Annotated in this window: 52 protein-coding genes; 24 read left to right on the forward strand and 28 right to left on the reverse strand. The window is 37.0% G+C overall.

From position 1 onward, the window contains the following. The 3 genes from ASU31_RS20785 to ASU31_RS20795 form a co-directional block, all read left to right on the forward strand. Positions 1 to 1065: RQC domain-containing protein (locus ASU31_RS20785; RefSeq protein WP_209435029.1), on the forward strand; the 1065-nt coding region annotated here is incomplete at its 5' end. An 81-nt stretch (positions 1066 to 1146) separates the two neighbouring features. Further along, positions 1147 to 1959 (forward strand): 3-deoxy-8-phosphooctulonate synthase, encoded by an 813-nt coding sequence (gene kdsA, locus ASU31_RS20790; RefSeq protein ID WP_057934195.1) that lies wholly within the window; start codon positions 1147 to 1149, stop codon positions 1957 to 1959. Between the two features lie 2 nt (positions 1960 to 1961). Further along, a complete protein-coding gene (locus ASU31_RS20795) occupies positions 1962 to 2678 on the forward strand; it encodes a YqjF family protein (protein ID WP_057934196.1) in 717 nt (238 codons plus the stop codon). Positions 2679 to 2881: 203 nt separating this feature from the next. On the opposite strand, the gene ASU31_RS20800 is transcribed toward ASU31_RS20795, so the two are convergent. Genes ASU31_RS20800 through ASU31_RS20810 form a run of 3 tightly spaced genes read right to left on the reverse strand, consistent with a single transcriptional unit; the run spans position 2882 to position 5869 of the window. Continuing rightward, positions 2882 to 3298 carry a DUF6526 family protein gene (locus tag ASU31_RS20800; protein WP_057934197.1) on the reverse strand — a complete coding sequence of 139 codons (417 nt, stop codon included), beginning with the start codon at positions 3296 to 3298 and terminating at the stop codon, positions 2882 to 2884. Positions 3299 to 3321: 23 nt separating this feature from the next. Next, a complete protein-coding gene (locus ASU31_RS20805) occupies positions 3322 to 5208 on the reverse strand; it encodes an OmpA family protein (protein ID WP_057934198.1) in 1887 nt (628 codons plus the stop codon). A 37-nt stretch (positions 5209 to 5245) separates the two neighbouring features. Beyond that, positions 5246 to 5869 (reverse strand): 7-carboxy-7-deazaguanine synthase QueE, encoded by a 624-nt coding sequence (locus ASU31_RS20810; protein WP_057934199.1) that lies wholly within the window; start codon positions 5867 to 5869, stop codon positions 5246 to 5248. Positions 5870 to 5976: 107 nt separating this feature from the next. Between ASU31_RS20810 and ASU31_RS20815 the strand changes: the two genes are divergently transcribed. Continuing rightward, positions 5977 to 6312 carry a Rieske (2Fe-2S) protein gene (locus tag ASU31_RS20815; RefSeq protein WP_029275153.1) on the forward strand — a complete coding sequence of 112 codons (336 nt, stop codon included), beginning with the start codon at positions 5977 to 5979 and terminating at the stop codon, positions 6310 to 6312. Between the two features lie 140 nt (positions 6313 to 6452). Here the strand turns inward: ASU31_RS20815 and ASU31_RS20820 are convergent, their stop codons facing one another. The 4 genes from ASU31_RS20820 to ASU31_RS20840 all read right to left on the reverse strand — a co-directional run bounded on the left by ASU31_RS20820 (position 6453) and on the right by ASU31_RS20840 (position 11696). After that, entirely contained in the window at positions 6453 to 7334 is an 882-nt protein-coding gene (locus ASU31_RS20820; RefSeq protein WP_057934200.1) for a bifunctional 5,10-methylenetetrahydrofolate dehydrogenase/5,10-methenyltetrahydrofolate cyclohydrolase, read from the reverse strand. A 117-nt stretch (positions 7335 to 7451) separates the two neighbouring features. Next, a complete protein-coding gene (lepA, locus tag ASU31_RS20825) occupies positions 7452 to 9239 on the reverse strand; it encodes a translation elongation factor 4 (RefSeq protein ID WP_029275149.1) in 1788 nt (595 codons plus the stop codon). 288 nt (positions 9240 to 9527) lie between these two features. After that, the gene (locus tag ASU31_RS20835; RefSeq protein WP_057934202.1) at positions 9528 to 10952 is read right to left on the reverse strand and encodes an MATE family efflux transporter; all 1425 of its coding nucleotides are present in this window, start codon (positions 10950 to 10952) and stop codon (positions 9528 to 9530) included. Between the two features lie 324 nt (positions 10953 to 11276). Then, positions 11277 to 11696, reverse strand: coding sequence for an acyl-CoA thioesterase (locus ASU31_RS20840; RefSeq protein WP_057934203.1), 420 nt, complete (start codon positions 11694 to 11696; stop codon positions 11277 to 11279). A gap of 113 nt (positions 11697 to 11809) precedes the next feature. Between ASU31_RS20840 and ASU31_RS20845 the strand changes: the two genes are divergently transcribed. Then, positions 11810 to 12013, forward strand: coding sequence for a hypothetical protein (locus ASU31_RS20845; protein ID WP_057934204.1), 204 nt, complete (start codon positions 11810 to 11812; stop codon positions 12011 to 12013). Positions 12014 to 12020: 7 nt separating this feature from the next. After that, entirely contained in the window at positions 12021 to 12497 is a 477-nt protein-coding gene (locus tag ASU31_RS20850; protein WP_057934205.1) for a hypothetical protein, read from the forward strand. A 104-nt stretch (positions 12498 to 12601) separates the two neighbouring features. On the opposite strand, the gene ASU31_RS20855 is transcribed toward ASU31_RS20850, so the two are convergent. Continuing rightward, positions 12602 to 13000, reverse strand: a complete 399-nt coding sequence (locus tag ASU31_RS20855) for a hypothetical protein (RefSeq protein ID WP_157258163.1) — start codon at positions 12998 to 13000, stop codon at positions 12602 to 12604. A gap of 330 nt (positions 13001 to 13330) precedes the next feature. Between ASU31_RS20855 and rpsO the strand changes: the two genes are divergently transcribed. The 6 genes from rpsO (at position 13331) to ASU31_RS20890 (ending at position 21719) form a co-directional block, all read left to right on the forward strand. Then, complete coding sequence (gene rpsO, locus ASU31_RS20860) at positions 13331 to 13615, forward strand: 30S ribosomal protein S15 (RefSeq protein ID WP_029275143.1); 285 nt, start codon at positions 13331 to 13333, stop codon at positions 13613 to 13615. 176 nt (positions 13616 to 13791) lie between these two features. Further along, complete coding sequence (pnp, locus tag ASU31_RS20865) at positions 13792 to 15927, forward strand: polyribonucleotide nucleotidyltransferase (protein WP_057934207.1); 2136 nt, start codon at positions 13792 to 13794, stop codon at positions 15925 to 15927. Between the two features lie 293 nt (positions 15928 to 16220). Beyond that, complete coding sequence (gene rpe, locus ASU31_RS20870) at positions 16221 to 16892, forward strand: ribulose-phosphate 3-epimerase (RefSeq protein ID WP_057934208.1); 672 nt, start codon at positions 16221 to 16223, stop codon at positions 16890 to 16892. A gap of 87 nt (positions 16893 to 16979) precedes the next feature. After that, on the forward strand, positions 16980 to 19406 hold the full coding sequence (locus ASU31_RS20875) for a TonB-dependent receptor (protein ID WP_057934209.1): 2427 nt from the start codon (positions 16980 to 16982) through the stop codon (positions 19404 to 19406). A 211-nt stretch (positions 19407 to 19617) separates the two neighbouring features. Then, entirely contained in the window at positions 19618 to 20691 is a 1074-nt protein-coding gene (serC, locus tag ASU31_RS20885; protein WP_057934211.1) for a 3-phosphoserine/phosphohydroxythreonine transaminase, read from the forward strand. A gap of 77 nt (positions 20692 to 20768) precedes the next feature. Next, positions 20769 to 21719, forward strand: coding sequence for a D-2-hydroxyacid dehydrogenase (locus ASU31_RS20890; RefSeq protein WP_029275138.1), 951 nt, complete (start codon positions 20769 to 20771; stop codon positions 21717 to 21719). A 51-nt stretch (positions 21720 to 21770) separates the two neighbouring features. Here ASU31_RS20890 and ASU31_RS27755 read toward each other — a convergent pair whose 3' ends face one another. The 3 genes from ASU31_RS27755 to ASU31_RS20900 all read right to left on the reverse strand — a co-directional run bounded on the left by ASU31_RS27755 (position 21771) and on the right by ASU31_RS20900 (position 23452). After that, positions 21771 to 21917, reverse strand: coding sequence for a hypothetical protein (locus ASU31_RS27755; protein WP_167346221.1), 147 nt, complete (start codon positions 21915 to 21917; stop codon positions 21771 to 21773). A 55-nt stretch (positions 21918 to 21972) separates the two neighbouring features. After that, positions 21973 to 22497, reverse strand: coding sequence for a hypothetical protein (locus ASU31_RS20895; RefSeq protein WP_057934212.1), 525 nt, complete (start codon positions 22495 to 22497; stop codon positions 21973 to 21975). A gap of 175 nt (positions 22498 to 22672) precedes the next feature. Next, complete coding sequence (locus ASU31_RS20900; RefSeq protein WP_057934213.1) at positions 22673 to 23452, reverse strand: SAM hydrolase/SAM-dependent halogenase family protein; 780 nt, start codon at positions 23450 to 23452, stop codon at positions 22673 to 22675. Positions 23453 to 23555: 103 nt separating this feature from the next. Here ASU31_RS20900 and ASU31_RS20905 point away from each other — a divergent pair, with 103 nt between their 5' ends. The 4 genes from ASU31_RS20905 (at position 23556) to ASU31_RS20920 (ending at position 26981) form a co-directional block, all read left to right on the forward strand. Then, positions 23556 to 24515, forward strand: coding sequence for a PhoH family protein (locus ASU31_RS20905; RefSeq protein WP_057934214.1), 960 nt, complete (start codon positions 23556 to 23558; stop codon positions 24513 to 24515). Between the two features lie 125 nt (positions 24516 to 24640). After that, the gene (locus ASU31_RS20910; RefSeq protein ID WP_057934215.1) at positions 24641 to 25585 is read left to right on the forward strand and encodes a phosphoribosylaminoimidazolesuccinocarboxamide synthase; all 945 of its coding nucleotides are present in this window, start codon (positions 24641 to 24643) and stop codon (positions 25583 to 25585) included. A 43-nt stretch (positions 25586 to 25628) separates the two neighbouring features. Beyond that, complete coding sequence (locus ASU31_RS20915) at positions 25629 to 26006, forward strand: STAS domain-containing protein (protein ID WP_029275133.1); 378 nt, start codon at positions 25629 to 25631, stop codon at positions 26004 to 26006. A gap of 69 nt (positions 26007 to 26075) precedes the next feature. Further along, on the forward strand, positions 26076 to 26981 hold the full coding sequence (locus ASU31_RS20920) for a ribonuclease Z (RefSeq protein ID WP_057934216.1): 906 nt from the start codon (positions 26076 to 26078) through the stop codon (positions 26979 to 26981). A 329-nt stretch (positions 26982 to 27310) separates the two neighbouring features. Here ASU31_RS20920 and ASU31_RS20925 read toward each other — a convergent pair whose 3' ends face one another. The 3 genes from ASU31_RS20925 to ASU31_RS20935 all read right to left on the reverse strand — a co-directional run bounded on the left by ASU31_RS20925 (position 27311) and on the right by ASU31_RS20935 (position 30085). Further along, positions 27311 to 28264: an MlaD family protein gene (locus tag ASU31_RS20925; RefSeq protein ID WP_057934217.1), complete on the reverse strand. Its 954-nt coding sequence runs from the start codon at positions 28262 to 28264 to the stop codon at positions 27311 to 27313. 168 nt (positions 28265 to 28432) lie between these two features. Continuing rightward, positions 28433 to 29209, reverse strand: coding sequence for an N-acetylmuramoyl-L-alanine amidase family protein (locus tag ASU31_RS20930; protein WP_057934218.1), 777 nt, complete (start codon positions 29207 to 29209; stop codon positions 28433 to 28435). Between the two features lie 12 nt (positions 29210 to 29221). Next, positions 29222 to 30085 carry an N-acetylmuramoyl-L-alanine amidase family protein gene (locus ASU31_RS20935; RefSeq protein ID WP_057934238.1) on the reverse strand — a complete coding sequence of 288 codons (864 nt, stop codon included), beginning with the start codon at positions 30083 to 30085 and terminating at the stop codon, positions 29222 to 29224. Positions 30086 to 30249: 164 nt separating this feature from the next. Here ASU31_RS20935 and ASU31_RS20940 point away from each other — a divergent pair, with 164 nt between their 5' ends. The 5 genes from ASU31_RS20940 to trxA all read left to right on the forward strand — a co-directional run bounded on the left by ASU31_RS20940 (position 30250) and on the right by trxA (position 36648). Continuing rightward, positions 30250 to 32820 carry a putative LPS assembly protein LptD gene (locus ASU31_RS20940; RefSeq protein WP_245224580.1) on the forward strand — a complete coding sequence of 857 codons (2571 nt, stop codon included), beginning with the start codon at positions 30250 to 30252 and terminating at the stop codon, positions 32818 to 32820. A 3-nt stretch (positions 32821 to 32823) separates the two neighbouring features. Further along, the gene (locus tag ASU31_RS20945; protein WP_057934220.1) at positions 32824 to 34068 is read left to right on the forward strand and encodes a competence/damage-inducible protein A; all 1245 of its coding nucleotides are present in this window, start codon (positions 32824 to 32826) and stop codon (positions 34066 to 34068) included. Positions 34069 to 34124: 56 nt separating this feature from the next. Further along, on the forward strand, positions 34125 to 35477 hold the full coding sequence (locus tag ASU31_RS20950; RefSeq protein ID WP_057934221.1) for a dihydrolipoamide acetyltransferase family protein: 1353 nt from the start codon (positions 34125 to 34127) through the stop codon (positions 35475 to 35477). 67 nt (positions 35478 to 35544) lie between these two features. Next, positions 35545 to 36159 (forward strand): hypothetical protein, encoded by a 615-nt coding sequence (locus ASU31_RS20955; RefSeq protein ID WP_057934222.1) that lies wholly within the window; start codon positions 35545 to 35547, stop codon positions 36157 to 36159. 192 nt (positions 36160 to 36351) lie between these two features. Further along, complete coding sequence (trxA, locus tag ASU31_RS20960) at positions 36352 to 36648, forward strand: thioredoxin (RefSeq protein ID WP_057934223.1); 297 nt, start codon at positions 36352 to 36354, stop codon at positions 36646 to 36648. Here trxA and pdeM read toward each other — a convergent pair. The 4 genes from pdeM to ASU31_RS20980 form a co-directional block, all read right to left on the reverse strand. After that, positions 36645 to 37283: a ligase-associated DNA damage response endonuclease PdeM gene (gene pdeM / locus ASU31_RS20965; RefSeq protein WP_057934224.1), complete on the reverse strand. Its 639-nt coding sequence runs from the start codon at positions 37281 to 37283 to the stop codon at positions 36645 to 36647. The genes trxA and pdeM overlap by 4 nt on opposite strands. Positions 37284 to 37355: 72 nt before the next feature. Continuing rightward, positions 37356 to 39833, reverse strand: a complete 2478-nt coding sequence (locus ASU31_RS20970; RefSeq protein ID WP_057934225.1) for a ligase-associated DNA damage response DEXH box helicase — start codon at positions 39831 to 39833, stop codon at positions 37356 to 37358. Between the two features lie 282 nt (positions 39834 to 40115). Beyond that, positions 40116 to 41705 (reverse strand): ATP-dependent DNA ligase, encoded by a 1590-nt coding sequence (locus ASU31_RS20975; RefSeq protein ID WP_057934226.1) that lies wholly within the window; start codon positions 41703 to 41705, stop codon positions 40116 to 40118. Between the two features lie 2 nt (positions 41706 to 41707). Further along, positions 41708 to 42736, reverse strand: a complete 1029-nt coding sequence (locus tag ASU31_RS20980) for a ligase-associated DNA damage response exonuclease (RefSeq protein ID WP_057934227.1) — start codon at positions 42734 to 42736, stop codon at positions 41708 to 41710. Between the two features lie 155 nt (positions 42737 to 42891). On the opposite strand from ASU31_RS20980, the gene ASU31_RS20985 reads away from it, so the two are divergent. Together ASU31_RS20985 and ASU31_RS20990 are read left to right on the forward strand one after the other, a co-directional pair. Beyond that, positions 42892 to 43503: a SatD family protein gene (locus ASU31_RS20985; protein WP_057934228.1), complete on the forward strand. Its 612-nt coding sequence runs from the start codon at positions 42892 to 42894 to the stop codon at positions 43501 to 43503. Beyond that, positions 43503 to 44210 (forward strand): DUF3307 domain-containing protein, encoded by a 708-nt coding sequence (locus ASU31_RS20990; protein WP_057934229.1) that lies wholly within the window; start codon positions 43503 to 43505, stop codon positions 44208 to 44210. Before ASU31_RS20985 ends, ASU31_RS20990 begins: the two co-directional genes overlap by 1 nt. Positions 44211 to 44493: 283 nt before the next feature. Here ASU31_RS20990 and ASU31_RS20995 read toward each other — a convergent pair whose 3' ends face one another. The 7 genes from ASU31_RS20995 to ASU31_RS21025 form a co-directional block, all read right to left on the reverse strand. Then, the gene (locus tag ASU31_RS20995) at positions 44494 to 46662 is read right to left on the reverse strand and encodes a S9 family peptidase (protein ID WP_057934230.1); all 2169 of its coding nucleotides are present in this window, start codon (positions 46660 to 46662) and stop codon (positions 44494 to 44496) included. Positions 46663 to 46760: 98 nt separating this feature from the next. Further along, positions 46761 to 47408 carry a DUF4412 domain-containing protein gene (locus ASU31_RS21000; RefSeq protein ID WP_057934231.1) on the reverse strand — a complete coding sequence of 216 codons (648 nt, stop codon included), beginning with the start codon at positions 47406 to 47408 and terminating at the stop codon, positions 46761 to 46763. Positions 47409 to 47430: 22 nt separating this feature from the next. Further along, complete coding sequence (locus ASU31_RS21005) at positions 47431 to 48207, reverse strand: enoyl-CoA hydratase/isomerase family protein (RefSeq protein ID WP_057934232.1); 777 nt, start codon at positions 48205 to 48207, stop codon at positions 47431 to 47433. A gap of 1 nt (position 48208) precedes the next feature. Next, positions 48209 to 50200, reverse strand: a complete 1992-nt coding sequence (locus tag ASU31_RS21010; RefSeq protein ID WP_167346222.1) for a ComEC/Rec2 family competence protein — start codon at positions 50198 to 50200, stop codon at positions 48209 to 48211. 99 nt (positions 50201 to 50299) lie between these two features. Beyond that, positions 50300 to 52297, reverse strand: coding sequence for a helix-hairpin-helix domain-containing protein (locus ASU31_RS21015; protein ID WP_245224581.1), 1998 nt, complete (start codon positions 52295 to 52297; stop codon positions 50300 to 50302). 22 nt (positions 52298 to 52319) lie between these two features. After that, positions 52320 to 52532 carry a hypothetical protein gene (locus ASU31_RS21020; protein ID WP_057934235.1) on the reverse strand — a complete coding sequence of 71 codons (213 nt, stop codon included), beginning with the start codon at positions 52530 to 52532 and terminating at the stop codon, positions 52320 to 52322. A 156-nt stretch (positions 52533 to 52688) separates the two neighbouring features. Continuing rightward, entirely contained in the window at positions 52689 to 53024 is a 336-nt protein-coding gene (locus ASU31_RS21025; protein ID WP_029274329.1) for a MerR family transcriptional regulator, read from the reverse strand. A gap of 116 nt (positions 53025 to 53140) precedes the next feature. On the opposite strand from ASU31_RS21025, the gene alaS reads away from it, so the two are divergent. Continuing rightward, on the forward strand, positions 53141 to 55759 hold the full coding sequence (gene alaS / locus ASU31_RS21030) for an alanine--tRNA ligase (RefSeq protein WP_057934236.1): 2619 nt from the start codon (positions 53141 to 53143) through the stop codon (positions 55757 to 55759). 114 nt (positions 55760 to 55873) lie between these two features. Here the strand turns inward: alaS and ASU31_RS27280 are convergent, their stop codons facing one another. From ASU31_RS27280 to ASU31_RS27760, 3 genes are all read right to left on the reverse strand, one after another. Then, positions 55874 to 56377 (reverse strand): hypothetical protein, encoded by a 504-nt coding sequence (locus tag ASU31_RS27280; protein ID WP_209435030.1) that lies wholly within the window; start codon positions 56375 to 56377, stop codon positions 55874 to 55876. A gap of 124 nt (positions 56378 to 56501) precedes the next feature. Beyond that, a complete protein-coding gene (locus ASU31_RS21035) occupies positions 56502 to 57008 on the reverse strand; it encodes a hypothetical protein (RefSeq protein ID WP_057934237.1) in 507 nt (168 codons plus the stop codon). Between the two features lie 101 nt (positions 57009 to 57109). Beyond that, the coding region (locus tag ASU31_RS27760; protein WP_425339040.1) for a hypothetical protein at positions 57110 to 57327 on the reverse strand (218 nt) is incomplete at its 5' end.

Consider the following 57327-nt stretch of genomic DNA (forward strand, 5'->3'; position numbering starts at 1 on the left):
GTATGCCGACGAAAGCAGATCCTTCATTATTTCGGTGAAAATTTTAACGAAACAGGCTGTAACTGCATGTGTGATAACTGCAAAAAGCCTAAAAAGCAATTTGATGCGGAAAGTCAATTGTTAACCGTTTTGAAATTTATCGAAAAATCGGGTGAAAAATTTGATGATGCACACTTGTTAAACGTATTTTTAGGTTTAGAAACCGCTCAGACCATTGCTTACGAACACAGCAAGATTCCTGAATTTGGAATCGGTAAAGAAGAAGGCGAACTGATGTGGAAATCGATTATCCGCCAGGCTGTTTTAAATAATTACCTTTTTAAAGACATTGATAATTACGGTTTATTAAAGTTAACCAAACAGGGAAGAGATTTTATTATCAACCCTTATAGCCTTAAATTCATACTAAACGAACCAATAGAGAACGGTGCTGACGATGATGATGATGATGTAAAACAGGGTACAGGTGCTTTAGATACCCATCTTTTATCCTTGCTTAAAGATCTGCGCAAAAAAATCGCGAAGCAAAAAAGCGTTCCACCATTTGTCGTTTTCCAGGATCCATCTTTAGAGGAAATGTGCACACATTATCCGATTACGATGGAAGAGCTTCGCCAGATTTCTGGTGTAGGTTCGGGTAAAGCGATGAAATTCGGGACACCTTTTATTGAACTGATCAAAAAATATGTGGAGGATAACGATATCGAACGTCCTATCGATTTGATTATTAAAACTCAGGCCAATAAATCGCAGATGAAGGTTTCGATCATTCAAAATATCGACAGACAGATTGGTTTGGAAGATATTGCCGATTCGAAAGGTATCACTTACGAAGAAATTCTGAAAGAAGTAGAATCGATTGTAAACTCTGGTACTAAACTGAACTTAAATTATTTCATTGATGAAGTAATTGATGATGATAGACAGGATGAAGTATTCGACTATTTCAGAGCAGCTGAAAGCGATTCTATCGATGAAGCACTTAACGAATTAGGCGAAACCGATTATACCCGCGAAGAAATTCAATTGATGCGGATTAAATTCATGTCAGAACTAGGAAATTAAAAATTAGGTGTGAGATAGGAGAAACTAGATTTGAGACAAACTCAGATCTCAATCTCATGCCTCACATCTCCCATCTCAACTATGCTTAACTATTTAGATAAATTAAAAAATACAGATTCAGGAAATTTCTTTTTAATGGCTGGTCCATGCGCTATTGAAGGCGAGGATATTGCCATGAGAATTGCCGAAAAGATTATTACAATTACTGATAAACTTCAGATTCCATATATTTTTAAAGGTTCGTACCGAAAAGCAAATAGAAGTAAAGGAAGTTCTTTTACAGGCATTGGCGATGAAAAAGCTTTACGCATTTTAGAACGTATTGGTAGAGAATTTGGTGTGCCAACCGTTACCGATATCCATGAAAGTGGCGAGGCCGAGATGGCAGCTGCTTATGTAGATGTATTGCAGATTCCTGCATTTTTATGTCGTCAAACTGATTTGTTAATTGCTGCAGCCGAAACCGGAAAAGTAGTAAACGTTAAAAAAGGCCAGTTCCTTTCTGCAGGTTCTATGAAATTTGCAGTTGAGAAGGTAAAAGAAGCCGGAAACAACAAAGTGATTTTAACAGATAGAGGTAATACTTTTGGTTATCAGGACCTGATTGTTGATTACCGTGGTTTACCCGAAATGCAGGGTTTCGGCGTTCCGGTAGTGATGGATTGCACACATTCCTTACAACAGCCTAATCAAAGCAGTGGTGTTACTGGTGGTAAACCAGAATTGATTTCGACTATTGCTAAAGCAGCAATTGCAGTAGGAGCAGATGGCTTATTTATTGAAACACACCCTGATCCTGCAAATGCAAAATCGGATGGTGCCAATATGTTACATTTAGACCTGTTGGAAGAAACATTAACCAAACTGATCCGAATCAGACAAGCTATATTATAATCTTGAATAATCCGAAAGTATTTCTCACTGCCGAATGGCGTAAACTGGCTTTGGCTCAGTATGCTGTAGATAAAGAAATACTTTCGAAATACTTGCCTGCACATACTGTACTGGATGATTGGCAGGGCAAGTATTATGTGAGTTTAGTTGGCTTCATGTTTGTTGATGTTAAACTCCTAGGCTTTAATATTCCCTTCTATACCAATTTTGAAGAGGTTAACTTAAGGTTCTATGTTAAATTTAAAGATGGAGATACGTGGAAAAGAGGAGTGGTATTTATTAAAGAATTTGTACCAAAGCCTGCCATCACCTTTGTAGCTAACACCATTTATAAGGAGAATTACCAAACATTTCCGATGAAACATGTTTGGATTGAACAAGAACATCAGCTTGAGGTAGATTATCGCTGGAAGAACCGAAACTGGCATAATTTTTCAGTTATAGCTTCTTCAAAGGTAGAAGAAATACAAATTGGTAGCGAAGAAGAATTTATTACGGAACATTATTGGGGCTACACCAAAATCGGAGCGAATAAAACATCTGAATATGGTGTGGAGCATCCGCGCTGGCAAGCTTATCCAGTAAAAAAGTATAATATTGATGTGGATTTCGGAATTAACTACGGAAATGATTTTTCTTTTTTAAACGAAGCTAAGCCTGATTCTGTATTCTTGGCCGAAGGCTCTGAAATAAGGGTACTAAAAGGAAAGAAGTTCTAATAGCTAAGCTAAATCGTTATCTCGACAGTAGTGTTCTAAAGGAACTCCTTCAGAGGAGAGATCTTTTTAATTCAATTAATAATTTTGCTGAAAGATCTCTCTCCCGAAAGTTCGGGATTGCACTTCAGTCGAGATGATAATCTTTTATTGAGCATTTCCAGTCCAGTGCCTTCGTCAACATGTTTGGAATGAAGGAGTTACCATTATATCCTATGATAGTCTCCGCGCCAGTTTTTAATGGCTTTTTTAATCTTATCAGGAGATAACTTATCAGCCACAGCTTTATCAACCAAAGCCAAATATTCTTCATCACTAGCAAAACGTAAAGCCATAATTTGCCCCATCCTCAGCTCACTCGGAAGTGCTTTACCAGCAAGAATGTAATAACGCAACTTTTCTTCGGCTCTTGCAGCTCTATCCTGTGCCTTAAGTGCAAACATCCGTGCCATTACAGCTATAATCGCTATCAGGAAAAATGCAAGCACAAGCAGACCCGTAATTATAGTAGGTATGGCTATGCAACAATAAATGGCAAAACCTAATCCTAAAACCGCTAAGGGTATTGTAAAAAAATGAAAAGGAGGATAAAACCTCTTGTGGTTTCCGTAATGCTGAGACATCTTGAGTTTTTCTAAGTAATACTTTATATTTTAGTAATCACGAACGAGGTTCTACGATTGTTTTTTCTTCCTGATTCAGTTTTATTATCAGCAATCGGTTTACTTGCTCCGAATCCTTTAAAAGTAAGTCTTTTCGCATCAATATCCTTTTTGATCAGGTACTCGTAAACTGCATTTGCACGGTTAAAAGATAACTTTTCATTCAGTTTATCATCGCCAACATTATCGGTATGTCCTTGAATTTCAATTTGTACGTTTTCATTTTGATGCAAAAAATCAATAAGCAGATCCAGTTCACGGATAGAGGCGGGCAAAAGATTAAACTTATTGGTATCAAAGAAAATATTTCTTAAGGTTACATTTCCACCTTGTTTTATTTTCTCGATGTAAACTTCAATCTGGTAAGGTTTATTGATATCTCCTGCCCTGAGCTCAAAGTTTTCAGAGTAAAACATGTAACCTTCGGCATTTACATTAAACAGATAATTGCTCCCAACAGGCATTACCGCTAAAAACTGACCGGTTTCTGGATCAGTATAATCATCGAAAACAGTTTTATTGCTTTTCAAATCTACCACCTGAACATTACTTTCGATCGTTTTTTTAGTATCCCGGTCTCTTACTATTCCTTTTACATAAGAAATCTTGAGCGGTTTAGCAACTTCAGGAATTCCAAAGCTATAAATATCCTGTAAACCAAATCCTCCTTTTAAATTCGAAGAAAACAAACCGAAACTTCCATCAGCACTTACTACCAAACCACTTTCATCTTCATAAGAATTGATCGGATACCCCATATTGGTGGGCTTTTGCCATCTACCATCATTTTCCTGCCGGCTGTAATAAATATCTTTGTTTCCGAAACCTGGCCAACCATCAGAAGAAAAATACAAGGTTTTACCGTCTACATGTAGAAAAGGGGTGTTCTCATCGAAAGCGGTATTGATATCTGGACCAAGATTAATGGCTGGTCCCCATTTGGCATCATCGGTAATGGTGCTTTTCCAGATATCGTAACCTCCAGATCCGCCCGGTCTGTTACTTATAAAATACAAAGTTCTTCCATCAGGACTGATTGCCGGTTGTGATTCCCAATATTCTGAATTAACGGGTTTGCCAATATTATAAGGTTCACCCCAATCTTTTCCTTCACGGTGTGAAACATAAATATCACATCTACCTAGACCATCCGGTCGGTTGCATCCAGTAAAAAAAAGGTACTTCCCATCAGGTGAAATGGTTTGCGCCCCTTCATTGTATCGGGCAGTATTTATTTTGCTGGATAAGGGAGTAGCGACATCCCATTTACTGTTTTTAAGCTGTGATGTCCAGAAATCTTCATTACCATTTACCTGGCGGGTAAAAACCAAGGTTTCGCCATCAGCAGTTATGGAAGGAAAGTACTCAGCATTTGTTGTATTTACACCTTCACCTAAATTTGTTGGACTATATTTTACGGGTTTATTAATTGCTGTGGCAGCGAAATCACAATCTAAAAGATATTTCTTTGCTCTTCTTGCTCTATCAGATGAAGGATCTAATATCAAAAATTCATTAAAATGCTGTTTCGATTTTAAATAATCCTGACTTGCAAATTCGGTTTCAGCCAAGCCATAAATTACAGCCGGAGCTACCGTTTTATTGATCAATATGGCTTTTTCGTAAGCGGCTTTGGCATCAGCATACTTTTTTTGTGTTTTATAAACGCCAGCAAGCACAATGTAGGCATTTTGAAATAACGGATCAGCTTCAACTGCACTTTTTAATACCTGTTCGGCAGCAGCATAATCCAATTTATCAATAAATGGACCTGCTTTCTCAAAAAAAACCTGTGCTTTTTTATTCAGGGAGCTTTGCCCAAAACAATAAATACTCAGTATGCTAAAGAAGAGGACTAAGCGAAATTTCATTACATTAACATTTGGTTATAAAGCTAATGTATTGTTTTTAAGGAATATTTAAAAATTTGTGCGTTTGTAATGAAATTTCCCATTTTGGGTTTGCCATTACATAATCAATAATTAATGGTGTAATTTCTTTTGATTTAGACCATTCGGGCTGGAGATATAGTTTACAGGTAGGAGATACCATCGCCGCGTATTCTTCAGCCCATTTAAAATCGCTTTTGTTAAAAACGATCACTTTTAATTCGTGCGCAAAAGGCGTAATATCCGGCCTTGGTGCTTTAAATTTCTTTGGTGATAAACAGATCCAGTCCCAATTTCCAGAAAGAGGGTAAGCACCAGATGTTTCGATAAAGGTAAGAATACCTCTTTCTTTTAATTTGTTGGTTAAATAATCCAGGTTATAAATCAAGGGTTCACCACCGGTAATTACAACAGCCTTACCAGGGAATTTATCGGCGTTTTCAACAATTACATCTGAAGCCGTAAGTGGGTGCATTTCGGCATCCCAGCTTTCTTTCACATCGCACCAATGGCAGCCTACATCGCAGCCCCCTAAACGGATAAAATAAGCTGCTTTACCAGTATTAAATCCTTCGCCCTGTATGGTATAAAATTCTTCCATTAAAGGAAGTAATGTGCCGTCTTCTGGTATATCTTGTTTCATTTTTGAGGATGCAAATATCCTAAAAAAATATGGTGATGCTGTTCCTCTTTTAAAATTTAATGCAAAGATGAAATAAGACTGATATTTATTTGCCGTATTTTAGCTGTATGAAGTGGTTTAAGGCGCTAAATAATAATCAAATACCCCGTCCTGATACAATTAAAACAATTGAAGTTGCGGGAAAACAAATTTGTTTGATTAATAATGAAGACAAAATTACCGCAACCCAATCGCATTGTCCGCATGCTGGAGGGCATTTTAGTGGTGGCTGGTGCAAAAACGGGCACCTGGTTTGTCCAATCCATCGGTACGAATACAGTTTAACCACGGGAAGGGGAGCAGAGGGACAAGGTGACTATATCAACATCTATCCAACGGAATTACGCGAAGATGGCCTCTATATCGGTTTTGAAGAAAGCTGGTGGAGTAAACTTTGGGGGTGATTGGTTCACTAATTCATTTGTCATTAGTTTATTGGTGAATTCCCGCCTAACAAAAAAAGCGGCTCAATTTCTTGAACCGCCTTTGATATTTCTTCTGCAATGGGTTTACCTTAAACCCTCCACCTTTCAACCTTCTACCGCTAAGCGTATATCTCTTTTCTAGCCGATGCTAAAGTATTTTTCAATAAACCAACAATAGTCATTAAACCCACACCACCAGGAACAGGCGTAATGTATGAAGCCTTAGGTGCTACGTTTTCGAAATCTACATCACCATATAACTTAAAGCCAGATTTGGTTTCGGCAGAGGTTTCGCGGTTAATACCTACATCGATAATAATGGCGCCAGGTTTTACCATATCAGCCGTAACAAAATTCTTTTTACCAATAGCGGCAATCACAATATCAGCTTGGAGAACCTGTTCTTTTAAATCTTTGGTACGTGAGTGGGTAAGTGTTACGGTACAATTGCCCGGATTGGCATTGCGGGCCATTAAAATGCTCATTGGACTACCTACAATATTACTACGGCCAACAACAACACAGTGCATTCCTGTAGTGTCGATACCATACTCTTGTAACATCAATAGAATACCATAAGGTGTAGCCGGGATAAAGCAAGGCAGGTTGCGCATCATTCTACCCAAATTTACCGGGTGGAAACCATCCACATCTTTACGGTGATCGATCTTTTCAGTAACTTTCTCCGGATCAATGTGTTTTGGCAAAGGCAATTGAACAATTAAGCCATCTACATCTTCATCCTGATTAATTTCTTCAATTTTCGCCAATAACTCAGCTTCTGTTACTGAGTTGTCATATCTGTGAAGTGAAGATTTGAAACCGACTTTTTCACAGTTTTTCATCTTACTGGCCACATAAGTTTCGCTACCACCATCATTGCCAACTAAAATGGCAACTAGGTGTGGCTTGCGACCACTTTTATTTAAAAATTCGGCAGCTTCCTCTGCAATTTGAACTTTAACTTTTTCTGATACGTATTTACCGTCTAATAATTTCATTCTAAAAGTATCGAGTAGTGAGAATCAAGTATCAAGACCAATGGTCAACTCAATCATCACTGTGCTTTAACTATATTTTTATCTTGATACCTAATACTGGTATCTTGATACTATGTATTAATCTAATTTCAAAACCGCCATAAATGCACTTTGTGGAATCTCTACGTTTCCAACCTGGCGCATACGTTTTTTACCTTTTTTCTGTTTCTCCAATAACTTACGCTTACGGGAAATATCACCACCATAACATTTAGCCGTTACATCTTTACGTAAAGCACTCAATGTTTCGCGGGCAATAACTTTGGCACCAATAGAAGCCTGTATTTTAATCTCGAATTGTTGACGAGGGATTAATTCTCTTAACTTTTCGCAAATTTTCTTTCCGAAATCGTAAGCATTGCTACGGTGGATCAGAGATGATAACGCATCAACAGGCTCATCGTTTAACAATAAATCTAATCGTACCAAATCAGATTTACGATAACCAATTTGATGATAATCAAACGAAGCGTATCCTTTAGAAAGTGTTTTTAACCTGTCATAGAAGTCGAATACAATTTCGGCCATTGGCATTTCGAAAACCAATTCAACCCTGTCTGACGTTAGATATGACTGATTAATAATCGCTCCTCGTTTTTGGATACAAAGCGACATTATTGGACCAACAAAGTCAGCCTTGGTAATAATATTTGCTTTAATGTAAGGTTCTTCAACAGAATCCAATTTACTTGGATCTGGCAAATCAGATGGATTATTTACGATAAACTCATCACCTTTTGTAGTGTGTGCAATGTACGATACGTTGGGAACCGTTGTAATTACAGTCATGTCGAACTCGCGTTCTAAACGCTCCTGGATAATTTCCATATGCAGCATTCCTAAGAAACCACAACGGAAACCAAAGCCTAATGCTGCAGAACTTTCAGGCTCGAAAACGATAGAAGCATCGTTCAGTTGCAACTTGTGCATCGCTTCACGAAGTTCTTCAAATTCATCCGTATCAACAGGGTAAATACCTGCAAAAACCATTGGTTTAACCTCTTCGAAACCTTGAATGGCATCTAGTGAAGGCCTCGCCACAGTCGTAATTGTATCACCAACTTTAACCTCTCTGGCTTCTTTAATTCCAGAAATAATGTAACCAACATCTCCGGTTTTTACCACACTGCGCGGTGACATATCTAGTTTCAAAATCCCGACTTCATCAGCCAGGTATTCTTTTCCAGTATTGATAAATTTAACTTTATCGCCTTTTTTAATTTCGCCGTTTACTACTTTATAATAAGCGATGATTCCTCTGAATGAGTTGAAAACAGAGTCGAAAATTAAAGCTTGCAAAGGCGCTTCCGGATCACCAACCGGAGCTGGAACCCGGTCAACAATTGCCTGGATAATATCAGGGATACCCATACCGGTTTTACCCGATGCAGGAATAATATCTTCTCGTTTACATCCAATTAAATCAATAATCTGGTCTTTTACTTCCTCAGGCATTGCCCCAGGTAAATCCATTTTATTTAAAATCGGAATAATTTCAAGGTCGTGTTCAAGTGCTAAATATAAGTTCGAAATGGTCTGTGCCTGAATACCTTGCGAGGCATCGACAATAAGCAATGCACCCTCACAGGCAGCGATAGAACGCGAAACTTCGTACGAAAAATCTACGTGTCCAGGTGTATCAATCAGGTTGAAATTATATTCAATATCACCTACTTTATAGTTCATTTGTATGGCATGACTTTTAATTGTTATGCCTCTCTCACGCTCTAAATCCATGTTATCGAGCAATTGTGCCTGCGCCTCACGCTTTGAAATTGTCTCGGTATATTCTAATAACCTATCAGCCAAGGTACTTTTACCATGGTCAATATGTGCAATAATGCAAAAATTACGTATATGCTTCATCTTTGCGCAAAGATATGCTTTTTAAGGTAATTTTTAATCTAGAAAATATCTACTCCAAGCACTATGATTTGAAAAGCAGGTACAGTGGCTTTTCTATTACTGTAGACCTGCTTTCCCCTTTACTCCGTGTACGCTCCAATCAGGTTTATTTTATCAGAGACAGTAGTGCTTTTAAAAATTTATTAGTACGGATTATAAAAATTGAGTAAAAGATAAAAGAGATGCACACAGCTATCTTACCTATGTTTATCTGTGTGCATCTGTGGTTAAATTCTGTATAGGTTTAACCTAAACCATCGTTTTTTTCCATTTACCCTTTTTAAACAAGATATAGGCAGCTATCGCAATACCTGCTTCCGCTGTTGGGATGGCAATAAAAACACCTGTTGGGCCCATTTCAAAAAATTTGGCCAAAAAGTAAGCCAAAGGAATCTGGAACAACCAAAAGGCAAAAACATTAATTTTGGTAGGTGTCCAGGTATCGCCAGCGCCATTAAACGCACTACTGAATACCATTGCAGCTCCATAAATGACAAAACCAATGCTTAAAATTTTTAAAGCTTTGCTTGCAACGGCAATCACATTTTCATCTGATGTAAAAAATGCCGCGAACAAATGCCCACAGGTTAAGAACAGTACACTTACAACTGCCATGAAAATAATAATGTATTTCAAGGTTTGGAATACCGACTTTTCAGCACGATCTATATGGCCTGCGCCCAAATTTTGTCCAACCAAAGTAGCAGCTGCATTGCTTAAGCCCCAGGCTGGTAACATAAAAAACATCATCAACCGTAGTGCTGTTTGGTAACCTGCCGATCCTGTATCACCACCAGTAGTGGCAACAAGCTCTGCCAAAAACACCCAGCTACAGCTTGCAATTACGAACTGGAAAATAGCTGGAGCGGCAATCTTAACGATCGCTTTTATCTGGGTAAAATCAGGCAAGAAGTGACTAATGCGTATTTTTAATATGTTTTTACCACTAAACAGATTGTAAACCTGATAAGTAACCCCTAAACCACGACCAATGGTGGTGGCAATTGCAGCGCCCGTTAAACCGAATGCCGGTACTGGCCCAAAACCATTAATAAAAATAGGGCAGAGGATGATGTTCGCAATATTGGCGATCCACAAACTCCGCATTGCGATGGCCGCATTACCTGCACCACGAAAAATCCCATTGATTAGGAATAAGAGAACAATAATAATACTTCCTCCCATCATAATCCGAACAAACGGAACGCCTTGATCAGCTGTTTCAGTTGAAGCACCCATGAGCAATAGAATATCTCTTGCGTAAATTAAGCCTAGAATACTGATTATCATATTAACTAAAACCGCAATTAAAATCGTCTGCATACCAGCTTTTGATGCTGCTTCTGGATTTTTCTCACCAATTCTCCTGGCAACCACCGCTGTTGCTGCCATACTCAACCCGATGGCCAATGAGTAAATAATGGTTAACACAGATTCCGTTAAACCAACGGTTTGTATAGCATGACTACTATTTTCTAAATGGCCAACAAAATATAGATCGACTAAGGCAAAAACCGATTCCATAGCCATTTCGAGCATCATTGGAATAGCCAATAAAATAATTGCGCGTTTGATACTAATTGAAGTTAAATCAACTTCGTGCCCTTTTAAAGATTGAACAAGAATATCGAAAAAAGACGAAAGTTTGCCCTGCGTCTTTGTTGATTGTGACATATAATAATAAAATAAAGTGTAATGTATAAACCAATGATACGCCTTTTTAGCGTACATATCTAAAAATTGAAATAGGAGGGAATCCTCGGTTATTTAGAACCTCAAACGGATTGCAGATACTATCATGGCTCTGGTCTTTTTGATGCAACAAAGATAGATAAAATTTCGAATTGTCAAATTTAGATGACTAATTTTTATTGAAGTGATTAATTTTTTATCGTTGATCCATGATCCGTGTCTCACAGACCATCAGGGTTGGATTTTCGACTGTTTTTTATCACGGAGACTATTTTAATAGCTGTCAGTCTGAGCGTAGTCGAAGACTTATATACTGTATGCTTTAATCATTTCTTCTGAAACCTTTGTTCCACGGCCTGTCCCCAGATCAATTAATACATAATCAAAAATGCCATCTGAAGCCACCTTGCCAGTTTTTTGATTAATGATTTCAAACTGAACCGAACAACCTTTATCGTTCATCGTTAAAATCCCCGTCCTGATTAGCATTAGGTCGTTCATTAGCAGTGGGCGTTTAAAATTAATGTCAACATGGCTTACAACCCAGCCCAGCCCCTGTTTGGTAAAATGCTCCCAAGGCATGCCATAGAATTTTTCCATTTGCTCATAACGTGCTGCCAGTACATAATCTAAGTATTTACTGTTGTGTACGTGGTTAAACATATCGATATCATCCGGACGAACACGTAATTCACTTTCAAAAATGCTGTATTGATTTTTTTCCAAGGGTAAATGTTTTGTGCAAAAGTATTAATAATGACTGAATGTAAAGTATTACTTGACAAATGTGAACATGGTGTAATGTATTACTTGACAATTTTTCGTATTTTTGATATGAAATGGGAAAACTCAAACTATATGATATCAATACTCCACGCGAAACAATTGTTGAGGAACGCGATGCTATTTATTTGAGTCGCACCCCTGAGCAGCGTTTTTTTAGCGTTCTGCAGCTTAATAATATTTCGGTTACCATGAATGGCGGCAAGCCACTAAAATCTCCGCAAGGCAAAGGGCTTGTAATCCGTAAGCCATCAATTTAATTGGTTTATGTCTTTTGATAAAGAAAATCCTGAAATGCTTTTGTTATTAGAAACATTTGAGCATTTTAACGTCAATTATCTAATTGTTGGCGGCTTTGCCGTTAACCGATATGGTTATAACCGTACTACAGGCGATTTAGATATCTACTTAAAAGACACAAAAGAGAACAGGCAAAACCTTATTTACGCTTTAGATAAAATGGGTTACGGCCGGTACGATATGTTGTTAGACGTTCCAATTATAGCAGGCTATTGTGAAGTCTTAATGGATGATGGCATGTATGCAGATCTAATGACCGATATCCCTGGGTTGGATAAACAGAAATTTAATGAGTATTTTGAAATGGCTACAGTTGATGAAATAAATGGAATTAAAGCCAGATTTCTTCATTATAACCACCTTTTAGACAATAAGCGGGCAACAAACAGACCTAAAGATCAATTGGACGTTTTGGAATTAGAGCGCATTAATAAAAGAAATTAAGTTAATTGCAACGTCTTTGTTCCTAAACCGGACTTAGGGCGAGAGGGCAGCAAGCGGTGAAAAACCAAATTTGCTTTTCTAAAAATGATAATTGACAATTAAATTTAATTAATTTCCTCTGGTTCAGCTTTATCATTACTGATAAAACGCCATTCCTGCCCGTAAAGCGATTTATATTGAACCATAATTTTAATATTGGCTTTTTCTACAAGTGGCCCAAGGCGCTCATCATTTATGTTTATCAGACTTAACTTTTCGCCGACAGGCAAAATTTCGTTTTTCCAAAGATTAGTCAGCACTACAGATTTGGTAGAGGCTAATTTGTTATCCTTTTTTATTTGTTTAAGAATTTCAGCTACATTCTCATAACGTTTATTTTTGTAATAAAAACTATAATCGAATACTAAGGCGGGACCTAAGCCTTGATTTACAATCAGAAATTCATAATGATAATTATCTTCACCGTTTTTTTTGATGTCAGAAAAACTATTTGAATAACTCATAAGCAGTGGTTTTACAGATGCATACTGCTGAACCTTTTGCAACCTGGTTTGATATAGAGTTATAATAATGGCACAAACACTGGTTACAATGGCACACAAACCAACCACAGTGTTTAATGATAATTTGGGCTTATTTTGAGCTTTCGGCATATCTCATTAGGTTGTAAAATCAATCTAAAATAGAAAATATCAGTTGTTGAACCTATAAGATGATAAATATTTCTAAAACAAGATAATATTATAAACAACAAGCACTTGCTTATAAATAAAAATAGCCTTATCTTTGCGCCACAATTAATTAATTTTTTATTGCTTTAATATTATTCAAGAATGTATTTAAGTCCAGAGAAAAAAGCTGTAATCTTTAAAGAACACGGCAAAGTAGAAACCAACACTGGTTCTGCAGAAGGTCAAGTAGCGTTATTTACATACCGTATTGCGCACTTAACAGAACACTTAAAGAAAAATCGTAAAGATTTCTCTACCCAGTTGTCACTTCAAAAATTGGTAGGTAAACGCCGCGGTATTTTGGCTTACCTATACAAAAAAGATATTGAGCGCTATCGTGCTATCATCAAAGCTTTATCGCTTCGTGATATCATCAAACAAAAATAAGCGCAAGTTTATCAATAAAAGCCATTCTTTAGGGAATGGCTTTTTAATTCCCTGTTATTTTTTTAACGGGTTTTATTATAGATAGGCTTTTTTAATCCTATCTTCGTTTGCAAAAACAAATACATATATAAACAACGGTGTGTAGAAAGAGGAAAACACACCATAATTCTATTTAAATGAATGTAATAAAAAAATCGTTCGATTTGGGCGATGGCAGAATTGTAGAAATTGAAACCGGTAAATTGGCTAAACAAGCTGATGGTTCGGTTGTAGTAAAAATGGGCGATACCATGTTGTTAGCAACTGTCGTATCAACTGTTGGTGCTAAACCAGGTACTGATTTTTTACCTTTATCGGTTGATTATCAGGAAAAATATGCGGCTACTGGTCGTATTCCAGGAGGCTTTTTACGTCGTGAGGCAAGATTATCCGATTACGAGGTATTAATCTCTCGTTTGGTGGATAGAGCTTTACGCCCAATGTTTCCAAGTGATTATCACTCTGATACACAGGTGATGATTTCTTTAATCTCTGCTGATAAAGATATTATGCCTGATTGTTTAGCAGGTTTAGCAGCATCAGCTGCATTATCAGTATCTGATATTCCTTTCAACGGTCCAATTTCTGAAGTACGTGTTGCTAAAATTGATGGTAAATTGGTAATCAATCCATTAGCTAGCCAGTTAGAGCGTGCAACTTTAGAGTTTATGGTTGCTGGCTCGGCTAACGATATAGGTATGGTTGAAGGTGAGTGTGATGAAATTCAGGAAGACGAAATGGTTGAGGCTTTAAAATTTGCACACGATGCAATTAAAGTTCAATGTGCTATTCAAGTTGAATTAACTGAGGCTACTGGCAAAACCGTTAAACGCGAATACAGCCACGAAGACCATGATGCTGATTTAAAAGCTAAGGTTTATGCTGATACTTACGATAAAGTTTATGCTGTAGCAAAAGCTGGTGGCAATAAAGATGTTCGTAAAGAAGGTTTCACTGCGATCATTAACGAATTCTTCGAGGCAATGCCAGAAGATACTGCAGATTTAACTAAAGCGATGGCTAAACATTATTATCATGATGTTCAGTATGATGCTATCAGAAACCTATTGTTAGATGAAGGTATCCGTTTAGATGGTCGTAAGACTACCGAAATCCGTCCGATCTGGAGTGAAGTTGGTTATTTACCTGCTGCTCACGGTTCGGCAGTATTTACACGTGGCGAAACACAATCATTAACTTCAGTTACTTTAGGTAGCAAAGATGATGAGCAAATGATTGATGGTGCTTTCTTTAATGGTTACAACAAGTTCTTATTGCACTATAATTTCCCTGGTTTCTCAACTGGTGAGGTTAGACCAAACAGAGGCGCTGGCCGTCGCGAAATTGGTCACGGTGCTTTAGCACAACGTTCATTAAAAAAAGTATTGCCTCAAGGTGAAGCAAATCCTTATACTATCCGTGTTGTTTCTGATATCTTAGAATCTAATGGTTCATCATCAATGGCAACTGTTTGTGCTGGTACATTAGCATTAATGGATGCAGGTATTAAAATCAAATCTCCAGTTTCAGGTATCGCAATGGGCTTAATTACCGATGAGAAAACTGGTAAATATGCAATCCTTTCTGATATTTTAGGTGATGAAGATCACTTAGGTGATATGGACTTTAAAGTAACTGGTACTGAACATGGTATCGTTGCTTGTCAAATGGACTTAAAAATCAATGGTTTATCTTATGAAGTTTTAACTAAAGCTTTGTTACAGGCTAAAGATGGTCGTTTACACATCTTAAACGAGATGAAGAAAACCATCAGCACACCTAATGAAGATTACAAACCACATGCGCCACGTATTGTTTCTTTAACTATTGATAAAGAATTTATCGGTGCAATTATCGGCCCAGGAGGTAAAATTATCCAGGAAATGCAACGCGAAACCGGTGCTTCAATCTCTATCGAAGAAGTTGACGGTAAGGGTATTGTAGAAGTATTTGCAGATAACAAAGCAGCTATTGATGCAGCGGTTACCCGTATCCGTAATATCGTAGCTAAGCCAGAAATCGGCGAAGTTTACCAGGGTAAAGTAAAATCAATTATGCCATTCGGTGCATTTGTTGAAGTTATGCCAGGTAAAGATGGCTTATTGCACATCTCTGAAATTTCATGGGAACGTTTAGAAACTATGGACGGTGTATTAAAAGAAGGTGATAAAATCGAGGTTAAATTATTAGACATCGATAAACAAGGTAAAATGAAACTTTCCCGTAAAGTTTTATTGCCAAGACCAGAAAAACCCGCTGCGCCACAAGCGTAATGATCGATACGTCATGCTGAACTTGATTCAGCATCTGTTTAATAGACCCTGAAATAAATTCAGGGTGACGGACACAAATAATAAAACCCTTTCAGTTTTTACTGGAAGGGTTTTTGTTTTATTTAAAAATTTAACTTTGGTCTTTCTGACTAAAAACTTTCGGACTTCTTTCGTAACTTGCATTCTTAGTAAATCGTATAAACAAATCGTCATTGCGAGGCACGAAGCAATCTTCAAGTAGGCTATTTTTAAAAGATTGCTTCGTGCCTCGCAATGACGGAATTATAAAAGAAATGAAATACATCATTGCCCCATCCATACTTTCTGCCGATTTCGGCAATTTACAGCGTGATATTGAAATGATTAACCACAGTGAGGCCGATTGGTTCCATGTTGATGTGATGGATGGTGTTTTCGTTCCAAATATTTCTTTTGGTTTCCCTATAATGGTTGCTGTAAAAAAACATGCTAAGAAACCTCTGGATGTACATTTAATGATTGTTGAGCCTGATAAATATGTCGAAGATTTTGCCAGAGCAGGAGCGGACAGAATTACGGTACATTACGAAGCCTGCACACATCTGCATAGAACTATTCAGTTAATTAAAGCATCCGGCTGCAAAGCTGGTGTAGCGCTAAATCCTCATACGCCAGTAACTTTATTACAGGATGTAATCGAAGACTTAGATCTGGTACTCATTATGTCGGTTAATCCTGGTTTCGGTGGGCAAGCTTTCATCCATAATACCTATAAGAAAATAAAGGATTTAAAGGCCTTAATTAAAGGGGTAAACGAAAACTTAATTATCGAGGTTGATGGTGGTGTTGGTTTACAAAATATTGTTACATTAGTATCAGCAGGTGCCAATGCTTTCGTGGCCGGAAATGCAATTTTCGCAACAGATAATCCGACGGAAACTATTTCTAAAATGAAAAGCTTGACAACTAGCACTATAAATATTTAAATTGTTAAATGTTTTATTGCTAAATTGTTTTTAGGATGGGGCGCATACAGTCTTAACACCTGATACCTTTGTCTTTTGATACTAAAAATGCTCAAATTTCGGCTAATCCTTCTCCTTTTAATTGCTGGTTGCGGTTTTGCTGTGGCACAGCCTTTAGTTAGGGTTTCAGGAATAGTTTATAGCGATGAAAAGTTACCCTTAGCACAGGTTACGGTAATCGTTTTAGGGCAGGCACAATCAACGGTTACTGATGAATTTGGTGTATATACCATTTATTCAAAATCCAAAACCTTTAGCATTAAATATTCGCTTTTAGGTTATCAGCCACAAACTATAAAGTTTAGTGAGCGCTCAGGGGCACGGATTATCAAACAGGTAAATTTAATAGCCAATATTAATGAATTAGCACAGGTTAATATTACCAATAAACAGAATCAGTTAAGTAACACCACTACGATTAATATTGCAGATATTTCATCAATGCCATTGGTTTCCGGGAATTTTGAAACCATGCTCAAAACCCTCCCAGGTGTATCTACAAATAACGAATTAAGTGCCCAGTATAGCGTTCGGGGAGGTAACTTCGATGAAAATCTGATTTACATCAACGATGTAGAAATTAACCGACCAGTATTGATCCGCAATGGACAACAAGAGGGACTAAGTTTTATCAATTCGGACTTGGTGAGTAAAGCAAAATTCTCAGCAGGTGGTTTTGAAGCAAAATATGGCGATAAACTTTCTTCAATCTTAGATATTAAATACGATAAACCGGATAGTAATCAAACCATCTTTAGTACCAGTCTTTTAAATACTTCGTTAACAACCAAAAAGATATTCAAAAGCAGCTTCCTATTGGCTGGTTTACGCTATAAAAACAATTCGAGTGTGCTGATTAAACAGGATGAAAAAGGGAGCTATAACCCCAATTTTGCTGATGCACAATTGCTGTATCAATATGATTTTTCATCAAAATTCAATATCAGTTTTTTGGGGAGCTTTAACCTCGGTCAGTTTAAATTGGTACCCACAAATAGAGAAACCCAGTTCGGAACATTAAGTACTACATTAAGACTAAATGTAGATTATACCGGACAAGAAATAGACGATTACCAAACTTTAGGTAGCGCCATAACTGCTACTTATTCTCCTAAGCCCAACCTGGTGATCAAGTTTATCAATAGCTATTTCAACACCATTGAAAGGGAGCGTTTCGATATTAACGGAAGTTATACCTTCGATGAAGTAGATAATACCTTTTCTCCTGAAAATTTTGGTGTGATCAAGAGAAACAGAGGGATTGGCAGCTATTATAACTATGGAAGAAATAGCCTGAATACGCAAATTTTTGCATCCGAAATTAAAGTTGACCAGAACTTTAATAACCATGTTTTTTCCTGGGGGATAAAATTCGACAATTCGAAATATAACGACCAATTAAACGAGTATAACTATACTGATTCTGCCGGGTTCATTTTGCCAAACAATTCGAAAAATATCACTTTGCAAAATGTAATTAACGTGCAAAATAATATCGATATCAAAAACTACAGTGCTTACATTCAGGATAGTTATTCGCTTTCAAATTCGGCAGAACTGCAATTGGGCGCACGTGCTACATACAGTTCGTTGAGTAAACAGTTGTTAATCAGTCCGAGGATGTTAATTGCTTACAGGCCTAATTCGAACAATAAAATTTTAAGGTTTTCTGCTGGTGTTTATAAGCAGCCACCTTCATATCGTACTATCCGCGATTTTTCGGGCATACTAAATATCGATCAAAAAGCGCAAAGTTCTTACAATACTTCGTTAGGTTATGAATATGCTTTTGATGCTTTTGGAACACGATTGAAGTTTACTTCTGAGGCATATTTTAAATATTCTGACCGATTGATTCCGTATAAAATAGATAACCTGAGAATTAGATACCTGGCGAATGAAGTCTCTCGCGGCTATGCTTATGGTGCCGATTTTAGTATAGGTGGCGAGTTTGTTAAGGATCTGGTTTCTTATTTCAGAATGTCGGTTATGCACGCCAATGAAGATATTACTGGAGATAGTTATATCCAGAATGGAACTACAATTTATCCTGGTTATTTAAAAAGACCAACTGATCAGCGTTTGAATTTCTCTATATTTTTCCAGGATAAATTATTAAATAGTCCAACTTATAAAGTACACTTAAATGCACTTTATGGTTCAAGGTTACCAATTGGTCCATCGCAAACACCACGGTATTTAGATAAGTTTTTTATCCCATCATATAAGCGGGTAGATATTGGTTTCTCTAAAGATTTCCTTGATGACGCCGCTTTGCACAAACCCAAATTTTTGGACAAAAATTTCAGTTCAGTTATTCTGTTCTTTGAGGTTTTTAATATGCTGAATATCGACAATACAGTTTCATACTTATGGCTAAAGGATGTAGATAATGTGCAATATGCCATTCCAAATTATTTAACAGGCAGGCAATTTAACCTGAAGTTGATTGTGAAGTTAAAGAATAAGCCATAAACCTATCAGGTTTTAAAAACCTGATAGGTTTGACAAAAATTAGTGTTTATCTTTTTGTCTTTCTGATTAACGAATTTTTTTGCAAAAACTGCAACAAAACTCTCAATTTTATCGAGATTTTTAACAAAATTTAATTTTTTATGATACGATTTTATGGGCATAACTGCTTTAAAAATTTTACATTTACGCCCATAAAACATTATATAATAAGATGAAGCATAATTTTGGCGCAGGCCCTTGTATTTTACCTCAAGAAGTGTTTAAACAAGCAGCTCAGGCTGTTTTAGATTTTAACGATGGATTATCAATTTTAGAAATTTCGCACAGAACAACCGAATTTGAGGCAGTTGTTGCTGAAGCTGATAAGTTGGTAAAGGAATTATTAAATGTGCCATCGGGTTATTCCGTTTTATTTTTACAAGGTGGTGCAAGTTTACAGTTTGCAATGGTTCCGATGAATTTATTGGGCGATGGACAAACAGCAAGTTATTTAGATACTGGTGTTTGGGCAACCAAAGCATTAAAAGAAGCTAAATTTATAGGTAATGTGAATGTAGTTGCTTCGTCTAAAGATGCGAACTATACTTTCATTCCAAAGGATTTTGAAATTCCTGCCGATAGTGCTTATTTCCACTATACTTCAAACAATACCATTTACGGAACTGAGCTTTTCGAAGTACCTAAAACAAACATTCCGGTTGTTTGCGATATGTCTTCTGATATTATGAGCCGTGTAATCGATGTTTCTAAATTCGATTTAATTTATGCTGGAGCTCAAAAAAATGTAGGTCCTGCTGGTTTAACCATCGCTATTGTTAAGAATGAGGTTTTAGGCAAAATTGACCGTAAAATTCCATCTATGTTGAACTATCAATCACATATCGATAACGATTCGATGTACAATACACCTCCGGTTTTCTCAATCTATGTAGCTTTATTAAATCTACGTTGGTTAAAATCGAAAGGTGGCGTTGCTGAGATTGAAAAAGAAAACAAACAAAAAGCAGAAGCACTTTACAGAGAGATCGACCGTAATCCATTATTTAAAGGAACTTGCGCAGTTGAAGACCGCTCTAGAATGAATGTTTGTTTTGTAATGGAAAACCCAGAATTGGAAAAACCATTCTTGAAATACGCTGAAGAGCAAGGTATTGTGGGTATTAAAGGACACAGAAGTGTTGGTGGTTTCCGTGCATCGATGTATAATGCATTACCAATTACAAGCGTACATGCATTAGTAGATGCCATGCAGGTATTTGAAGAACAACAAGCAAAAGCAAATTAATTTAAATTTTAACCACAGATGATTACAGCGATTATTTAATCGCTGTAATCAATCAAATCTGTGCAATCATACATACAATGATTAAAATATTAGCAAACGATGGGATTGATCCGATCGGAAAAGAATTATTAGAAAAAGCAGGTTTCCAGGTTGATACTGAAACCGTTCCTCAGGATAAATTAGCTGAAGCATTAAAAAACTATGATGCCATTACTGTACGTAGTGCAACAAAAGTTAGAAAAGAATTAATTGATGCTGTACCCAATATCAAATTAATTGGTAGAGGTGGGGTAGGCATGGATAATATCGATGTAGAATACGCGCGTAGTCAAGGTGTTAATGTGGTAAATACACCAGCTGCATCTTCATTATCTGTTGCTGAATTGGTATTTTCTCACTTATTTACGGGTATCAGATTCTTACAAGATGCCAACCGTAAAATGCCTGTAGAAGGTTCAACCCAATTCAATAACTTGAAAAAAGCCTATGCTAAAGGAACTGAATTAAGCGGTAAAACCATCGGTATTATCGGTTTTGGACGTATCGGCCGCGCTACTGCAAAAGTGGCTTTAGGCTTAGGTATGAACGTTTTGGCTTACGATTTATATCCTTCAGAATCTGAAATCACTTTAGAATTCCAAGGTGGAAAATCAGTAAGTATTCCAATTAAAACGGTTTCTTTAGATGAGGTAATTACAGGGAGTGATTTCTTTAGTTTACACACTCCATTTGCCGATAAACCAATTTTAGGTGCAGAAGAATTTGCTAAAATGAAAAACGGAGTAGGTATTGTAAACTGTTCACGCGGTGGAACAATTGATGAGCCAGCTTTAATTGAAGCACTAAATTCTGGTAAAGTTTCTTTTGCTGGTTTAGATGTTTTCGATAACGAGCCTACACCATTGGCAGAAATTTTAACCCATCCAAAAATCTCATTAACACCACATATTGGTGCATCAACCAACGAAGCGCAAGAACGTATTGGTACGGAATTGGCAACGTTGATTATTGAGCATTTTAAGAAATAATAAATAAATCTAGACCTTATAGGTTTTGAAAACCTATAAGGTCTTTATATTCTAATCTAACGCATTCGTTAGCGCCCAATAGCGATACCCCAAAATCGCCTTCTGAAAAGCAGTAAGTTTATTCGGATCTTTTTTATACAAACTTGGTAAAAGTGCCTTATTTATCTTCACCAAGATTTTAAACAGTCCTTTTTTCATAATTTGTCTATTGTTTTTAATGGTTACGAAAAGCTGCTAATATCCAATTGTAATTTTAAGAGCCGATTTTAGCAGTTTTATACTCCTGAAGTTTTTTGCTGAAGAAATAAAATCCACCTGCCATCACTAAAATCAAAAAGACGATGATGTAGGTTGATAAACCTCCTTTATTCTTTTTCTCTAAATCTTCTTTAAGCTGTACATTCTGATCCTGCAGTTTTTTAATGGTTTGCATATAACGTTCCATTCGTTCCTGAGAATTATCCGCCACGGCTACTTTCTGCCGGTTCTGCAAATCTTTATAATCCATTAATACCTTTAGCTCTTTGAAGATATTGTTGTCAGTTAAAACTACCTGACGAAGAATTTCATTGGAATTTTTAATATCACGTTTGGTTTGCCAGCCAAATATTCCAGTTCGTTGATTTAAACTTTCATCATACTGACCAAACTTAGTACTTCTTTCTACAAGTAATGAATTTACTTTAGCACGCTGTGCAACATAGGCAGCGGTATCTTGCTCTGCAAAGGCATGCAAGTTCAGCAATAAAATAATAAACAAATAAAAATATTTCTTCATGCGGTATAAACGTGAAAAGGATGGAAGTTGTTTTGCTTGGTCGATTGGTTCATGAGTCATTGGTTGATTGGTTTGCAACTGGCCATGCTGCTTTCGAGAAGGCGGGTATGCAAATTGGATTGTTTAGGCACCGTGTCTAATGAACCATTGTGCCAATGAACTACTGAACTAAAAACTAAGGATGAAATTCAACCCGTACAATATCACCTAAATGTAAACCCAATAAACCACTTGCTTTACCTTTATTAATCGCAATCTCCAAATGGTTACTAATTCCGAACAGGCAAAGTTTTTCACCTTCCTGCACTTCGTTGTAATGCCAGCTCAATTGCGTAATGGTTTCGCTTTTTCTAAAGTATAAAGTAAAATCCCTGTTCTTCTGTATTTTGGTAAAAAGGTCCTTAGTAATGTTGGTGATTACATTGCAAAAAGTATCAATATATACCACACTTCCTCGGATCACATCTCGTTCAATCACAGGATGTAAAAGCATCTTCTGTTCAATTTCTGCTACAGGTAAACCGATGTCTTTCAGTTTGCCACCTTTAGCCAAATGCGTGGCTGCCTTAACAAAAATATCAACCAAAGGGAAGTGAAGATATTTCAAATCCTGCATAATGTTCAGCTCTACTACATCTTCCGGAATATCATCAAAAAGAAGGGAAAAAATACCATTATCAGCGCCTACAAAAAAGTGATCACGGTGCTTTACAGCAATATATTTGGTGTTTTCACTGTACACGGAATCGATACCTATTAAGTGCACCGTGTTCTTTGGAAAGTAAGGATAAGCGTTTTTTAACACAAAGGCTGCGTACGAAATATTGAATGATGGAACCTCGTGGGTAATATCAACTAAATTAACATTAGGCATAAGACTCAACAGACTACCTTTAAGGGCACTCTGGTAAAAATCTTTTGAACCTAAATCTGTTGTTAAAGTAATTATCCCCATTAAAAATTCATTATTATTGCTTATTCTTGTGTACAGGCCTAAGCGTCTGCAAATATTCAAATTTTAATTAATATACCCCGATAACTTTTTAAAATACTACAGTTTGAACGAATTAAAATTAACTCTGGATACCGTAAATCCTGCTCACTTTTGGGGGCCGAATAACGAGAATTACGAAATGATTAAAGGTGCTTTCGCGAAGTTGAAACTGGTAGCGAGAGGTAGTGATGTTAAGGTTCTCGGTGATGAACAGGAACTTAAGACTTTCGAGGATAAGTTTAACCAGCTTATAGCACACCTCGAGAAATATAGCTCACTTACCAATAACGATGTAGAATCTATACTGGGTGCAAAGGCAGCCGGTGTAGTAAAAAAAGATGTAGAACAACCTACCGGAGGCGGTGGAGAGGTAATTGTTTTTGGCACAAACGGCCTTTTGGTTAAGGCACGAACTGCAAATCAGCGCAAAATGGTAAGCAGTATTGCTAAAAATGATATCTTATTTGCCATTGGCCCCGCCGGAACAGGAAAAACATATACTGCCGTAGCTTTGGCTGTTAGGGCATTAAAGAATAAAGAAATTAAACGGATTATTTTAACCCGTCCGGCGGTTGAAGCAGGGGAGAACCTTGGTTTCTTACCTGGCGATTTAAAAGAAAAAATCGATCCATATTTACGTCCATTATACGATGCATTGGACGATATGATCCCTGCAGAGAAATTGAAATTCTACATCGAAAACCGTACGATAGAAATTGCGCCATTGGCATTTATGCGCGGACGTACCTTAGATAACTGTTTCGTGATTTTAGATGAGGCGCAAAATGCGACCGATATGCAGTTAAAAATGTTTTTAACCCGTATGGGGCCAACTGCTAAATTTATTGTTACTGGCGACGTAACGCAGATCGATCTGCCTAAAAAACAGATGTCGGGTTTATTTAACGGCTTAAGGATTTTAGAAGATATTAAAGGTATTGATATTATTTACTTAAGTGGCGAAGACGTGGTAAGACATAAATTGGTGAAAGATATCCTGAAAGCTTACGGCGATATTCAGTAGGTCGGAGGTCAGAAGTCAGAAGTTTAGGTCTTACAATAGAACTACTTCGGACTTTTGTTTTTTACACTTTATCATCCGACTCCTGTCTTCGGACTTTCGGACTTTTTTCCTATTTTTATCCCCTCATGAAAGCACTAAAAGAAACTCATTTCAATTTCCCAAATCAAAGTAATTTTTATAAAGGTAAAGTTCGCGATGTATACACTATAGCCGACCAATTTATGGTGATGGTGGTATCAGACCGTATTTCTGCTTTTGATGTAGTATTACCTGAAGCTATTCCATTTAAAGGACAGGTATTAAACCAAATTGCAGCTAAATTTTTAACCGCAACCCAGGATATCGTTCCTAACTGGGTTTTAGATGTGCCAGATCCAATGGTTACGATTGGTCGTATTTGCGAGCCATTTAAAGTAGAAATGGTAATTAGGGGTTACTTGGCTGGTCATGCCTGGCGCGAATATAGTGCAGGAAAACGTTCGGTGTGTGGTGTTTCTTTACCTGATGGATTAAAAGAAAACGATAAATTACCTCAGCCCATTATTACTCCAACTACAAAAGCTTCGGTAGGGCATGATGAAGACATTTCAAAAGAAGATATTTTAGCAAAAGGCATTGTTTCTATAACGGACTACGAAAAATTAGAAGAATATACTTACGCACTATACCAACGTGGAACTGAGATTGCTGCAAAAAGCGGATTGATCCTGGTGGATACGAAATACGAATTTGGCTCAGCCGATGGCGTAATCTATTTAATCGACGAAATACATACACCAGATTCTTCACGTTATTTTTATGCTGATGGATATCAGGAACGCCAAAATTCAGATGAGCCACAAAAGCAACTTTCGAAAGAGTTTGTAAGAAAATGGTTAATCGAAAATGGTTTTCAGGGAAAAGATGGTCAGGTTGTGCCAGAAATGACACCTGAAATTGTGAATTCAATTTCAGAACGTTACATCGAACTTTACGAACAAATTGTAGGAGAGACCTTTATAAAAGCTGATGCTGATGCCATTTCTAGCCGCATTGAAACCAATGTTTTAAAGGCTTTAGAAACACTTTAAATTCGAAAGAAATTTATACATTAGTAAAATAAAGATTAGAGAGATGAAATTTTCAGTAGATAAACACGATAAATATGTAACCTTAAAGTTAGAAGAGCCTAAGTTTACAAACGATAATGCTCCAGGGTTGAAATCAGAGTTCTATTTGCTCAACGCAGAGGGATTTCAAAATATAATTGTTGATTTAAGTCATGTCACGGAGTGTAGTGATGCGCAGGATTTAAGCTGCTTATTGGTTGGCGACAGGCTTTGCAAATCGGCAGGCGGATTATTTATTGTAACCGGAATTAATGACGAGTTGGCGTCTATTATCGAATTATCAAACATATTTCAATCTGTAACGTTTGTTAATACAATAGACGAAGCAACTGATTTTATCTTTATGGATGAGTTGGAAAAAGAGTTTAGAGGCGCTAAATAACAAATATTTAAATAACATTTCGGCCTCGTAGTTTCTAAAAATCTACGAGGCTTTTTATATCTTATCATGATGAAATTTGAAGTTACAATTTTAGGAAGCAGTTCTGCTACTCCTGTATTTAACAGGAACCCATCGGCACAGCTTTTAAATTGTAATGAAAAATATTATTTAATAGATTGTGGTGAGGGCACACAGCAACAATTGACCAAATACAACCTTAAGGCTGCCCGTATCGATTATATCTTTATCAGCCACTTACATGGCGATCATTATTTTGGTTTAATAGGCTTGCTTTCCAGCTTGCATTTAAATGGCAGGGTAAAACCTATGCAGATATTTGGCCCCAAACCTTTATTAGAAATTTTAGAGATTCAGTTTAAATATTCTGATACGGTATTAAGGTATCCAATTGAGTTTTTCCCAATTGAAGCCGATCAGTCCAGACAGATATTCGAGAATAGTGATTTGATAGTTAAAACTATTGTTTTAAATCACCGTATCCCTACAACAGGCTTTATTTTTCAGCAAAAGAAAAGACAACGAAAACTGATTAAGGACAAGACAGATGAGGTGCCTATGGCTTATTATACGGCCTTGAAAAAGGGAATTGATGTAGAACTACCAAATGGCGATATTTTACGCAGTGAAGATTATACCACCGAGGCAGATGCACCAAGATGTTACGCCTATTGCTCCGATACCTTATTTGATGAAAGTTACTTTGCTACCATAAAAGATTGCGATACCTTATATCATGAAGCTACCTTTATGCACGATTTATTGGATAGGGCTAAAGAAACACATCACACTACCGCTTTACAGGCAGGAGAAATAGCGAAAATTAATGGCGCGAAGAAATTACTCATTGGCCATTTTTCTTCACGTTACAAAACTTTGCAAATGCTTTTAGAAGAAGCACAATCTGTTTTTGAAAACACAGAGCTGGCTGTAGAAGGGAGAACTTTTCATCTTTAGGGATTTTTATCTTTTTTACCGCAGAGCACGCAGAGGAATACGCAAAGCAAAAGTTTAATACAATCTGCATCTATCTTCTTAAATCTGCGGGAACCTAAGCAGAAATTTTCCCGCGGATAAAGCAAATCGGCGCCAAATTAATTCTATCCCATCTTACATTTTACATCATTTAAATACCCTTCATTGCACTCAGGATGACTAAAGAATAAGCCATTCAATTTTCCGTGCCATCGGCGCTTCCGTGGCAAAAAAAGGCATATTAGAACTATGAGCATAAAAAAAGCCTTACAATTTAAAAACTGTAAGGCTTTCGAATTTATAAAAATTAATTACTTATCTTTTTTATTGCCACCTCCAAATACTGAGAAGTGCACATAACGTTTAGGATTAGCTTTTAAATCGATCATCAATTCATCAAGATTTTTTGAAGCATTATTTAAATTCTGATACATTTTGTCATCATTTAACAATAAACCTAAACTGCCTTTTCCATCTTTAATTCCTGAAATTACGCTTTGTAAATCAGCAATAGCATTGTTCGCATTATCTAAGGTTTGTTTAAAATTAGCTGCGGCAAACTTATCGGTAACCGTATTAATATTGGTTAAGATATCGCTGATTTTTTGATTATTGTTATTTAGGTTGGCCGTAATACCTTCAACGTTTTTAAAAATCGCTGCAATACGCGCACTTTCTGAACCTACTAAACCATCAACTTTTTTCGACGTAGTTTCTAACGAAGCCAATGTACCGGCTATACTGTTAAAGCTTTTATCAACGTTTTTCTGGAAGTTAGGGTTCAGAATTGAGTTCACACTACTTAAAATAGAATCCATTTTACCGATAATCAATTCTGCTTTCTTTTGAACCGGCTGTACCTGTTCCATTAAGCCCTTTTCTACATTTGCGTTTAAGGTGTAACCATCTTCAGCCATCTTTTTTGAATTACCTAATGACATTACAATGGCCTTACTACCTAAAAGGTCTGTACCCTCTAAACGGGCAATACTATTTATGGGAATTTCATATTTGCTGTTTACACTTAAGGTTGCAATAATACTACCATCTGGCTGCAGCTCCAATTTGGCCACCCGGCCAATCTGATAACCATTAATCAGGATAGGTTTTGATACACTTAAACCATCAACCCTGGTATATTTTGCATATAATGTAGTTTCATTTGAGAAAATTGAATTTCCTTTTAAAAAATTATATCCAATTATCAATAAAGCAATGGCAAATGCAGCTAAAATACCTACTTTGGTTTCGTTCTTAATCTTCATGAGTGTTTTATTTAATGGCTACAAGTGCCGAAGGTATCTTTTCTTCACTTGTTAGAGCGTAATTAATTCTTGTGCTAAACCCTATAAATACACAAAGGCTGCACTATTTGTTTGGTATCTGTTTTATATTTTCTCCAAAGGTAAAATAACTATCATTTATAATGCCACTTATTTAACCTCAATATTTTTTTTGTATGTTTTTATTGCTTCCAAAATAGAATTGGCGATTTCGTTTTGTCCATTTTGCGAATTAATATATTTTTCTTCCTCTGTATTCGAGATAAAACCTACTTCTGTTAAAACGGCAGGCATACCACAACGTTGCAGTACCAAAACGCCCTGCTCTTTAACACCGCGGCTTAATCGCTCATCCCGCTTAATATAACTGTTCTGTATTAATTTGGCAAAATTAATGCTTTTGTCTCTAAAGGCATTTTTTAAAAGCGATAAAAGAATAAAACTACTCGGGTTACTTGGATCATATCCATCGTACTTACTTTTGTAGTTCTTTTCCAATTTAATATCGGCGTTCTCACGTATGGCAGCATCCTGTTCTTTTAACCGGTGCGACCCCGCAACCAATGTTTCTACTCCTTTGATATGCTTGTTGCCTGGAGGCATTGAATTACAGTGTACCGATATAAAAAGATCTGCATTAGCTTCGTTCGCTATTTCTGCCCGCCTGTACAAATCAACATCTATATCTGTTTTGCGTGTGAAAATTATCTTAACATCTGGCATTTGCTCCTTTAACAATGCGCCTAATTTTAATGCAACCTTTAACGAAACATCTTTTTCTTTCGAAAAACTACCAGAGGCTCCTGGTTTTCTGCCGCCATGACCAGGGTCAATAACAATTGTTTTGATCTTATAACCTTGAGCAGGTGCTTTCTCAACAATTAGTAACGAAAATAAAAGTATTGTGATCAGAAGTTTAATCTTCATGCATGAGGGATATTAAAATGATGTTTCAGCTATACGTTTATAATTTTTAATTGCTTTAATAATTCCGCTTACAATTTCATTTTGTCCTTCAGGAGAATTCATGTAATCTTCTTCATCTGGATTACTCACAAAACCAATTTCTGTTAACACTGCAGGCATAGCTGCACGGGCCAATACCGCAAGGCTTTTCTCTTGCACACCTCTGTTGATGCGGCCTGCATTAACATATTCTTGTTGAAGCATCGAAGCAAACTTTAAACTCCTATCTCTATTGGTTTGTTTCATTAACGATAACATGATGTCACTCTCAGGCGTGTTCGCAATAAATCCCTCATAGTTTTTCTGATAATTCTCTTCCAGAAACATCGATGCATTTTCACGTTTGATCACCTCGTCCTGTTCACCTAAACGGCGAGTTCCCGATACGAAGGTTTCTGTTCCCCTCGTTGAAGTGCTTTTAGAAGTAACAGTTCTATAAACAGGTACTTTTCTGCCTCTTACTTTTTTGTAATAATCTACCACTCTCGATACCCTAACCGGCATATCATTTAAGTGTATAGAAATAAATAAATCGGCCTTTGCGTTATTTGCAATATTGATACGCTCGTATAAAGGAATAAATACATCCGACTCTCGGGTATAAATAACTTTGATATCTTTCAAACTATCTTGAAGTGCCCGGCCAAGGTTCAATGCAGTTTTAAGTGCCACATCTTTTTCCTTCGAATACACACCGTGGGTTGCACCATCTTTACCACCGTGACCGGCATCGATCACAATTGTTTTAATTTTATATTCTTGCGCAAACAGCTGATTATCAATTGAATTTGATAACACTAAATAAATAATAATTGTTAAAATGGATTTAAGATACATCAATGGTATATTTTTCACTAATTTTGAACGTTTTTGATTAAACATTTGTGCAAAAATAACATTCAAATACGAATTTGAAACTTCTTAAGAGCTCTATTTTACTAATATCTGTCATTTTATTAACACTTGTTGTTGGTAAAGCTAACGCATTTTCTCATTTTTCATTGCAACAAATCATCCAGCAAGACACAACCAAAAAGGATACGACTAAAAAGACAGGTAAAAATAATAGCAGTATCGACCAGAAAGTAGAATACAAAGCGGAGGATTCGGTAAAAATGAGTGCCGATAAAAGCATTGTCTATTTATACGGAAACGCAAGGGTTGTATACGGTGATTTTGAGCTAGATGCGGCTTATATAAAATACGATAAAAAGCAAAATTCCATATTTGCACGTGGTATTAAAGATCCGAAAACTGGTAGATATACCGGAAAACCAATCTTTAAATCGGGTGCTGATGGAACAGCCATAGCCGATTCTATTTTTTACAATTCAGAAACAACCCGGGCTAAAGTATATGGTGTTTTTTCTGAACAAGAGGGAGGTTTCTTCTCTGGTGGGCAGAGTAAAAAGCAAATAGATGATGAGTTACACATTAAAAATGTAATGTACAGTACCTGTAATCTTCCACACCCGCATTTTGGATTAATGATTTCTAAAGGGGTGGTAACAGAGAAACAGATTATTACCGGACCTGTTTATATGATTATCGAAGATATCCCCACTTTTCTGGGGCTACCATTTGCATTTTTCCCAAAACCTAACAAACGAACATCAGGTGTAATCCTTCCCACGCCAGGCGAAGATGCTACTAGGGGGTTTTTCTTGCAAAATGGTGGTTATTACCTAGGATTAAACGATTACTGGGATGCTAAACTTTTAGGATCTATTTATACCAATGGCTCTTATGAAACAAGCTTGTTAAGTAACTACACTAAAAGATATAAATACAACGGTAACATTAACTTAGCTTACTCTAGTTTTAAAGATGGTTTAGAAGGCACTGAAGCTTTTAGAAACCCGACCAAAAACTTTAGTATCAATTGGAGCCATAGTCAAAATGCGAATGCCAATCCAGGTACCACATTTAGTGCCAGCGTGAGATTGGTATCGACAGGAAAAAGGGGATACTATAAAAATACTGCAGCAGGTACTACTTACGACATTAATACCATCGCAACCAACTCAACAAGTAGTAGTATCAGTTATGCGAAGGCTTATTCGAACGGGATGAATTTCTCTTTGGCCGCATCCAGTGATCAGACTTTAAGTACAAGAGCGATATCGTTAAGGTTGCCCGAAATGACATTCAACGTACCTACATTTAACCCATTTCGACCTAAAGATGCTGTTGGTGAACAAAAATGGTATGAAAAAATAACGGTTGGCTATAGCTTACAGGGAACCAACAGAATAGACACTTTTGATAGTTTATTGTTCCAAAATGATGGTTTAAAGCGATTAAGAAGTGGGTTTTCACATAGTATTCCGGTAAATATGTCTTTTACTGCGTTAAAATATTTAAACTTTAGTCTGGGTGGCACCTATAATGAGGTTTGGAATTTCCAGAGTGTAAATAGAAGATATACGCAATTTGCCGATAATACCTATACTTTTAGAGAAGATACCCTCAGTGGGTTTAAAAGAGCGGGCAGCTATAGCCTATCAACTAGTATGTCGACCAAAATTTATGGCAGAAGAGATTTTAATCCAGCTGGCAAAATTCAGGCGCTGAGGCATGTAATGACTCCAAATGTTTCCTTCTCTTACTCTCCTGATTTTACCAAAGCAGGAGCGGGGCCTTTTAGACCTGCAATAGACCAAAATGGCAATCAAATTTATACTAGTGGCCAACCTTTAAAATATTCCATTTTTGATGGTATGGCCCAGCCAGGCTCTTTTGGCGGCCCTAATGCATCCATTGGTTTTGGGTTGGATAATACCGTAGAACTGAAGGTGAGGAATAAAAACGATACGACCGGAACAGGATCAAAAAAGATCCCGATTATTCAAGGTTTGAGTTTTAGTGGTTCATACAATTTCCTGGCCCCTTCTTATAAATTATCAACCATTGGTTTTAGTGGCCGGTCGCAGTTTACCGATAAATTGGGTATAAATTATAATGGAACATTAGATCCATATGCTTTAAAAGACACAACGGTTAACGGCCAAACCATTAAAATAAGAGAGGATCGTTTATTTTTCCAAAAGAACAAATTACTACCACGTTTAACCAACTTTGGTTTCTCATTCGATTATAGTCTAAATCCGGAGGCACTTAAACGTAAAAACGAGGCTAATGATAAATTAGGTGAAGCCGCCAATAAAAAAGGGTTGACCGATATACAATCGGAACAATTGGCGGCTATAAGTCGTGATCCAAATGCTTTCGTTGATTTTAACATTCCCTGGAATTTCTCTTTCTCTTACAGTTTTCAATATTCGAACGACGGAAACAACAATACAATTTCAAATACACTAAACTTTAATGGCGATGTTAACTTAACACCAAAGTGGAAGGTTACTTTTAACTCCGGTTACGATTTTAAGAACAATGGCTTAACCCCAATGAATTTAGCTATTTACCGCGATTTACATTGCTGGGACATGAGTGTAAACTGGGTTCCGTACGGTGCATACAAAAGTTATTCTGTTACCATAAAAGTTAAGGCATCGATATTACAGGATTTGAAATTGAGCAAAAGACAAGGTTTTTACAGCACTTACCAATAAATTATGCTAGCCGAAATTATTACCATTGGTGATGAGATTCTCATTGGCCAAATCGTTGATACCAATTCTGCCTGGATGGCTAAACAGTTAAATTTAATTGGTGTCTCCGTTAAGCAGATTACTTCAGTTTCTGATGATGAGCAACATATTATTGAAGCCCTCGAACTTGCTGAAAAACGTGCAGATATTGTTTTAATTACCGGTGGATTAGGCCCGACCAAAGATGATATTACCAAGAAAACCTTGGCAAAGTATTTCAATATGGGCTTTCGCAATGATCCCGGAGCACTGGAAATGGTTCGTCAGATTTTCGAAAAATACAAACGCCCTTTATTGGATATTAATATTCAGCAAGCTGATGTTCCGGATGGTTGTGAGGTTATTGTAAACAAAAATGGTACAGCGCCTTGCATGTGGTTTGAACAAAAAGACACCATTTTTGTATCGATGCCAGGTGTGCCTTACGAGATGATGTACCTGATGGATGACGAAATTCTACCTAGAATTACGAGCAGATTTAAGCTGCCGTTTATTGTTCATAAAACCATTCTTACAGCAAATATAGGCGAATCATTCCTGGCCAAAGAGATCGAGGAAATTGAAGACAGTTTGCCAGCACACATCAAATTGGCTTATCTGCCCAAATTAGGACAGGTACGTTTGCGCTTATCGGCCAAAGGCGATAACGAAACAGCATTACACAAAGAGGTTGAGATTTACGCCAAACAGATCATTTCAAAGGTAAATAAGTTTGTAGTAACTGATGAAGATATTCCCTTGGAAAAAGCGATCCTGAACCTCATGAAAAGTAAGGGTTTAACTTTATCTACGGCAGAAAGCTGTACGGGGGGATACATAGCACATCTGATTACGCAGCACCCAGGTTCTTCTTCGGTTTATTGGGGTGGGGCAGTAGCCTATGCCTACGAACTTAAAGAATCTATTCTTGGTGTAAAAGAAAGTACGTTAAATACCTTTGGCGCCGTGAGCGAACAAACCGTTACAGAAATGGCTGAAGGTGCAATTAAACATTTCAAAACAGATTATGCTATTGCGGTTAGTGGCATTGCCGGCCCAGATGGCGGAACTGAAGACAAACCGGTTGGCACGGTATGGATCGCAATTTCTTCAAAACACAAAACTGTAGCTAAGTTGTTTAATTTCAGCAACAAACGCATTCAAAACATCGAACGTTCTGCAGCATCGGCACTGGCCATGTTATTAAATCTCCTTAAAGAAACAGTTTAGAAAGAATAAAAACTGTATTTTTGTAGCATTACCAATATAAAATACTGTAATTTAATATGGCTCAATACGAACTATTGTTACCAAAAATGGGTGAAAGTGTTGCGGAAGCAACGGTGATTAAATGGGTAAAACAACCAGGCGATTCTATTGATTTAGATGATACCATTCTGGAAATCGCTACTGATAAGGTAGATTCTGAAGTTCCTTCTCCGGTTGCCGGTAAATTGGTAAAACAGTTATTTGCTGCAGATGAAGTTGCGCAGGTGGGCGATGTAATTGCCATTATTGAAACTGAAGGTGGAGAAACCTCAACAATAGAAGCTCCGGTTGCGGAAAAACCAATAGCTGAAGAAAAAATTGAGACTATTCCTGGAATCGCACAACTACCTTCAGAAAACACTCCCATAGCAACTGATTTCAGCTCGTCTGACCGCTTTTATTCTCCTCTGGTTAAAAGTATTGCTGCACAAGAAAATATCTCCTTAGCTGAGCTTGATACCATTAAAGGCTCAGGTGCTGACGGACGGTTAAATAAAGATGATCTATTAGATTATATTGTTAAGAAAAATGGTGGAGAACCGATATTAACTCAAACAGTTACTATCACAGCACCTATTCCACCAACAAACCAAACGGCTGAAAATAAAGTAAGTTCAGCGGCGCCAGTTGTGAATAAAACATCGACAACCAGTGTTAGTGGTGGCGACGAAATTATTGAAATGGATAGAATGCGTAAACTGATTGCCGATCATATGGTAATGAGTAAAACAACTTCACCGCATGTAACTTCGTTTGTTGAAGCCGACGTAACCAATATGGTTTTATGGCGCAATAAAGTAAAAAATAGCTTCGAAAAGCGTGAAAGCGAAAAAATAACCTTTACTCCAATATTTGTGGAGGCCGTTGCCAAAGCCATAAAAGATTTTCCGATGATCAATGTTTCGGTTAACGGTACACAGATTATCAAAAAACGTGATATCAATATTGGTATGGCTGCCGCTTTACCAAGTGGAAACCTAATCGTTCCTGTAATTAGAAATGCCGATCAGTTAAATTTAGTTGGCTTAACAAAAGCTGTTAATGATTTAGCTGCAAGAGCGCGAAACTCTAAATTAAAGCCTGATGAAACGCAAGGAGGCACTTTTACATTAACCAATGTAGGTAGTTTCGGCAATGTAATGGGTACACCGATTATTAACCAGCCTCAGGTGGCTATTTTAGCAGTAGGCGCCATTAAAAAGAAACCAGCTGTTTTAGAAACCGAACATGGTGATGTAATTGCGATCAGACATATGATGTTCTTGTCTTTATCTTATGACCACAGGGTTGTAGATGGCTCTTTAGGGGGAATGTTTGTGCGTAGAGTAGCAGATTATTTAGAAAGCTGGGATCTGAACAGAGAAATTTAGTCAGTTTATATAATTACCAGTTTTCAGTTGGTTTAGTATCAACAATTTACCAGTTTAACAATCAAAAATGTTAGCTTCAAATTTAAAATCGATAGTTTCAGATAACGTATTGCATGCCAAATGGTTAAATACGCTATCTTACATGGAAAATGCAGGTGCAAAGAAGATTTCAGCTTCAGAGCATAAAGAAAATGTAAACCTGATTATTCTTAAACACGCTGCAGAAGAGCACCGCCATGCTTATTATTTAAAAAAGCAGATTTCGAAGATTGACGGGGCACTTTGTAAAACCTACACCAATGCCGAGTTGTTATCTCCAAATCATACAAAGTACTATTTGCATGCTTTGGATATTGCTGTTTGTCGCTATTTAAAATCGGTATTTAATCTTTCTGGTTACGATTTAAAATTCGCGGCCTATTTATTTGTTACTTATGCGATTGAAGTGCGTGCCGATGAACTGTATCCAATTTATCAAGCGGTTTTAGATCAAGCAAAAAGCAAGGTAAATGTTAAGTCGATTATATTAGAAGAAGAAGGTCACCTGGAAGAAATGATGAACCAACTGGTTAGTTTTTCTGATGACTGGGAAAATCATGCAGCTGAAGTAATCAAAATCGAAAAAGCTTTATTTGAAAGTTGGGTTGCTGCCTTAGCTGCAGAACTGCCGATAAGCGCTTAATTGAATAATTAATCAATCAATTCGTCATCTCGACTGAAGCATAGTCCCGAATGTTCGGGAGAGAGATCTATTATAGATTTAGCTTCGCTGAGCACTACGTGGTTCTCAACTATGTTGCACTTCGTTCGAAATGACGATTTTTCGTTAAAAACCAATCCAGTTTATCGTTGTTTCTAAATAAAGACAAATATCATGGCTAAGTTTTCAGATTTAATTAACGGTGACAAACCTGTTCTTGTTGATTTTTTTGCCGAATGGTGTGGTCCTTGTAAAATGATGAAGCCCATTTTGGAGCAGTTAAAATCTCAGGTTGGCGATGCTGTTTCTATCATTAAAGTAGATATTGATAAGAATCAACCAGCTGCTTCTTCCTTTAATATTCAGGGCGTACCTACTTTAATTCTTTTTAAAAACGGAAAACAGGTGTGGAGGCAAAGTGGTGTTTTACAGGCATCGCAGTTGAAACAGGTAATTGATGCCCACGCTTAAACTTCTACCACACTTTTAGGCGTTACTGCAAAAATGCGTTCATTTGCTTTTGGATAAACCGTATAAAGTCCGGTAAATAAACTAAAAGCGGGCAAAATGGCGTAGTCTTTACCAAAATAAAAACATGGAAATTTTAATCTTTGCTTGGCTTTGCCCACAATGGTTACACCTGGATGGATATGGCCGCTGATGGGATATAATTCTTCCTCAGTACAATTTGGAGCATCATGAATAAAGCAAAATGGCCCCAGGCAAAAACTAGGTTCATGTAATTCGATATTCATTGCAGCATAATTGGCGTCCGAAAGCCTATCGTGGTTCCCTTTTACCAATAGAAAATTAAGTTCCTGGTATTGTTTTCTCCATACAGAAAATTCATCAATATCGGTATTTAAACCATGATGAAACATATCTCCATTAATTAGCAATGTTTTAGGATGGTATTGTTTGATCAATAAACTTAAGCGCTGAAGATCTGTTTGGGCAATGGTAGCAGGTACTTGCAAACCGGCCTGACGAAAGTGAGCAGATTTACCCAGATGCAGATCGCTTATGGCTAATAGCTGATGTTTAGGTAAAAACAAAGCCCTTTCTTTATCTAAAATCAGTTCTTCACCCTGGCTTGTAATGTTCATTTATTTCGCATTATTGTCATCCTGAGCCTGTCGAAGGATCTTTTAAACTTCGACTAAGCCAATAAGATGTATCTATCTAATTTTCTCCGATTCCGCTTTCATCCGTATAATCCGTTGTTCCAATTCTTCTGAGCTCATATTTTCACGCAGACTATCTACCTTAATCGGGAAGGACAGCGGTGTAAAACTTTTAGGATTGGTGATTACAATTGCTCCATGCTGAATTCGATCCAACGCTGCCGCCAATCTTGGCTCTTCCAGTTGTTGGTAAAAAACTTCATCGTATGCCTGTCGCAAAAGTAAATTATGTTTGTCATAATCGCTAAAAACATTAAAAAACAAACCAGCAGATGACTGGAGGTGCTTATTGGCTACATATTTACCAGGGTAACCCTGAAAAACGAGTCCGGAAATACAGGCAATATCTCTAAATTTCCGTCTGGCCATTTCAGTTGAATTGATGCTCAGTGTAATGTCTTCAGTTAAATTTACAGGCGAAAAAACCTCGTAGGCAATCGATTCGTCCATGGGAATTTCTGTTTCACTCAAAAGTTCAAAGCCATAATCGTTCATGGCAATAGAAAAACTGATCGGCAACAATTTACTTAAACGATAAGCAACCAGTGCCGCCAAAACCTCATGTACCAAACGCCCTTCAAATGGATAGGCAAAGAGATGGAAACCTTCTTTATTATTGATGAGTTCGATCAGTAACTCATCATTTTTGGGTACATGAGAACGTTTTTCCTGCAGTAGAAACAGCGGATACACAGCATCCAATTCTTCATCCTGATGTGTTTTATCCAATGCTTCATTGTATTTCTTCCGTAAAACTGACCCTAAATTAGAAGAAAGGGGTAAGCGGCCACCATTCCAGCTTGGAGAGATAGCATTTTTCTGTTTACTTACCCTCACCACAACAGTCATATCTTTTACCTGGATAAATTCTAAAACCCTGCCAGCCAGACGGAAATTATCACCAGCTTTTAACCGGGTAACAAAATATTCTTCAACCATTCCGATGTAACCACCGGAAATGAATTTAACCTTTAACATTGCATCACTTACAATTGTTCCAATATGCAACCGGTGTCGCATAGCCAATTGTCTGCTCTTTACTTTCCATAGCCCATCTTCGTCCTTAACCACTTTCTTAAATTCGGTGTAGGCACTTAAACTGTCTCCTCCTGAGGTAATAAATTGCATTACCCAGGTCCATTCTTCAGGGAGGATCAGTTTAAAAGCATGGGTATTCTTAATCTCTTCGTAAATGATCTTATCATCAAATCCGTCGCCTATGGCCAGTGTAACCAAATATTGAACCAAAGTATCAAATACCATGATAAAAGGCTCACGGCTCTCTATATTGTTGGTTTTAGCTGCTTCTTTAATCGCTGCTGCTTCTACCAGTTCTAAGGCATGGGTAGGTAAAAAATATATTTTAGAGGTTTCGTGAGGGGAGTGGCCAGAGCGGCCCGCCCTTTGCAAAAACCGGGCAACACCCTTTGGCGATCCTACCTGAACAACAGTATCAACAGGTTTAAAATCTACACCCAAATCTAACGATGAAGTAGCAATAACAGCTTTAAGCTGCCCGGTATGTAATGCATCTTCAATCCAGTTACGAAGCTCAAAATCTATCGACCCATGGTGTATGGCAATCCTTCCGGCAAGTTCTGGTTCGATATTCAACAAATGCTGATACCACATTTCCGATTGTCCGCGGGTATTGATAAAAATTAAAGTGGTTTTACTTTTTTCAATAATCGGTAAAAGTTTATAGGCCAGCTTTAAACCCAAGTGCCCAGCCCAGGGCAATGTTTCTATATCATCGGGCAAAATCGACTTAATCAAAATTTTCTTCTCTAAATCAGCTTTAACAATAATCCGTTTGGCCTCCATATTGGGCTCGAGTACATCCAGTGCCTCTTCAATATTACCAATGGTAGCCGAAATTCCCCAAATCCTTAAAAACTGGTTTTTCTCTAACTTTTGTAAGCCCCTAATCCGAGATACCGCCAACTCCACCAACACTCCCCGTTTGCTACCCAAAAGCTCATGCCATTCATCAGCAACAATACATTTAAGATTTTTGAACAAAGTTGAGGCACCTTTTTGCGCCAGTAACAAGTGCAGGCTTTCTGGTGTAATCAACAAAATTTCAGGCATCGATTTTTTCTGCTGTAATTTTTCTGCCTGAGAGGTATCACCATTACGCACACCAACGTGCCAATCCAACTCCAGCTCCAATAAGGTTTCGCGCATGGCCCTTGCAATATCTTTAGCCAAAGAGCGGAGTGGGGTAATCCAGATTAATTGTAAACGGTCTTTCGCTTTTTTATTATTGGCTTCAGTTGCATTTAAGGCCTCAATCACTACGGCTAAAAATAAAGAAAATGTTTTTCCGAAACCTGTTGGTGCATTTACCAAACCGCTGTAACCATCCAAATAATACTGCCAGGCATCTTCCTGAAACTGAAAAGGCTTGCGTTTATTGGCCTTTAGCCAGGCTTTTATCTTTTTATAACCTTTGGTTTTGGTTTGGTCCATGCTTAAATATCGCTGCTTTTGATGGTTTTCTAATTATTTTTTGAAAAGCAATAACAGTAATGCTTCGGTTACGGCAGTCCCGCCATTCGCTTTACCTTTTTTGTAATTACCGTTAAATGTTAATTTATCAATAACAAAAAAGGGTACCGCTGCTGTCGGGTTTAAAATCGTGGGGCAAACCTAAGTAAAGCTAAACCTATTTCCTCGGTCTGTGTCCTCACAGACCGAAATTTTCGAATTATGATCGCCATGGTCTGTGAGGACACAGACCATGGAATCTCATTACAAAGTGGATTGCAGCAACTGCCTCAAATCTTCCAAAGTATTAATTTCCTCAGCTTTTTTATCTTTTCTCCATCGCAATATACGTGGGAAACGTAAAGCTAAACCTGCTTTATGCCTTTTACTTTCAGCAATTCCCTCAAATGCGATTTCGAAAACCAGTTCGGGTTTTACGGTACGTACCGGCCCAAATTTCTCAATTGCATTACGGGTTACAAAGGCATTTACTTCTTTAATTTCTTTATCCGTTAAGCCTGAATAGGCTTTTGCAATCGTGACTAAATTTTCTCCATCGCGAACAGCAAAGGTATAATCGGTGAAGAAATTAGCCCTTCTGCCACTTCCTTTTTGCGCATAAATCATTACCGCATCAACCGTATATGGATTGATTTTCCACTTCCACCAGTCGCCTCTTTTTCGCCCACTGTGATAATGAGAAGTCAACTTTTTAAGCATAATTCCTTCGCTGTTAATCGAGCGCGAAGTTTGTCTTAACTTGGCTAATTCTTCCCACGAATGGCAATTGATTACCGGAGATATCATCACCGGACTTTCAGCTAAACCACCAATTAACCCCTCGAGTATTTTTCGTCTTAGACTTAAAGGTTCTTCTCTAAAATCCTTGCCTTCATATTCTAAAATATCATAAACAAAAAATCCAATAGGCGCATCTTCCAATTGTTTTTTACTAATCGTTTTGCGGTTTAAACGTTGTTGCAGCGTACTGAATGATAAAACCTGTTTATCTTGCACAGCCAGTATTTCGCCATCTAAAACCACACCATCAGGCAAAGCATCAATCATAAAATGCAATTCGGGGAATTGTTCTGTAACCAGTTCTTCGCCACGGCTCCAGATAAAGAGTTCTCCATTCCGCTTTACAATCTGCCCGCGAATACCATCCCATTTCCATTCAGCCTGCCATTCAGAAATATCACCCAGTTTTTCGGGCTCCTGCTCTAAGGCATAAGCGAGGCAAAAGGGATATGGCCAGGAATTATCGGTATTCACATGGATACCATTTATCAGTTCGTGAAAAGTAATTTCATAAGGATTCCATTTCCCCATAATGCTATGCATAATCTGGGCGCTATCTAAACTGCTTTGTTTAGCCAGCGCATTCACGAGCATTTTATTGGAAACACCAATCCTGAAATTTCCAGAAATCAATTTGTTAAAAATAAAACGTTCCTGCGTTTCGAGTTTATTCCATGCGCTCAGAATAAATTCTTTTTTAGTTTCATCATCTTTACCTTCCAGATCGTGCAAATCTTCAACCCATTTATGCAATTGAAAATCTGAGGTGTTTTCGGCAGGCGGCAATAACAGGGCGATGGTTTCGCTTAAATCGCCAACATTGGCATAACTTTCGGCAAATAACCATTCTGGTGTTTCGGTAATGTTTATGGCCCAATATTTAAGTAGGGCTGATTTAATTGGTCTTTTAGGTTTTTTACCTGTAAACAATGCGATAACCCACACCTTATCTTTATCATCGGCATGGTTAAAATAATTAACCAATGCTGCAATTTTATCGTTGGTTTTATTGCTCAGTTCGAGCTGTTGGATTAATTGGGCAAAACGTTTCATCGTTATTTATTTTCGTTTTGATCAACTAAATCCACTTTACTTTCTTCATCATCTTCTTGCCCAAACCTGGTTAATACTTCAGCAGCTTCTATACCTGCATCGTTTAAAAACCGACTAAAGGCAGCTGTAAAACCATGCGTAACATATACTTTTTCCGCTCCGGTTGCAGTAATAGCTTCCATTAAGCCAGGCCAATCAGCATGATCACTCAGCGCAAAGCCGGCATCAGCACTTTGCCAACGGCGGTGTGCCCGCACCTGCATCCAACCAGAACAAATACCTGTTACGGGCTGAGTTAAATTTTTGATCCACCGGCTATCCCTCATGGCAGGTGGTACAATTACAATACCTTTCTGTAATTCATCCTTAGTAGTTTCCGGAGTAATTCTGATGGTTTTTGGAAGCTTTACACCTGCATCAATAATCACTTCATTCAAATTAGCAATACTGTTATGTACATAAATAGGAGTATCGCCAGCCAAATTTTTAATCAAACGTTGTGCTTTGCCTAAACTATAGGCAATTAATACACTTGTTTTTTGCTGTATAATATTATCGCTCACCCAATTCTTAATGCCGTTAAAAACAACTTCCTGCTTTTGCCATTTGTAAACAGGTAAACCAAAAGTGCTCTCAGAAACAAAAAAATGGCACTTTACAGGCTCGAAGGGTGTGGTAATGCCATCATCTTCAATTTTATAATCACCAGAGATTACACAAATTTCACCTTTATAAGCTAAACGTACCTGCGCAGATCCGATAATATGTCCGGCAGGAAAAAATGAAATATTCACCCCATTGCGGATAATGCTTTCTCCATATTCCAATGTTTCTACGTTCAAATCTTCGCTGATTCTGCGTTTGATGATAGGCTTGGTTAAGGTATGGCAGAGGTAATATTTATTTCCAAAACGCACATGATCGCTATGTCCATGCGTTGTAACCGCATAATCTACAGGCCACCAGGGGTCTATATAAAAATCGCCCTGCTTACAGTAAATTCCTCTTTTGGTGAATTCTATTAATGCCATAGCTACTAAACAATAAATTTATTGATTAGTTTTAGGTAAATATCGGCTAAATGCCCGATAATTTAAAATATCGGCTAATTACCCGATAAATGGAAATATCGGCTAATTAGCCGATATTAGTTTTGAAATATGAATAATAAGTTCGATATTGTAGTATGATTTGCATTATAACAGGTGATATTGTAGGCTCAAGGAAGATTAAAGATAGCTGGTTATTAAGCTTAAAAACCGCTTTAAAAATTGTTTCCGATCAGAATAATAAGTGGGAGATTTACCGGGGGGATAGTTTTCAGGTAGAAGTTGAGCCAGAAAATGCCATCAGGACTGCTGCTTATTTAAAAGCATCTATCAGGGTAAATAAACCTGCAGATGTTAGGATGGGCATTGGAATTGGAGATATCAAAAACAAACGGAAAAAACTTTCAGAATCAAGCGGAGATGCTTTTGTAAATTCAGGAGCGGCATTTGACAGTTTAAAACAGGCTAAGGTTAATTTAGCCATTAAAACCGATTCTGCTGATTTTGATGAGGAAATTAATGTCTTAATTAAGCTTTCGCTAATATCAATGGATAGCTGGGGAGTTGTAGCTGCCGAAATGGTAAAACTTGCCTTAGAGAACAATAACCTGTTACAAAGCGAACTGGCGGCTATTTCGGGCCGAACGCAATCATCAGTAAGCGAAGCTTTAAAGCGTGCACATTATACTGAAATTATGGAAATGGACAGACTTTACCGTAAAAAATTGAAACAAATGATTTTAAAATAATGGATATCTATTTAATCAAGCTCATTCTTGTTCATTTAATTGGAGATTTCTTTTTACAGCCAAATGCCTGGGTAAAAGATAAAGAAAGGAAAAAATTAAGATCAATAAAGCTCTATTGGCATGTGGCCATCCATATAGTTTTGATCTTCCTTATTTTCTTAAACTTTGGCGTTTGGAGGTTAGCACTGTCAATAGGGGTGCTTCATTTCGTGATTGACGCTTTAAAATCGATCTTTCAGACTAAAAAAAATGCACGTATACTGTTTTTTGTTGACCAGGTTCTGCATTTTACTTCGATAGTAGTACTGTGGCATTTTTTTTATAAGGGAAGTTTAAATATCAGTTTTTTTAATGAAACCAAAACCTGGGTTTTAATTTCAGGAGCTTTATTTCTAACGATGCCTACATCTATTGTGATGCGGGTAATTATTGCCAAATGGCTCCCTGATAATCAACCAGACAGCCCGCAGTCACTACAAAATGCAGGTAAATATATCGGGATACTGGAAAGAGTGCTGATTTTCTTATTTATATTAACCAATCATTTCGAAGCTGTTGGCTTTTTACTTGCAGCCAAATCCATATTTCGGTTTGGCGATTTAAAAGAGGCACACGACCTTAAATTAACTGAATACGTACTGATCGGAACTCTATTAAGCTTTGGAATAGCCATTGTAACGGCTATGCTGATTCAAATGTTTATTTAGACCTCTTCAACATTCTATGCCTTGTTTATCATCTTAAACTGTAGCAAAAAGAAAAGATTAGGCGCAACACGATCAATATAGATTACGTAACTTCAATAAAAAAACCGTTATAAGCTTGTATGACCAAGCCAATTTTAAGGTTCCTTACCTTATATTTCAATGGTTAAATAAATATTTTGACCATATAAGGCATTTAAGGAAACATAAGCTGAAATGCCCTTACATTTCTTACATGGTTAAAATTGAATAAAAAAAGCAGCCCGAAAGCTGCTTTTAAATTTTTCTATCTTGCTCCCGGAGGGCAGTTTTCTTTTAAAAACTTAGTGTAAGTTAGGGATAAATGTTTGCCGGTTCCTTCGCCCTCGGAGATACTGTGGGTACGGTTTGGATAACTCATCAATTGAAAAACCTTTCCGTTTTTAATTAATTCGTTAATCAGCATTTCGGCATTTTGGTAATGCACATTATCATCGCCAGTACCATGGATATACAATAAATTACCCTTTAAGTTTTTAGCATAAGTAATCGGAGAGCCCTTAATATAAGCCTCTTTACTTGGGAAAGGAGTACCCATATAACGCTCCTGATAAACATTATCGTAGGTTAATTGATTACCAACCGCTGCAATTGCGATACCTGTTTTATAAATTTCTGGATATTGGAACATCAGGTTTAAAGTAGATGAACCGCCACCACTCCAGCCCCAAACAGCAACACGGTCTTTATCCATAAAGGCATTAGTAGCCAAAAGTTTTTTAGCGGCCATCGCCTGATCGCGGATATTGATCACTCCAATGTTTTTATAAATACTTTTGCGCCATGTACTCCCTTTTGGAAGAGGGGCACCTCTATTATCCATTGAAATATAGATATAACCATCTTTGGCCATATCACCGGCATACAAACGGTTTCTCCCTGCACCATAAGTATCTAATGCTGTAGCTGAAGCAGGCTCACCATAAACATAAAATACTACAGGGTATTTCTTATCCGGATTAAAATTATCAGGTTTTTTCATCCAACCGTCCATTTCAATACCATCTTCAGTAGTTACTTTAAAAAACTCAACTTTGTTTTTAGTTGCCGCTTGCTTAGCTAATTGTGTAGTAATGCTCCCGTCCATTGTAAATGGATTCCCGGTAGTAAAGTTCATCCACTCTGTAATTGGCTCAACAAGCGAACTGTTATATGAATGGCGCGCAAAAGCAGCATTTGGAGAAATATCGTAATTATGTGTTCCTGGTAAAACCGAAGGTGTAACCTGTTCTAATTTACCTTTTCCATCTAATTTGGTTTTAAATAGATATTTCTGAGTGGCATTTATTGGTGATGCCAGAAAATAGACCATGTTGTTTTTTACATCGATCAATTTTACATCAATCACATCATAATTGCCTTTCGTAACCAGTGTTTCTTTTTTTCCATCCAAACTGATTCTATACAGGTGGTTCCAGCCATCCTTTTCAGATACAATGGTAAACTCTTTATTATCATTTAACCATTTCCACTCATCTTGTGCATCAATCCAGGCTTTAGCTTTTTCGGTATAAACTGCTTTTGCCGATCCTGTACCTGCATTACAGATAAATACTATGCTTTCGTTTTGCTCGCGGTTAAGTTGTTGCAAAATAATGTCATTACTGTTAGGTACCCACTGCATACGTGGAATATAGTGTTGAATATTATCTCCAGGAACATTTAACCAGTTCGTTTTGGCTGTTGCAATATCAACCACACCAACTTTGCAAGCCGACGGATTTTCGCCCACTTTCGGATATTCTACAGGAATGGTGTACGGATAAATAGAATCTGTATTATTGATCATTAAGAAATTTTTGATCTTCGTTGCATCAAGCTGCCAATAAGCAATAGATTTGCCGTCCGGACTCCATCTAAAACCATCACGGCAATCAAACTCTTCTTCATAAACCCAGTCGAAAGTACCATTAATCATTCGGTCTGTACCATCAGTGGTTAAGGCTTTTGCACCAGTTCCATCGATATTTTCTACATACAGGTTATGTTTGCTTACATAAGCAACCTTACTACCATCAGGCGATAATTTAGCAAACATTAGTGATGAAGCTGGTCTATCTTTTCCAATTTGAGTGATTTTATTGGATGTTAAATCTGCCAACCAATAATCTCCACGTGTATCGTAACGCCAAACTTTTTTACTATTGGTGTAGATTAGTGCCTTCGAACCATCATCCGATAACTGGAAACTTCTTACTGTAATAGCATCATTTTTTCCGGCAGGTGTTAATAATCCCCTTGATATAACGGTTTTTCGGTCGTTTTTAGGAAGTGTTATTGAAACGATTTCGCCACCAATATTCTGATAATAGGAGTTACCGTCTTTTGCCCAGTTAATATTTTGAGCTTTTGCATCAATTAGCGCACATAATGCTATACAAGCAATTGATAATCTTAATAATAATCTTTTAATCATATATAGTTTTTGGACATAAAAAAAGCTTTTCAACTTTCGGGCTAATTTAAATAAAAAGCCTGCAGTTAAAAAGCTGTAAATTATCTGGAATTGGTTAATTATTCACCACCACCTTGCATGGCTTTCAATTCTTCCATAGTTACTACATCGTAACCAGTAGGAATTTCAGTGCTAATGGCACCTACTTTAGCTTCAGAAAGAGATTTTAGAAGCAGATCTGAATTTACGCCATTAATTACTGCCGAATATTTTACAGGAAGTGCACCCAAACCTTTAAAGAAACCACCATTGGTAATCGAAACAATATCAATATCTTTTGTTGCCCATAATTCATGAGCTCCACCTTTGTCATCTTTGTAGGTATATTTTTCAGCACTAAATCCGGCAATTGTCTGTTTTTCACCAGTTGCTTTATAATCAGAATATTTTGGCAATAAAGCTTCTTGTGCTTCTGTTTCTGCTTTGCTCACCTTTACCGCAAACTGTTTTTGAGCTACCGGGACGTCAATTAATAATAATCCGGTTTTATCTGCCGTATTTGAAATGATGTTAACCATGGCGGGGCCATTTTCAATTTCTATTTTGGTTAAGTTACCATTAAATTTAGTTTTAACATCGGTTGTTGTACCATTAGCAGTTACTGCAAATACCAAAGTACCTTCAGCAATTTTCTTTTGTGCATGGGCAATTATAGCAGTACTTACTAAGATTAAAGCTATAACACTAGTTTTGATTGATTTGAACATGTTTTTATTTCAGTTTAGTTTTTTACCAATTAATTTTTTCTTTGTTTAAAAATGAAGAGATTCCTTTTTTAAAATCTTCACTCTCTCTTACACGGGCATTTATCTGTACCGCAGTTTCTAAGCATTTTTCCAATAGGGGGTTGGTTGTTTGCGTAATCAATTGTTTAGTAATCATTAACGAATTACCAGAGCTCCCGCTACACAAACTTAGTGCAAATTCTCTTACTATTTGATGAATATCGGATGAATTTGTTACAAAATTTATCAAATTATATTTCAATGCCTGCTCAGCAGAAAAGATTTTTCCAGTTAGCAAAATTTCCTTGACGATGGATTCGCTCACCTTTTGTTTTAAAAAACAAGAAACAATAGCAGGTACAAAACCAATTTTCACTTCAGTATAACCAAAATTACTTTCAGGAGTAGCAAAAACAATATCACATATCGTGGCTAAACCACAGCCGCCGGCAATGGCATGACCTTCTACTTGTGCAATAACGACTTTTGGTAAATAATAAATGGTTGTAAAGAGTTTTTTTAGATGATTAGAATCGGCTACGTTTTCTTCAAATGTATTGTGCTGCAATTGCTGAAGATAGGCTAAATCGGCACCAGCACTAAAAGTATCGCCATTTGCTTTCAATATTACCACCTTTACCAGGTCATCTTCTGATGCTGTTATAAATGCGGAAGTTAATTCAGCGATAAGTTGAGGGTTTAGCGCATTTCTTTTTTCGGGCCTATTGATAGTTATCGTTGCTATTCTTTCAGCAACCTGATATAAAACCAGATTTTCCATGTTATTGGGTTAGTTGCACCAAATATGCTTTATTTTTCTTTAAAACATGTACATCTATATCATTATTCTCCATATGCTTCTTAAAGATCTGAATTTTATAATCTTTATTAGTAGCATCGATTATTGCAGTTTTATATTTTATATCAAGCCCCATTCTGGCTAAATTAAATTTAGTATTCCCACTTAACCAGATACTTGAAAAGGTAGCATTTCCGTTTATATTTTTATCGTTCAGGTTTTCATCAATCAGCAGTACCTTATAATTAAAAAAGGCAATTTGGCTGTTCTTTAATACCAAATGCCCTAAAACAGTATCTTTGTTAAAACTAATAAAATGTATTTTGTCTACCTGTAATTGCGTTAATGCCGGCACAACAGAAAAATTATAATTTTTATCTTCAGCGCTTAAATCCGAAACTAAAACAGCCTCTTTTCCATTAATAAAAGCAGCAGCATAGTTTTTCCTCAGTGAAAAGAAAATAATTTTATTTTGATGAAAGGCGTTTAGATCATTATGTACAACCAAAAGTTGATAGCAAACAAATAACATTAAAGAAGAGAACAAAAATCGTTTGTTATATTTCACCAAGGCATAAATAAACAATCCGAGCGATAGACTCAACAATACAAATTCAGGCAAATTAATCCATATTGATGAAAAGCTAGCATATGGTAAACTGGCTATCCATTTTAATATGGCATTTGTAAAATTTATTATCCATTCTAAAACCGGCGCTAAAAACCTGAATGCCGGAATTAATACTGCAATTCCTAAATACATCATTAACACCAAGGGGATGGTGATAAAAAGATTCGCAAAAAGAAAATAAAGTGGGAATTGATGAAAATAATAAATACTTAATGGAAACGTGACCACTTGTGCGGCTAAAGACATAGCTGTGAAACGCCATAACTTATCTAGCCAAATATGATCAATATAAAGTAGGCTATAAATTTTAGGTTGAAGATAAATTAGTCCGAATACAGCCAGATAGGAAAGCTGAAACCCAACATCCAAAATTAAAAATGGGTTGTAAACCAGCTGACAAAATGCTGAAAAGGCCAAAACATTATAACTGTTGGTTTTCTTCGATAAAACTTTAGCTGTAATTAAAATGCTGATCATTACAGCCGAGCGGACCACAGAAGGTGATAATCCTGTTAACAAAGCATATCCCCAAATCAAAGTACAGATTAACAACAGTTTCACAATCCTTAGCGACCGATTCTTGTTCAAAAAGAAGAACAGAAAATCTAAAACGACATAAATGATGGCTACATGTGCTCCTGATACAGATAAAGCATGAATAGTTCCGGTTTTAGAATAGGCCGATAAAATTTCTTTGCTTAAATCAGCACGGTAGCCTAAAATAAGGGTAGAGGCCACGGCAAAAGCTTCGTCACCTTTAATCAAGCTTCGGTATTTTGCTACCTGCTTTTCTCTTAAGTTTAAAGCCATCTTTATAATGAAATTACCAATGTTATTTTGGTTACTAACGATATGATCCTGATCTATAAAAGCCTGATGATAAATATCCTGACTGCCCAGCCAGGCTTTAAAATCAAATTCTGCAGGATTATATGGAGGCTCTATTTCGGTATATGTAGCTGGGATCATGATTTCGTCGCCATACTTTAATTTAATCGGCTTTAAACTATCTAATTTTACGGTAAGAAGCATCTGCCCCGATAATCTGATCTGTCTGTCTTTTTGATATCCCGATACTACCTTTGCTTTAAAACGTATGATATTGCTACTTTTCTGAGGTTCATTGTTCACCCAAACTTTTAAATAGCTGCACTGCGTTTTTGCAAAGTAATTTTGGTTTAAACTTTCGTTATGGAGCAAGCAAAGTAAACCGCCAAGACTAATAAAAAGTATAAAAATTAAAATACCAATAGCTCCCTTGTAACGGTATACATTTAATCTTTTATAAGTAATATTCAACAATAAAATGCTCAGTAAAACAACAAGTAGGACTGAGGCCCACAATTGAATATATAAGCTTTTTGGAAAAAAATAAAAAACGCAGATACCTAGAAGAAAAGGAAACAGGATCCTGACAAAAACATATTCGGACTTAAACATTGTTTAAAATTGATAGCGTAACTGAATTTTAACTTCCGATTTTTTATTACCCTTAATTTCATCCAGGTAAGTACCTACTGTTTCTACGTCCTTATAAATAAACAACCCATATCGAGCCCAAACATTTAACTTCTTAAATATGCTATATTTCAGGTTAAAATAAGTTCTAAAACCTCTTCCATTATACATTCCGAAAGCAAAACTGTACAAAACATCATCCTCATAGGCATAAATCCTGCTGTTATAACTTGGTGTATTGAAATAGGCAAATCTTACATTTCCTGTTAGCTTAGCGAACATTGGTGAATAGTCTACATCCTGATAAACGAGATAACCAAATTCTCTATCGGCACTACCTTTTTTATATTGAGAAATCTCTAGCCTGTTCTGGAAGTGCCAACTATTATTCAATTGCCAGCTTGCTTCTGCCCGATAACCCTCTCTTTTTACATTATCTAAAAAGTTTATAGGCACATCCAAATCCGTATTTTGTTGTTTATGTTCCGTTTTGAACCGGACTAAAACTTTAAAGGTTTTGCTTGGTGTATAAACGGCCTGGGTTAAAACCTCGTAACCTTTTGATGGCTCATCAACACGGTATTTTAACCACGGGAACCGAAAATAATCACCATAGAAAGAAAAGTCCCAATGTTTATTGGGATTAATATTTAAGCCAGCATACAATCCTTTTTCATTTACCGCTTCGCTCGATTCGGATACTGCCTGATTAAAGAAACTATGATAATCTTTAGCATAATCGCGATAAGTTAAAGCGGCAGAAACTGTTGGCGACAAGCTAATGAGGACACCGTTAATATAGGCAAAACCACCACCTAAACCTTTACCAGCCTCGCCATAGAGGTACATGTTTTTATATGTATAATTGTAAAACAACCCCAAATTGGTTAACGCCGTGCCTGTGAAACTGTATCGATCGTAAGCTGCTGTTTGCGTAATAAAACGGTTCTTATAATGAGTATGGTAAGCAATTGCACCAACAGCAAATTCGTTTTTAGCATATTGAACTGTAGTACCAAATACGCTTTGCGTTAAAACACCTTTATTCTTAATCTCAGTCGGGGTTCTATGTAAACCAGTTTGATTAATGGTGGACTGAACTAAATTTCCTTCTGAATCTAATTTTTGGCTGGCATCAAGATTGCGGAACGAAACAAAAGGGGTAATGTCTATATTTTTAAATAGGTTAATCGTTGCAGCGCCTCCTCTGAAAAAAGAATATTCGTTAGTAGAGTTATAAGGTCTTAAACCTAAATCTTTTTTAGCTACGCTGGTTACATCAGGACCTTTGCCAAAAGAAAAACCCGACCATAATGTTAAGCCCTGCCCAAATTGCAGCGTATAATCGCCAACTACCAGTTTTTTTAGCTTACCCAATTTAAATAGTGCGATATTACCCGAATAAAAATCGAAAGGCTTGCCTATAAATTTTTCACCAGCATCTTTATCTAAAGTAATGGCTGCAGACAAAATTGAGCTATATTGATATCGATAACGCAGCTGAACTCTCTCCGGCGAACCTAAATACCGGTTCCCGGGTAAATCGGTATAACCTCTTTGTTTTTGTAAGGTCTGTGCAAAGCGCATCATCAAATCATTTTCACCAGTACCTATAATGTTTTTAAAATTGAGCTGCTGGTATTCAGCGATATTGGTTAATGTTACAAATGGGAGGAGATTATGCACGGTTTTAATATCAAAACCATCAATGCTTTGTAATTCAAGCACATCTGTAAGCCGACCATTTTCCTTTAGATGTGTAAAGAAATTACCAATCTGTAGTGGAGACAGGAAAACCAAAGTCTTTAGTTCTTCAATTGAAGTACGATTCAGATTAATTGGATATTTACGATATTTCTCCAATACATCAATAAGTTCGGTCATATCGTAATCATCGGGGAGGTTTTCGGCCATACTCTCCAAAATATCACGTGTATCTGTTTCCTGAGTAATGATTTGAGCATTTGCCACGAATCCAATCATTACAAATGCAACAGTTAAGCGCTTAAACCGCATAGCCACCTCCAGTTAGAAATTTACCATAAAGGTTAATAGCACATGCAGTTACCATTTCTCGGTTAGGGGTCAATGCAATTCCAAAAGGATCTGCTCGCAAAAAGAAATGATTATCTATTGCAGATAAACGGCCACCCAAATAGTTTTGGGAAAATAAAAAATAGGGAAAAAAGACAAGCAACAATACATACCATATTTTCATAAGCAGGGGTTAAACCAGTTAATAAAAAATAGGGGTGATTGATGTTTTGGTGTTGCTAATATAGCAAAATAATTAAAAACCTACAAAAAATGTATTTTTTTTAATTACATAAAAGTATTATAAAGAAAATCGATAATTATCGATAAAATAAAATGGTTATAGTTCTTCTGCCAGGTTTACCAAAAAACCTTTCAGTTTTTCTAACGAATCGATAATCTTTTGATTCTCTCTAACACCTGTTTTATTATTCTTTAAATAGTCTTTGGCACCTTTTAATGTAAATCCTTTTTCATCAACAAGATTGAAGATGATCTTTAGGTTTTCGATGTCTTCAGGAGTAAAAAGACGGTTGCCTTTTTTATTTTTCTTGGGCTGCAGGATATCGAATTCCTTCTCGTAAAAACGGATCTGAGATGCGTTAACATTAAACATTTCAGTCACTTCGCCCATGGTATAATACATTTTATTAATGTCTCTTTCTTTATACGGCATATTTTGTGCTTGATTATGAGTGTCTTATATCGATTAATTAAAGTATTCAAATGTAGCTCGATTTTTCCTTAATAACGCAATAAAATTTTAATTTTGTTCCCTCCAATAATATTGAAATGACAGCAAAAGAGATTAGACAGGCATTCCTTAGTTTTTTTGAATCGAAACAACATCATGTTGTTCCTTCCGCACCGATTGTGGTTAAAAACGACCCCACTTTAATGTTTACCAATGCGGGTATGAACCAGTTTAAAGATCTGTTTTTAGGAGAAGCCGCCATAAAATATTCTCGTGTTGCTGATACACAACGTTGTTTACGCGTTTCGGGCAAACATAACGATCTGGAAGAAGTAGGTATTGATACTTACCACCACACCATGTTCGAAATGTTGGGCAATTGGAGTTTTGGAGATTATTTCAAAAAAGAAGCCATTGCCTGGAGTTGGGAATTATTGACCGAAGTTTACAAAATCCCGAAAGAAAAATTATATGTCACCTACTTCGAAGGTGATGAAAAAGAAGGACTGGAAAAAGATCAGGAGGCTTACGATCTTTGGAAACAATATGTTGATGAAAGCCACATTTTACCTGGAAATAAAAAAGATAACTTCTGGGAAATGGGCGATACCGGGCCATGCGGACCATGTTCTGAAATCCATGTAGATTGCCGTACCGATGAAGAAAAAGCTTTAGTTGATGGTGCTACCCTGGTAAATGCTGATCATCCTCAGGTAATCGAAATCTGGAATAATGTATTTATGCAGTTTAACCGTTTAAAAAATGGTTCATTACAGAGTTTACCAGCTAAACACGTTGATACCGGAATGGGCTTTGAGCGTTTGGTACGCGTTTTACAGGAAAAAACCTCTAACTACGATACCGATGTTTTCCAACCATTGATTCAGTTTATTGCAGAAAAATCTGGTATTAAATATGGTGCTGACGAGAAAACCGATATCGCCATGCGTGTTATGGCCGATCACATCCGTGCGATCTCCTTTGTTATTGCTGATGGTCAGTTACCTTCTAATAATAAAGCAGGTTATGTAATCCGCAGGATTTTACGCCGCGCAGTACGTTATGCTTATACTTTCCTGAACTTTAAAGAGCCTTTCTTAAATCAATTGGTTCCTTTATTGGCTGAGCAATTTAAAGGTGTATTTGATGAACTGATTTCGCAACAGGATTTCGTTCAGAAAGTAGTGCTGGAAGAAGAAGTTTCTTTCTTGAGAACTTTATCAACAGGAATTCAACGTTTCGAAAAATATCAGGCATCGAATGATATAGTAGAGGGCAATTTCGCTTTCGAATTATCAGATACATTTGGTTTCCCAATCGATTTAACAGAATTAATGGCCCGAGAAAAGGGTTGGAGCGTTGACCTGGCTGGCTACGAACAGGCTTTGAAAAAGCAAAAAGACGATAGTCGTGCCGCAACAGCCATTGATACAAGCGATTGGATTGTCGTAAACACCGAAGAACAGAGCGAATTTGTAGGTTATGATGATTTAGAAATTGAAACGGAGATTCTAAAATACCGTAAAGTAAAAGCTAAGGGCAAGGAGCAATATCAAATTGTGCTTCGCCAAACACCTTTCTATGCCGAAAGTGGTGGCCAGGTAGGAGATAGCGGTCGTTTAGAAGACCACAGTCGCCAGTTTTGGGTAGATATTACTGATACTAAAAAAGAAAATGGCTTAACTGTTCATTTTACCGATATCTTGCCCGATAATTTAGAAGGTAAATTTTGGGCTGTTGTAGATGAAGATAAACGTATTTTAACTGAAGATAACCACTCTGCCACACACTTACTGCATGCGGCATTAAAACAGGTTTTAGGCAAACATGTTAACCAGAAAGGCTCGTTGGTTAATGCAGACTACTTACGTTTCGATTTTTCTCACTTTGCTAAAGTTACTGACGAGGAATTAGCGCAAATTGAGGTAATTGTGAATCAGAAAATCCGCCAGAACATTAAATTAAAGGAACAACGCAACGTTCCTTATCAGGATGCCATTGAAAGTGGTGTAACGGCTTTATTCGGTGAAAAATACGGCGATTTTGTCCGCATGATTACTTTTGACGATCATTTCTCTAAAGAGCTTTGCGGTGGTACACACGTAAAAGCTACCGGGCAGATCGGTTCATTCAAAATTGTTTCTGAAAGTGCTGTAGCAGCTGGGGTTCGCCGTATTGAGGCCATTACTGCTGATAAAGCTGAACAATACTTCTTGGACCAAAGAAAGGAACTTGGTCATTTAAAAGCATTACTAAACGGAAGTAAAGATCTGTCGGCCTCAGTTCAGGCATTGTTGGATGAAAATGCAAAACTGAAAAAGGAAATTGAGAAGTCGACAATAGAACGTGTAAATACCTTAAAGCATGAAATCGTTCATCATGTAAGAGGAATTAACGGCATTAACCTGATTGCTAAACACATTGATCTGCAAAGTGCAGATGCAGTTAAAAATCTGGCTTTCTCTTTGAAAGATATGGTTGATAACCTATTTCTGGTTTTTACTACAGAAATTGATGGCAAACCGGGAATAACCGTAATGCTTTCTGATCACCTGGTGAAAAAGGGATTAAATGCTTCTAATATTGTTCGCGAGTTGGGTAAGGAAATCCAGGGCGGTGGTGGTGGACAACCGTTTTATGCTACCGCAGGTGGTAAAAACCCATCAGGCTTAAAAGTTGTTTTGGAAAAAGCAGAAAGTTTTATTCCGCATCATTGATTGAAATAATAAAATAGACCCAGAAATAAATTTACTTCGTAGCTTTCCGCTTCACTACAGGTCAGGGTGACGCTATGTAAAATAAAAAAGAGGCTCTAGAGCCTCTTTTTTATTTTAATGTCTTCCGTGTTTTTCTCTATGCCCTCTAGAGAATAAACTTGAATTTACTCTTCTATCATGGTATCTGTTATCTACTCGGTAAGACCTGTAATTATTTCTTGGGGAGCTATAACGTACTCGGTTTCCACCACCATAAGATGAGCGGTAATAATTATTATGATGTGAATAATTTACTCTGTGGGTGTTATAATTACGATATGGGCTATTTCCATAAACCACTACTTTTCTTCCGTGATGCAAGTCGTAACCTCTGTATCTCGCTGGTAAATACCTTGATCTTGTCCATCTATTTCCACTTAAATAAACAAACTGCCTTTGAGGGACATAATAATAAGATTGAACTTCTGGGAGATAGTAATAATTAACGTTTTCATAACCTGCAGGTACCCAAGCTGGTTGCGCACCTATATTTACATTAATACTTACCTGAGCGTTAGATTGATTAGATGTTAATGCCACGATACCTAAAATCGCGGAGATGATAAATAACTTTTTCATAATAATCTATTTATTTGTGTGTACTTCAATAATTCAAACGCTGTGCCAAAACTTCTATTGTAACAGATATATAAAAAAAGGAGTCTCTTTCGAAACTCCTTTAAATAACTGATAAAGTTATAGATTAGTGTTTTCCTTTACCATTTCCATGGCCTTTTCCGTTATTTCCATTATTCTCTTTTCCATAGATCTTTTTGGCCTGTCCTGGAGGCATGCCATGAGGATGTCCTTTTACTACATAATATTTACGATCACGGCTATCTCTAATTACCACCTGGCCTTTATTGCCTTTGTACTTGGCATATTTTACCTTATCGTTTTTGAAATTCAAATAAGGCTTAGGCGAATTAATGACTACTTTATATCCATTATATAAATCGTAATTGCCGTATCTAGAAGGTAAAGAATTTGCAAAAACCCAATTGTTTCCATTTAAGTACACAAATTGTTTTTGAGGAACATAATAGTAACTTTCTACATCAGGGAGATAGTAATAATCAACATGATCATAACCTGTTGGTCCCCAAAGCGGCTGTGAACCGATGTTAACATTCACATTTAACTGTGCTTTTGCGGGGATGCTGAACAATGAAACCATCATTACTGCAGCCATTAAAAAGAATCTTTTCATAATCAATTCATTTAGTGTTTATTATTTATAGCCAAACCACGTGCCAGAAGTAAACAAATAACAAAGGAGCCCCCTTAGAAGCTCCTTTATACAACTAAATATTAATGACGTCCGTTACCGCGGCCTTGATTATTATTTCTTTCAGGACGGCCATCTCTACCATTATTATCCTGAGAACGACCATTATTTTGAGCAAGTCTGGTAACATTTTTTTGTATTACACGGGTTGGGCGGTTATTATTACGAACTACAGTTACATTTTTGGTCGGTCTTTGATTATATTTTGGATGACCTTTTACCACGTAGTATTTAGTCTCAC

This window comes from Pedobacter ginsenosidimutans, from assembly GCF_001442625.1.
In the GTDB taxonomy this organism is placed as follows: Bacteria; Bacteroidota; Bacteroidia; order Sphingobacteriales; family Sphingobacteriaceae; genus Pedobacter; species Pedobacter ginsenosidimutans.

What these genes read in the sequence shown, in the direction of transcription:
- pdeM (WP_057934224.1), bottom strand. Translation starts at nt 37,283, where the DNA reads ATGAACATTACAAGCCAGGGTGAAGAACTGATTTTAGATAAAGAAAGG.
- ASU31_RS20890 (WP_029275138.1), top strand. Translation starts at nt 20,769, where the DNA reads ATGATTAAAATATTAGCAAACGATGGGATTGATCCGATCGGAAAAGAA.
- ASU31_RS20915 (WP_029275133.1), top strand. Translation starts at nt 25,629, where the DNA reads ATGAAATTTTCAGTAGATAAACACGATAAATATGTAACCTTAAAGTTA.
- rpsO (WP_029275143.1), top strand. Translation starts at nt 13,331, where the DNA reads ATGTATTTAAGTCCAGAGAAAAAAGCTGTAATCTTTAAAGAACACGGC.
- ASU31_RS20835 (WP_057934202.1), bottom strand. Translation starts at nt 10,952, where the DNA reads ATGTCACAATCAACAAAGACGCAGGGCAAACTTTCGTCTTTTTTCGAT.
- pnp (WP_057934207.1), top strand. Translation starts at nt 13,792, where the DNA reads ATGAATGTAATAAAAAAATCGTTCGATTTGGGCGATGGCAGAATTGTA.
- ASU31_RS20930 (WP_057934218.1), bottom strand. Translation starts at nt 29,209, where the DNA reads ATGAAGATTAAACTTCTGATCACAATACTTTTATTTTCGTTACTAATT.
- ASU31_RS20815 (WP_029275153.1), top strand. Translation starts at nt 5,977, where the DNA reads ATGAAGTGGTTTAAGGCGCTAAATAATAATCAAATACCCCGTCCTGAT.
- serC (WP_057934211.1), top strand. Translation starts at nt 19,618, where the DNA reads ATGAAGCATAATTTTGGCGCAGGCCCTTGTATTTTACCTCAAGAAGTG.
- ASU31_RS20895 (WP_057934212.1), bottom strand. Translation starts at nt 22,497, where the DNA reads ATGAAGAAATATTTTTATTTGTTTATTATTTTATTGCTGAACTTGCAT.
- ASU31_RS20975 (WP_057934226.1), bottom strand. Translation starts at nt 41,705, where the DNA reads ATGAAACGTTTTGCCCAATTAATCCAACAGCTCGAACTGAGCAATAAA.
- ASU31_RS21015 (WP_245224581.1), bottom strand. Translation starts at nt 52,297, where the DNA reads ATGATTGGATTCGTGGCAAATGCTCAAATCATTACTCAGGAAACAGAT.
- ASU31_RS20935 (WP_057934238.1), bottom strand. Translation starts at nt 30,085, where the DNA reads ATGTATCTTAAATCCATTTTAACAATTATTATTTATTTAGTGTTATCA.
- ASU31_RS20800 (WP_057934197.1), bottom strand. Translation starts at nt 3,298, where the DNA reads ATGTCTCAGCATTACGGAAACCACAAGAGGTTTTATCCTCCTTTTCAT.
- alaS (WP_057934236.1), top strand. Translation starts at nt 53,141, where the DNA reads ATGACAGCAAAAGAGATTAGACAGGCATTCCTTAGTTTTTTTGAATCG.
- ASU31_RS20945 (WP_057934220.1), top strand. Translation starts at nt 32,824, where the DNA reads ATGCTAGCCGAAATTATTACCATTGGTGATGAGATTCTCATTGGCCAA.
- ASU31_RS20875 (WP_057934209.1), top strand. Translation starts at nt 16,980, where the DNA reads ATGCTCAAATTTCGGCTAATCCTTCTCCTTTTAATTGCTGGTTGCGGT.
- ASU31_RS21000 (WP_057934231.1), bottom strand. Translation starts at nt 47,408, where the DNA reads ATGTTCAAATCAATCAAAACTAGTGTTATAGCTTTAATCTTAGTAAGT.
- ASU31_RS21025 (WP_029274329.1), bottom strand. Translation starts at nt 53,024, where the DNA reads ATGCCGTATAAAGAAAGAGACATTAATAAAATGTATTATACCATGGGC.
- ASU31_RS20900 (WP_057934213.1), bottom strand. Translation starts at nt 23,452, where the DNA reads ATGGGGATAATTACTTTAACAACAGATTTAGGTTCAAAAGATTTTTAC.
- ASU31_RS20980 (WP_057934227.1), bottom strand. Translation starts at nt 42,736, where the DNA reads ATGGCATTAATAGAATTCACCAAAAGAGGAATTTACTGTAAGCAGGGC.
- ASU31_RS20985 (WP_057934228.1), top strand. Translation starts at nt 42,892, where the DNA reads ATGATTTGCATTATAACAGGTGATATTGTAGGCTCAAGGAAGATTAAA.
- ASU31_RS21035 (WP_057934237.1), bottom strand. Translation starts at nt 57,008, where the DNA reads ATGAAAAGATTCTTTTTAATGGCTGCAGTAATGATGGTTTCATTGTTC.
- ASU31_RS20955 (WP_057934222.1), top strand. Translation starts at nt 35,545, where the DNA reads ATGTTAGCTTCAAATTTAAAATCGATAGTTTCAGATAACGTATTGCAT.
- ASU31_RS27755 (WP_167346221.1), bottom strand. Translation starts at nt 21,917, where the DNA reads ATGAAAAAAGGACTGTTTAAAATCTTGGTGAAGATAAATAAGGCACTT.
- ASU31_RS20995 (WP_057934230.1), bottom strand. Translation starts at nt 46,662, where the DNA reads ATGATTAAAAGATTATTATTAAGATTATCAATTGCTTGTATAGCATTA.
- ASU31_RS27280 (WP_209435030.1), bottom strand. Translation starts at nt 56,377, where the DNA reads ATGAAAAAGTTATTTATCATCTCCGCGATTTTAGGTATCGTGGCATTA.
- ASU31_RS20925 (WP_057934217.1), bottom strand. Translation starts at nt 28,264, where the DNA reads ATGAAGATTAAGAACGAAACCAAAGTAGGTATTTTAGCTGCATTTGCC.
- ASU31_RS20850 (WP_057934205.1), top strand. Translation starts at nt 12,021, where the DNA reads ATGTCTTTTGATAAAGAAAATCCTGAAATGCTTTTGTTATTAGAAACA.
- trxA (WP_057934223.1), top strand. Translation starts at nt 36,352, where the DNA reads ATGGCTAAGTTTTCAGATTTAATTAACGGTGACAAACCTGTTCTTGTT.
- ASU31_RS21005 (WP_057934232.1), bottom strand. Translation starts at nt 48,207, where the DNA reads ATGGAAAATCTGGTTTTATATCAGGTTGCTGAAAGAATAGCAACGATA.
- ASU31_RS20805 (WP_057934198.1), bottom strand. Translation starts at nt 5,208, where the DNA reads ATGAAATTTCGCTTAGTCCTCTTCTTTAGCATACTGAGTATTTATTGT.
- ASU31_RS20845 (WP_057934204.1), top strand. Translation starts at nt 11,810, where the DNA reads ATGGGAAAACTCAAACTATATGATATCAATACTCCACGCGAAACAATT.
- ASU31_RS20920 (WP_057934216.1), top strand. Translation starts at nt 26,076, where the DNA reads ATGAAATTTGAAGTTACAATTTTAGGAAGCAGTTCTGCTACTCCTGTA.
- ASU31_RS20855 (WP_157258163.1), bottom strand. Translation starts at nt 13,000, where the DNA reads ATGAGTTATTCAAATAGTTTTTCTGACATCAAAAAAAACGGTGAAGAT.
- ASU31_RS20810 (WP_057934199.1), bottom strand. Translation starts at nt 5,869, where the DNA reads ATGAAACAAGATATACCAGAAGACGGCACATTACTTCCTTTAATGGAA.
- ASU31_RS21020 (WP_057934235.1), bottom strand. Translation starts at nt 52,532, where the DNA reads ATGAAAATATGGTATGTATTGTTGCTTGTCTTTTTTCCCTATTTTTTA.
- ASU31_RS20950 (WP_057934221.1), top strand. Translation starts at nt 34,125, where the DNA reads ATGGCTCAATACGAACTATTGTTACCAAAAATGGGTGAAAGTGTTGCG.
- lepA (WP_029275149.1), bottom strand. Translation starts at nt 9,239, where the DNA reads ATGAAGCATATACGTAATTTTTGCATTATTGCACATATTGACCATGGT.
- ASU31_RS20970 (WP_057934225.1), bottom strand. Translation starts at nt 39,833, where the DNA reads ATGGACCAAACCAAAACCAAAGGTTATAAAAAGATAAAAGCCTGGCTA.
- ASU31_RS20990 (WP_057934229.1), top strand. Translation starts at nt 43,503, where the DNA reads ATGGATATCTATTTAATCAAGCTCATTCTTGTTCATTTAATTGGAGAT.
- rpe (WP_057934208.1), top strand. Translation starts at nt 16,221, where the DNA reads ATGAAATACATCATTGCCCCATCCATACTTTCTGCCGATTTCGGCAAT.
- ASU31_RS20820 (WP_057934200.1), bottom strand. Translation starts at nt 7,334, where the DNA reads ATGAAATTATTAGACGGTAAATACGTATCAGAAAAAGTTAAAGTTCAA.
- ASU31_RS20910 (WP_057934215.1), top strand. Translation starts at nt 24,641, where the DNA reads ATGAAAGCACTAAAAGAAACTCATTTCAATTTCCCAAATCAAAGTAAT.
- kdsA (WP_057934195.1), top strand. Translation starts at nt 1,147, where the DNA reads ATGCTTAACTATTTAGATAAATTAAAAAATACAGATTCAGGAAATTTC.